Source organism: Agrobacterium sp. ES01 (genome assembly GCF_050320885.1).
Lineage (GTDB): Bacteria > Pseudomonadota > Alphaproteobacteria > Rhizobiales > Rhizobiaceae > Allorhizobium.
The window spans coordinates 1,120,377-1,178,047 of sequence record NZ_JBNQTH010000001.1 but is presented as its reverse complement, the minus strand read 5'-3'; the positions used below and the strand labels follow the sequence as shown (position 1 = coordinate 1,178,047).

Here is a 57,671-nt window from a genome sequence, read left to right as displayed (position 1 = left end):
TTGTGCATGTCGGTGCGCCGAAGGGGGCCTCGCGTCTGGCCCAGCGCATCGGTCGCGCCAATCACCGTATGGACGAACCCAGCCGCGCCATTCTCGTGCCGGCCAATCGTTTCGAAGTCATGGAATGTCAGGCAGCGCTCGATGCCAATTACCTCGGCGCTCAGGACACGCCGCCGGTGGGCGAGGGCGCGCTTGATGTTTTGGCCCAGCATGTGCTCGGCATGGCCTGCGCCGAACCTTTCGGTGCGGATGAACTCTTTGCCGAGGTCACCTCTGCGTCACCCTATTACGCGCTGCCGCGCATCACCTTTGACCGCATTGTCGATTTCGTCGCAACCGGCGGCTATGCGCTTAGAACCTATGAGCGATATGCGCGCATCCGCTTGAATAATGAGGGTCGCTGGCGCGTCTCCAATCCGCAGGTCGCACAACAATACCGGTTGAACCTTGGCACCATCGTCGAGATGCCGATGCTCAATGTCCGGCTGGTCAAGCGCAATCATCTGGGCTCGATCGGTCGCGGCGGCATGACGCTCGGAAAGGTGGAGGAGTATTTCCTCGAGCAGTTGTCGCAAGGCGACACCTTTCTGTTCTCCGGCAAGGTGTTGCGCTTTGAGGGCATCCGCGAAAACGAGTGCCTCGTCTCCAACGCCTTCTCGCAGGATCCGAAGATCCCGGCCTATGCCGGCGGCAAGTTCCCGCTTTCCACCTATCTCGCAGATCAAGTGCGCGCCATGCTGGATGATCCGACCCGCTGGCCGACATTACCCGAGCAGGTGCGCGACTGGCTGTCGATCCAGAAGGAAAAATCCGTTCTCCCCAAACGTGGGGAACTGTTGATCGAAACCTTCCCACGCTCCCAACGCTTCTATCTCGTCGCCTATCCCTTCGAGGGTCGCCTTGCGCACCAGACGCTCGGGATGCTGTTGACCCGTCGTCTCGAGCGCATGGGTGCAAAGCCAGCCGGTTTCGTGGCCACGGATTACTCACTCGCCATCTGGGGGCTGGAAGACATGGGTGCCATGATCGCATCCGGGCGCCTCGGTCTACCGGAACTCTTCGATGAAGACATGCTGGGAGACGATCTGGAGGCCTGGCTCAATGAAAGCTGGATGCTGAAACGCACCTTTCGCACCTGTGCCGTCATTGCCGGGCTGATTGAGAAGCGCCATCCGGGCAAGGAAAAGTCCGGTCGTCAGGTCACAGTCTCCGCCGATCTCATTTACGACGTATTGCGAAGCCATGAGCCCGACCACATCCTGTTGCAGGCGACGCGTGAGGATGCGGCAACGGGCCTGTTGGATATCGGCCGCCTCGGCGATATGCTGTCACGAATCAAGGGTCATATCACCCATAAGCGGCTGGATCACATTTCCCCGCTGGCTGTGCCCATCTTGCTGGAAATCGGCAAGGAGACTGTGATGGGCGAAGCACAGGATGCCGTGCTGGCCGAGGCTGCAGAAGATCTGATCGCCGAAGCCATGGCGTGATTGAGATTGCCGTATGAAGGACGACGCATGAACCGAATGGCGCTCGCGCAAAAGGAAATTCCCACATCCGGGACCGATAGCGTCGAGATTGTCTTCAACGGCGTGTCGGCGATCTGCGATCCTTTCGGCGCGCTGTTCTTTCCAGAGCAGAGCCTCCTTCTAGTCTCGGACCTGCATCTCGAAAAAGGTGCCGCCTTCGCCCGGAGGGGCCAGCTTTTGCCGCCCTACGACACGCTGGCGACATTGCGCCTTCTGGAGACAGTCATCGCGCGCCACGATCCGCAGATCGTCGTCAGCCTGGGCGACAATTTCCACGACCGCAAGGGCTCAGCGCTTTTACCCGATGTCTTTCGTACAATGATCCAGGCCATGGCCCGCGGACGCGAATGGGTCTGGATCGCTGGCAATCACGATCCCGATGGAACCGTCGATCTGCCGGGAGTCTCGGTTGAGGAACTTGCCCATGCCGGCCTCGTCTTCCGCCATGAGCCATCACGGACTGCGCTGCCCGGCGAGATCTCGGGGCATCTGCATCCGTCAGCCACCGTGCGCCGTAGCGGAAAATCCGTGCGGCGCCCCTGTTTCGCAACGGATGGCGCCCGCTTGATCATGCCATCTTTCGGCGTGTTGACCGGTGGCCTGGATTTGCGCCACAAGGCATTCACGGGACTGTTTAATCGCCATGGACTGATTGCCCATTTGCTGGGCAGAGACCGGATCTATTCGGTCCGCTTTGCCAACCTTCTGGGGTGAGCTTCAGTCCTTGCGAAACAACAGGCTGGCACCCCAGCCGGTGACAAGCGCTATCATCACGGCCATCAAGCCGTAAAGAAACGGACGCTCGTGGGCCGCTTCCGAGATCGCATCTTCCAACCCGGTCTTGACCACTCTGAGCGGCAGGTCCTTCTGGGTGACGAACTGGCCGCTCTTGAACAGATAAGCGCGCACCACATGGACGCCGTTGGGAATATTGGCGGGCAGCCGCAGTGTGGCCCGGAACAGGTTGGAGCTGACAAACCGCACGCCGTTGGACTGGTCCTGATAAAGACCATGCGCCTGCATCAGCCGCCGATAGGCATTGCGGAAGTTGCCGATATTCGCGCCGCCCGAGAAATATCCAGTCGGCGACAGCGCCAGATGATCGATGCCAAGCCCCAGCGAGTTGAGTGTGGAAGCAGGTGCGATATCGTCGACCAGACGCGTACTGGCCAGCGAATAGGATTCCGGAGTCCGCTCGAAGGTCATTGACTGACGGTTGACCCAAATGCCGAAGAACCGTTCCTTGCGTCGCACGGTCGCTTCCGTGCGGGGACCTTCCAGCGTCACGATGATATCGTATTGCCCGATCGCCAGAAGCAGGCTGTCGGTATTCGTCAGTGATCCAAAAACAGTGAGGTCTGCACCGCGAAAGTCGGAAGTGATGGCAATTTCGTTTGTCGACGTTCCTATGTCGAGCTGCTCTTCACCTGCCACCTGTGGTGTCAGTGCAAAAGGCACCTGCGCCATTGCTGGCAGGGAAAGCGGCAGGAGTACCAGCAGGGTGAGAACAGCCATCCGCATCAGTTTGCAAAGCCTCCCACCGCCACGGAGAAGAGGTCGTCCGGTGTCAGAACCAGCGCGATTGCCAGCCTTGTTCCGACAGCAAGCACCAGAAGTCCAAGAAGTGCGCGAAGTTGCTCGCCGCGCAGCTTCTGCCCCACACGCACGCCGTATTGCGCACCGACGACGCTTGCCACCATCAGCATCAGGGCCAGTACGATATCGACGGAATAATTGGTTGCTGCTTGAGCAACCGTCGTGAACGCACTCACGAAGATGATCTGGAACAGCGATGTGCCGACCACCACACCAGTCGGTATGCGCAGCAGATAGATCATGGCGGGCACGAGAATGAAGCCGCCGCCGATACCCATCGGGGTGAGTGCGCCGATGCAGAAACCCAGCGCTATGATCGGAAGCACGCTCAGATAGATCTTCGATTTTTTGAAGCGCATCTTGAAGGGCAGGCGGTGTACCCAGCTGTGCTGTCCGGGTCGCCGTGGCGCAGGCGCCTCATTACGGGCTGCACGGCGAAGCGCTCTTACACTTTCCACAAGCATCAAGGTACCGATCGAGCCAAGCAGCACGACATAGAGCAGCGAAATGAACAGATCGATCTGGCCCAGCCGACGAAGCAAAGAAAACAGCCAAACGCCTGCCGAAGCGCCGCATAAGCCGCCCGCCAATAGAACGCATCCGAGTTTGATATCGAGCGTCCCTCGCCGGAAATGCGTCATTGCACCGGACACAGAAGAAGCGACAACCTGATTGGCGCCAGTGGCGACCGCAACGATGGGTGGAATATTGTAGAAAATCAGCAGCGGGGTGATCAGAAATCCGCCGCCGACACCGAACATGCCCGATAGGAAACCGACAGCTGCGCCCATGCCGAGGATGATGAAAATATTCACCGACAATTCTGCAATCGGCAGGTAGATTGTCACTGTGGGACCTCAAGAATGCGACAGTCTCTGCATCAAGCGAGACTTGTCGCGGCATAAATGAACGCCGCCCGTCACGGGCTGGTGGCTGACGCATCCAAGCCATTGGCGATGTTCGGCTTGGAGCTTATTTTTCTTGCGCTCGCAGGTGCGGCAAGTCAATTCGCAACCGCGTAATAGCTGGGCTTTTTACCGCTTTTGTGACGGGCCGTGTTATTTGTTGCGCGCCAAAAGCTCTTTCACCAGGGCATCGTCGATTTCACCCGTTGGTTTCTGGCCAACCGAAGTCTGGAATGCCTTGATCGCGGATACCGTCTTTGCGCCAATAACGCCATCAGCCGTACCGGCGTTGAAGCCGTTCTTGTTGAGGATCGCCTGAACGTTCTGGATCGCTTTTTTCATGTCGATGGAGCCGGTCGATGTGCCTTTTCCAACCCATTCGTCAGGCACATTCACGGCATTGGCATCGACATCCAGCGGCTTGGGCTTCCAGGCTTCCACCGCCGCTTTGGCCTTGGAAAGCTGCTCAGGCGTCAGGGCTCTCGCCACTTCTTCCTGTTTTTGCGCCGCGTCCTTGTCGCCATCCTTGGCTGCAATCGCAAACCACTTGTAGGAGTCTTCAAAGCTCTGTGGCACGCCATTGCCGCGCGCATAGAGGATGGCCAGGTTGAACTGGCTGTCCGGTACCCCGTGTTCGGCGGCCTGGATAAACCATTCAGAAGCGCGACCGTAATCCTGAGTGCCTGCCGCGCCGGACGCAAACAGCACGGCAAGATTGTGCATGGCTGCGGCATTGCCCTGTGCTGCAGCCAGTTCGTAATATTCCATGGCCTTGTTGAGGTCCTGCTGGACGCCTGTGCCCTTTTCGTAAAGGTTCGCAACGCGGTACTGCGCCGGTGCAAAACCCTTGTCGGCTGACAATCCGTACCAGCGGGCTGCTTCCTTGAGATCGGCGTCAACGCCACGGCCTTCAGTGTAACGCGCGCCGATTTCAAAAAGCGCCAGCGGGTCGCCTTCAGCGGCTGCCTTGGAAAGGGAAGCAGGAGAAATGGCGGCCGGTACTTCATAAGCTGCAGCAGCTGGCGTGGCCTGAGCTGCGTTGGTGCCCTCGTCCGTTGCGGCCTCATCCGGCGTCACATTGCGGATTGGCGCGGCATCGGTCCCTGTCGCAGGCTCTGCAGGCGTTTCCAATGTATCCATCGGCGCACCGGGCGTTGAAGCCTCCTCTGTCGACAGTTCTTCATCCAGTGGGGTGAGTGGTGCAAGTGGCGCAACGTTCTCAATCGCAGGGTCGCTGGAAACCGGAGCGTCAGCGGTCACTTCAGGAGTGGCTGCAGCACCGACCGCGGACGCATCATCGGTGACGGGCGATGTGGTTTCGATGACAGGCGGGTTTTCATTGCCTTGTGTCAGTGTCCGGACCAGAGGCATGGACATGACAGCCAGCAGAACCGCGCCTGCTGCGAGTAGAATGGGCCGGCGATAGCGCGAAAACGCGGAGGCCCCGTCCTTGGCAGCCTTGGATCCAGTGCTTGTCGATTGTGTGTTGCCGGCATCCTGCGCTGCCGCCTGCGCCGCGCGGCGGGCCGCAGCAATATAGTCTGTGCGCTCGCCGTCAGCGGGCGCCGCGATGTCGGCGCCATTGCCCATTTTGCTGGCGCGCACACGCTCAAGGATCTTGCGAACGTCAGGTGCACCCGTACCGGGCTCTAGAAGTTCATTGGCGTCGTCGTCCGGAATAATGCCAACCGGATCGATCGTCGGCGTCGGATCAAGCACCTGACGCGCCGCAGGCTCAGAAGGCTGTTTTTTCTGACCCGGGATGAGCTTCTTGCCAAGGCCGGCCAGAAGGCTCGGCTTGGAGGCTTTGTGCTCGGTGGCATAAGCTGTCACGTCCAGTTCGGCCACGAGATCCGGCTCTGATCGGTCAGCATCATTGCCAAACAACGGCGGCAAGTCGGTCGGCGCGTCCAGAAGGTCATCTTCACCGGTATAGGCAAATTGCTGTGCTGGCTGCGCTTCGCGAACAATATTTGGGGCCGTCTCGACATAGCGTGCCGGCGGCTCGTCCGCATCATGATGCAGGCTGTCCAGCCGATCAGCGATCTGCAGCAAGGTATCTTGCAGCGAATCGAAGGTCTTTTGCGTGCGATGTTCGTTGTCGCGGCTCAGATCTTCCAGATGACGCAGATTGTCGGCGAGTGCGGTAATGGTTTCAAGCTGTGGTGCAGAGACACCGCCTTGCATGCCATTGCGGGAGAAATTCTCCATCACGGCTTCGGCGGCCTGCCGGGCGGCTTCAATGATGTATTCGTCGCTGGTCGCGACATAGTCTTCGAGCCTGGAAATGCGCTCGGTGACTTCGCCATCCACCGCAGGTGCCGACATCTGCGATACATTGCCGATCAAACCGGAAAGATGGGCGATCTGCTCTTCAAGTCCGCGCAGCGAGACGGTGTCGGCGGCGGGCGCACGTGACGTTTCATCCAGCCGCTCGGCAATCATCGCCAGCCGTTCATCAAGAGTGCGCAAGGCACGGTCATCGATGGCAGGTGCGGGCGCCGGCTGTTCAATTTCGCCGATCATGCGGGCAAGATGGTCCAGGCGGTCGGCAAGACTGTTGCTCACGGTTCCCTGGTCGAGCGCATCGATCTTGCGCGAGATATCCAGCAGATGATCAGTCAGGTCTGGCTGCGGAAACGGCTGTTGCTGTTGCTCGATCAGCTGGGAGAGTTGGTCCAGCCGCTCTTCCAGATTGCTAGCCGTGCGGGCGCTGGCCATCTCTTCGATACGGTTCGAAAGCGCTTCCAGCCGACCGACGATCTCGTCGGTGGGCTCACTCTGCAAAGCACTTGCCGCTGAGATATGGCCGATTTGAGCACCAATGCTGGCAATCCTGTCTTCCAGCCGTTCGATCATTCTGGGGTCGATGGAAGGTGTCGGTGCACGGTTATTGCTTGCCGCAATAGCGCGGGTAATTTCGTCCAGCCGCAGATCGAGCCCGGCGAACTGCTCCTGAAGCGCGCGCTCGTTCGGATCCATATGGCTGCCGATGTGCTCAAGCGCTGTGGCAACAGCAATCAACTTGTCTTCCAGCGCGCGGATGGCGCGGCTGTCGCCCATCGACGTCAACTGTCCCTTGATCTCTTCCAGCCGGTCGAAAAGCTGGACAATTTCCTGACGCAGCCAGCTCGCATCCTTCTGGCTTTGCCCGAGATCCTCCAGGCGATCCTCGACGCCTGTCCAGCGCTGCTCGATACCGCGCACGGAGTCTTCGCGTGCCAGACCGTCCATTAGCGAGCGCAACTCGTCGAATTCAGCCCGCAGATTGTCGCCCACCGGCGTCTTCTGTTGTCCAAGGTGATCGATGCTCTTTGCAAGCCGAGCAATGTCGGCCCGCATTTCCTCACCAAAATGGCGGTCACCGGCGATACTCTTCAGGCCCTGGATCTCAGCGCGCAGTGTATCGAGTTCGCGGGATACGCCTTGCGAGATGTCGTGTTTCAGATCCTGCCGCAAGCCAAGCAGCGCTTCTGTGATTTCGCTCACAAGCGCTTTTGACTCGACAGCCGCCCGCTCGATCGGGCGTGGTGCCGGCATCGGCGTGCGGTCCCGCAGGCGAACACGGTCGGCCGGCGCAGCAGGTTGCTGGCGGCTCGCCTCCAATGCGCGCTGACGCTCACGGATTTCGGCAAGCGGATCCGCGCGGCGGGAACGCTCCGGCGAAACCGGTCGGCTGCGCTCTGCAGGTGCCGAACTCTCCGACATACTCCAGTCACGACGTGTCTCAACCTGCTGGCGTGTGTCACGCGCTGTTGATGACATCAGCCCTTCGATCCTCGCCTCCAGCCCCTCGATGGTCCGGCTCAGCGCGTCCAGTGACGAAGCTTCTGCATGGCGGGGCGGTGTGGATCGAGATCCGTTCATATTCTTGCTCTTGCTCGCTGTGACATTGCCTGGCGCTGATCGGCACCAGGCTGGCGTGCTTTCAGACTTTGCGATGCAAGCTTCACGGGGTCTCAAGCGGTTGCGGTTCACCGGAATGGCAAGCACTGGCTGCCTGGGGCGGTCGCAAAGATCGACTCGTTTGAATGCATCACGTTTCGATCCCGAGAATTGTCGAAACGTGGTAAACAAGCCGTTAACTGGAATGAATTTTTTTTAACGATTTCTCATGTATCTGTATTTTGACAATGCGGATGAACCTTGGGCGAGGAGAACTGCGGGCCGTAAACAAAAATAGATGGGAGGAATTGTTTGACGTTTACGCGCACGTCAATATTTTATATAAGCATCGCAGGGAGCCGGTTCGGTCCGGCAAAAGTCTCGGAGGAAGATATTCATGCCTGTCTACAAGGCCCCGGTAAATGATACGCTCTTTGTTTTGAATGATGTGCTCGGTCTCGACCGCTATCACAACCTTCCTGGCTTCGAAGATGCCACCCCGGACATGATCGAAGCGATCATCGGGGAAGCGGCGAAGGTAGCAGAAGAACAACTGTTCCCGATCAACCTTTCCGGTGATCAGGAAGGCTGCAAGCGCAGCGACGATGGCACGGTCAGTGTGCCGTCTGGCTTCAAGGAAGCGTATGACGCCTATTGCCAGGGCGGCTGGATAGGCCTTGCAGTTCCGTCGGAATTCGGCGGCCAGGGCCTGCCCTACACGCTGCATGCCGCGGTTGGCGAATACATGTCGTCCTCCAATATGGCCTTGATGATGTATCCGGGTCTCACCCAGGGCGCTATCGCTGCCATTCTGGTCCACGGTTCTGACGAGCAAAAGGCAACCTATCTGCCGAAGATGGTCGAGGGCACATGGTCTGGCACCATGAACCTCACCGAACCCCATTGTGGCACCGATCTCGGCCTGCTTCGCACCAAGGCGGTCCCGCAGGCAGATGGTTCCTACAAGCTCTCCGGCCAGAAGATCTTTATCTCTGCCGGCGAACACTCCATGACCGACAACATCATTCATCTGGTCTTGGCTCGCATCGAGGGCGCTCCGGAGGGAACCAAGGGTATTTCGCTCTTCATCGTGCCTAAATTTATGGTCGGCGAAGATGGTTCGCTCGGCGAGCGCAATACCGTCACGTGCGGTGCGCTTGAGCACAAGATGGGCATCCACGGCAATGCCACCTGCGTGATGAATTATGACGATGCCACCGGCTACCTGATCGGTGCCGAGAACAAGGGTCTCTCGGCCATGTTCGTGATGATGAACGAGGCGCGTCTCGGCGTCGGCCTGCAAGGTCTTTCAATTTCCGAGGCCGCCTATCAGAGCGCTGTCGTCTATGCTCGCGAGCGTATCCAGGGTCGCTCGCTGTCTGGTGCCAAGGAGCCTGACAAGAAAGCCGATCCGATCATCGTGCATCCCGATATCCGCCGCACGTTGATGACCATCCGGGCGTTCAATGAGGCTGGTCGTGCCTTCCTGCTCTGGACGGCTCTGCAGTCCGACATTGCGCATCGCTCCACCGACGAGGCAGACCGCCAGACGGCCGACGATCTTCTCGGCCTCATGACACCGATCCTGAAAGGTGTGTTGACCGACAAGGGCTTCGACAATGCAGTGATGGCCCAGCAGGTCTTTGGCGGTCACGGCTACATCGAAGAACACGGGATGAGCCAGTATGTTCGCGATGCCCGCATCGCCATGATCTATGAGGGTGCAAACGGTATTCAGGCGCTTGATCTTGTCGGACGCAAACTTGGCATGCATGGCGGTCGCGCCGTCATGGCCCTGTTCAAGGAAATCGGAGATTTCTGCGAGGAAAACCGCGAAGATGAAGCCTTGGTGCTCTACACCAAGAGCTTGAAGAAGGGCCTGAACGACCTTCAGGCATCCACCATGTGGTTTATGCAGAACGCCATGGCCAAGCCCGACAATGCCGGTGCCGGTTCCACCGACTACATGCACCTCTTCGGTCTGGTCGTCCTCGGCTATATGTGGGCGAAGATGGCAAAATCCGCGAACGCTGCGCTGGCAAACGGTGCTGGCGATGCCGCTTACTACAACAACAAGCTTCTCACCGGAAAATTCTTCATGGAGCGTCTGCTGCCCGAAACGGCGCTACGCAAGACGCGCATCGAAGCCGGTGCCGACACCATGATGGACATGGCTGCGGAAGCGTTTTGATCCTCGTTGTCTCCCCGGCGGGGGAGAAGAGCAAGAAATGAAATTCCGGCGCCCCGAGCGCTGAAGGGAGAGAAACCAATGACAGACGTCTTCATTTACGATCACGTGCGCACGCCTCGCGGGCGCGGCAAGAAGGATGGCTCGTTGCACGAGGTGCCGTCCGTGCGTCTCGCCGCCAAGACCCTCGAGGCGCTTCGTGACCGCAACGGCCTCGACACCGCAAACGTCGACGACATCATCATGGGTTGCGTCGATCCGGTCATGGATGCCGGCGCTGTGATCCCCAAGGCTGCAGCTTTTGAGGCCGGTTATTCCAACAAGGCACCTGGCATGCAGATCTCGCGCTTCTGTGCGTCGGGCCTCGATGCCGTCAATTTCGCTGCCGGCAAGGTCATGGCCGGCTCCGACGAAATCGTTATCGCCGGTGGTGTCGAATCCATGTCGCGCGTTGGCATGGGCATGTCGGGCGGCTCCTGGTACATGGATCCATCGGTCAACTTCCCGGCCTATTTCATGCCGCAGGGCGTCTCTGCCGATTTGATTGCGACCAAATACGGTTTTTCCCGCGATGATGTCGATGCCTACGCTGTCGAAAGCCAGAAGCGCGCGGGACATGCCTGGGAAAAGGGCTATTTCGATAAATCGGTGATTCCGGTCAAGGATCAGAACGGCCTGACAATCCTTGCCAAAGACGAGCATATGCGCCCATCCACCGACATGCAGTCGCTGGCTGGCCTCAATCCGTCTTTTCAGATGCCGGGTGAAATGGGCGGCTTCGAAGCTGTCGGCATCATGGCCCATCCGGAAATCGAGAAGATCAACTATGTCCATCACGCCGGTAATTCTTCCGGCATCGTCGATGGCGCAGCTGCCGTCCTGGTCGGCTCCAAGGCCGGCGGCGAAACCATGGGGCTGAAGCCCCGAGCCCGCATTCGCGCGTTCACCAATATCGGCTCCGATCCGGCCCTCATGCTGACGGGGCCTGTCGACGTCACCGAAAAGCTGCTCGCCAAGACCGGCATGAAGATTTCCGACATCGATCTTTTCGAACTCAACGAGGCATTTGCCGCCGTCGTGCTTCGCTTCATGCAGGCCTTTGAAGTCGATCATTCGAAGATGAACGTCAACGGCGGCGCAATCGCCATGGGCCATCCGCTCGGTGCCACCGGCGCGATGATCCTCGGTACCGTGCTTGACGAGCTGGAACGCCGCGATCTGAACACCGCTCTGGTCACGCTCTGCATCGGTGCCGGCATGGGCACCGCGACTGTGATTGAGAGGGTTTGAAGATGAGTTTCAACACCGGCACGATCGAGGATGAGTACACTCATATCACCGAACATTGGTCGCCAAGGGTGATCGCCGATGTCAATGGCCAGAGCCTCAAGCTCGCCAAGGTCAAAGACCAGTTGATCTGGCATTCGCACAGTGAAGAGGACGAACTGTTCCTGATATGGAAGGGTGAACTGACCATCGAATATCGCGACCGCCCATCAGTTCATCTGAAGTCCGGCGATTTTCATGTTGTGCCGAAGGGAGTCGAACACAATCCGGTTGCGTTAGAGGAATGCTGGATCATGCTCTTTGAGCCGTCCGAAACGAAGCATACCGGCGATGTCGTGGTCGAGAAGACCAAGTCACTTGACGCACAGCGCAGCCACTTGTCGGCCTGATCGGAGAGGAAACACAATGACCTACACCAACTTCAAAGTCGAAACCGACGCCGACGGCATTGCACTCGTCACCTGGGACATGCCCGACAAGTCGATGAACGTCTTTACCGTCGATGTTATGGACGAGATCGAGGCGATCGTTGATGCCACAGTCGCTGACGAAGCCGTCAAGGGCGTCGTCTTCACCTCCGGCAAGAAAACCTTCTCCGGCGGTGCCGACCTCACCATGATCAAGGGAATGTTCTCCATGATCGGCGAGGAAAAGGCGAAGGATCCCGCAGGCGCGGTGCAGAAACTCTTCGATGCCGCCGGTCGCATGAACTGGCTGTGGCGCAAGATCGAGACGAATGGCAAGCCCTGGGTTTCCGCCATCAACGGCACCTGCATGGGCGGTGCATTTGAGTTGTCTCTCGCCTGCCACGGTCGTGTGGCCTCAAATCATAAATCGGTCAAGATGGCGCTGCCAGAGGTCAAGGTCGGCATTTTTCCAGGTGCTGGCGGTACCCAGCGCGTGCCGCGTCTGGCCGATGCCCAGTCTGCTCTCCAGATGATGACCACCGGCCAGTCGCTCACACCGGCGCGCGCCAAGGCCATGAACCTCGTTCATCAGGTTGTGGAACCCGACCAGCTTGTTCCGGCTGCAAAGCAGATGATCAAGGATGGCCTGAAGCCTGTTGCCCCATGGGACGAGAAGGGCTTCAAGGCACCCGGCGGCGGCATCTGGACGCCGCAGGCAGCGCAGCTTTGGCCGGCAGCACCGGCCATCCTGCGTCGCGAAAGTGCCGGCAATTATCCAGCAGCGCTTGCCATTTTGAAATGTGTCTATGAAGGTCTGCAGGTTCCATTCGATACGGGGCTCAGAATCGAACAGCGTTATTTCACCGAAATCCTTCAGACCACCGAAGCATTCTCGATGATACGTTCGCTGTTCGTGTCCATGCAGGAACTGGCAAAGGGTGCTCGCCGTCCGGCTGGCGTCGAAAAAACCGAATTCAAGCATATCGGCGTCGTCGGCGCGGGCTTCATGGGCGCCTCAATCGCCTATGTGACCGCCGCTGCCGGTATTCCCGTTACCCTGATCGATCGCGACATGGAAGCAGCCGGCAAGGGCAAGACCGTGTCCGAAGGCCTGGTGGCCGGTGCCATTGGTAAGGGGCGCTTAACCAAGGAGGATGGTGAGAAGCTGCTATCTCTCATCACGCCATCAGACGACTATGCCTCTCTCTCAAATGCCGATCTGGTCATTGAGGCCGTATTCGAAGACCGCAAGGTCAAGAAGGGCGTCATCGAAGCGGTTGAGGCCGTGTTGCCGGAGACGTCGATCTTTGCCTCCAACACCTCCACCCTGCCGATCACGGGCCTTGCCGAGAATTCCAAACGGCCTGAGCAGTTCATCGGTGTGCACTTCTTCTCACCGGTCGAAAAGATGATGCTGACGGAAGTGATCCTCGGGGAACAGACGGGCGACAAGGCTTTGGCGGTTGCGCTCGACTATGTCGCGGCGATCAAGAAGACACCGATCGTCGTCAACGATACCCGTGGCTTTTATGTCAATCGCTGCGTCTTCCGCTATATCAACGAAGCCTATGACATGCTGATCGAGGGAGTGCCCCCGGTCATGATTGAAAATGCCGCCAAGTTCGCCGGCATGCCTGTAGGTCCTCTCTCTCTAAACGACGAGGTGGCGATCGACCTGTCCTACAAGATCATGAAGGCATCCATTGCCGATCTCGGCCCCAAATCGGTCAAGCCTGAACACATGGCGCTGGTCGAAAAAATGGTCGATGTTCTGGGCCGCCTTGGCCGCAAAAACGCCAAGGGCTTCTATGACTACCCGCCCAAGCCGGCGAAAAAGTCGCTTTGGCCAGACCTGAAGGATTTGTATCCGCAGAAGGACCCGGATGAGGTCGATATGACCGTCATCAAGCAGCGTCTGCTTGCCACGATCGCGCTGGAGGCAGCCCGTACTGTCGAAGAAGGCATTGTAACTGACCCGCGAGAAGCCGATGTCGGTTCCATCCTGGGCTTCGGCTTTGCCCCTTACACCGGTGGTACGCTGTCTTATATCGACGGAATGGGCGTCAAAGCCTTCGTTGAGATGTGCGAAAAGCTGGCCGCCGCTTACGGAGACCACTTCAAGCCGACCCCGCTTCTCGTGGAAATGGCCGCCAATGGCGAAACCTTCTACGAGCGCTTCAACCCCTACGCCGAAGAACAAAAGGCCGCATAAAGCCGGCGCTTCATCCGTTGGGGGGAAACTATGAGATACAGCGCCTCGGCCAATGGTTGAGGCGCTGTTTTTCTATGCGCGTCATGCACGATCTGTCGAATGCGGTCTGCAGCACTGAAGAGGTATCTACGGCTGGCTCAGGAACATGTGAAAAAGCCCGCCTGGTAAGGGCGGGCTTTCCGATCAGTTGAGTTGTCTGTCAGCGGGATCAGAATTCTTCCCAGTCCTGCGCTGCTGCGGCCGCGGCCCCACCGCGTGCCGGTGCCGGGCGGGAGGCCATGGCGGGCCTGCCTGATGCGGCCGGATGGCTTGGCGTGGCCATGGTGCGTGCCACCTGGCTCAAGACCGCAGACTGAGCCGATGCCCTTCCGTCCAGTGTAAACTGAGAGACGAGATCGCGAAGTTTTGCAGCTTCGCTTGCAAGGGCAGCCGATGCGGCGTTGGATTCTTCCACCATTGCCGCATTCTGCTGCGTGGTCTGGTCCATCGCGTTGACGGCCTGGTTGACTTCCAGAAGGCCGGTCGACTGTTCGCGCGCCGATATGGCGATCGAGTCCATATGGGTGTTGATCTCGGAAATGAACGAACCGATGGTTGTCAGCGCCTCGCTGGCCTTGCGCACCAGATCCACACCGCTTGCCACTTCCTCGGATGAGTTATGGATAAGCTGCTTGATTTCCTTGGCTGCAGTCGCGGAGCGCTGGGCCAGTTCACGTACTTCCTGTGCCACAACCGCGAAGCCCTTGCCGGCATCGCCAGCACGCGCAGCTTCCACGCCCGCATTCAGCGCCAGAAGGTTGGTCTGGAAAGCAATCTCGTCGATCACACCGATGATGTTGGAAATCTGCTGCGAGCTGCCTTCGATCTTGCGCATGGCTTCTTCTGCCTGCGCAACCACTGCGGAAGACTCTGTTGCCGAACTGTTGGCGCGGGATGCAACACCGCGCGCTTCTTCTGTTCGCTTGGTCGAGTTGGACACATTCGCCGTGATTTCCTCAACTGCAGCAGCCGTCTCTTCCAGGGAAGCGGCCTGCTGCTCGGTCCTGCGCGACAGATCATCGGTGCTGGCGGCAATTTCGCGTGTTCCGGTTTCCATGGTCGAGATGCTGTCGCTGATCGAGGTCATGGTCGTGCCGAGCTGCTTGACCGACTGATTGAAGTCGTGGCGCAGCGCTTCGAATTCAGACGAGAATGCCTCGTTAAGCTGAATCGACAGATCGCCGGCTGCAAGACGCTTGAGGCCCTGTGCCAGACCTGACGTTGCCTGGCGCAGCCGTTCTGCGGCGTCAGCTTCTGCCTTTTCCTGGGTGGCGACGCGGTCGGCTTCCGCATGCTTGCGCGCTTCCTCCGCTTCAGCTTCCAGTCGCTTGTTGGCAACAGCAGCCTCGCGGAACACGCCCATCGATTCAGACATTCTGCCGATTTCGTCCTTGCCACCCTTGTCGATTTGAATGTCGAGGTCCCCATCGGCGAGGCGCGCGGTCGCATCGGCAAGCTTGGAAAGCGGTCGGGAAATCAGCTGGAAGTTCAAGAAGCCCATCAGGCCCGCAACAATCGCAACCACAATTGAGGCGAGTAGTGAGATCACTTCCACGCCATGGAGCGCAGCGCGTTGATCTGTGGCAGCCTGCGAAGCGAATTGTTGCACGTCGGATGTGACGTCACCAATCTTTGTCGCGAAATCGGAGAGCAGCTCATTGCCTTCTCCGGTCACTTCAAGCGTTCTGGCAAGCTCGACAGTTTCTGGGGCGCGCATCAATTCGATCTGTCGACCGGCCACTGAGGTACGCCATTCCTGCACCGGCACAATGGCTTCCTTCAATTTCTCCAGATCCTGAGGTGCCCCGGCTGCATAAAGTGCCTCCAGCTTGGTCATGTGCTCGTCCAGCTTAGCGCCGCTCGCGTCGAAAGCCTTTACGAAATCGCGGTCACCCGTCAGAAGAAAATTCTTCAAGGCCAGATTGCTGGCATTGACCGCATCCGTGAGGACGCCCGTCTCAGCCTGCAGCTCGACATAGGCGAGGTTTTTCTCGACGAATTGAGTGGCAGTGACCGCACGCGTGTAGATCAGGCCACAGGTTCCGATCGCGATTGTGGCGAGAATGCCGAATGCGGCGAAACCTTTCGTGCTCACGGAGACATTCTTAAGCATGTAGCTCCCTTTCGTATTGTGCTGCATGGCAGCCAAATTTCTATTCCGCGGGGACACCTATTCATGCAGATTGACCGTGCATCGTGAGGTGCGCTCGCTGATGGTCACATTCCCAATGAAGCCCGGCGCTGAAGTTCCGTGAGGTTCATTTCAACCGTGACCGCGCCAATCTTCTTTGCGCCAGTATCGTCGGTTAGAGTGAAGTTGGCCTGAGCACGCCAGATATTGGCCTCGTCGTCCCATTCCGGATCGTCGAGGAAGATGGCATCGTTTGAGACATCGAAAGTCTTCTGGAATTTTGCTTCGTCGCCCTGCCAGAAGTCGCTTGTGATCGAGCTTTGGCCGACATTGAGGCCATTTTGGTCCATCACGAAGATTTCGGCATAAAGTCCGAGCGAACGTCCCTGCATGCGGGCGAGATAGATGGAAAGTGGGTTGGAAAGTGTCGCTGCAATCAAGGGTTTGTCCGAGCTTTCGCGCTCCGTCTTCCATTGCGTGTCAAGCTGGTCAATTTGCGCCTGATCAAGCTTGGTCAGTCGCTTGTTCTGCGCTTCAATCGAAATGCGCACGATGTCGGTATCCACCCATTGGCGGATTTTCGAGATCACAGCCGGGGTCATCAAAGCCTTCATATCGGGAGCTGGCGTTTCCGCCGTCGCCACTCCGGCCTGCAACAACAGTGCAGCTGCCGAGAGCGAAATTGTGAATTTACCCATTTTCATCTCCTTGCCTCCCCTCTAAATTTAGAGGGTATTTTTTAAGATTGTATAAATGTAAATTTACGCTTCCATTAGCATCGAGTGACGCACAGTCTGCGCGTCTGCAGGCTTGTACCGTTTGGAGGAAGCGGCGCACCCAAATTGCCAGATCGCGGCACTAAACTACGGTGATGGTACTGGGCTCGCCCTGAGGCTCTCGATCCAGCAAACAACTGGCCGAAACGAAAACATTAGAATATTCTTTATGACGTAGATGATAATGAAATCTTAATTGGGCAGTCGAGACCGGTTCCCGTCTGGACGCTATCCCCTTATCTGTACCTGCGGAAATGACATTTGCCTCTCTGCAAGAGCTCTTCGCGCTGGAAAACTGCACGCGGGTATGTGGGCATGCATACATCTCTTCCTTGAAATTACGACTTTGGTGTATAGTGCCGCTGAAGGGTTCTGTTCGTGGCCTCTTTTGCGAACTTGGACCCCGGCTCTTGGGAGGGAGCTTTTTCATGACCACACTGACGATTATCATCGCCGATGACCATCCGCTGTTCCGCGGGGCACTTCGGCAAGCCGTGAGCGGAATGGAAGCTCCGCAAACCATTATCGAAGCGGGGGATTTTGAGGCGGCCCGCAAGGCAGCGACCGATCACCCTGACGCTGATGTCTTGCTTCTGGATCTGGCCATGCCCGGCGTGAGTGGCTTCTCGGGACTGATGTCCCTGCGCGCCGAGTTTAACAGTTTGCCCATCGTCATCGTGTCGGCCAGCGATGACCAGACCACCATACGCCGTGCTCTTGAATTGGGTGCTTCAGGCTTCATCTCCAAGTCGTCCGGCATTGACGACATCCGAGCCGCCATTCAGGTCGTGCTGCAAGGCGATATCTGGACACCGCAATTCTATCACGGCGGTCAGGAGCACGATCCGGATGTCGCAGATCTCATCAGTCGTTTGCGAACCCTCACCCCGCAGCAGGGCAGGGTTCTGTCCATGCTCGGTGAAGGCCTTCTCAACAAGCAGATCGCCTATGAACTTGGCGTTTCCGAAGCCACGATCAAGGCGCATGTGTCGGCCATTCTGCTCAAGTTGAAGGTTGATAGCCGGACCCAGGCGGTCATCCAGCTAGGCAAAATCAACATGGCGATGGTTGCTTAAGAGAAGATCGAGCCAAAAATTGACCTTATAGTGCGGCGTAGAGGATTTTATTCCTTTACTCGTCGGGAAGCCTTGGCTAATCTGCGCAAACCTTTTGGAATTGGACTTGATTAAGGTTGTTCGGGTTCTGGGATTTGCGCTGCCATGTTTTCGCACGATAAGATCTGGAATGCCATTGATAGGCTCGCCGAAAGCCGTCAGCTTTCGCCGTCCGGGCTTGCCCGTCGTGCAGGCCTCGATCCAACGGCTTTCAACAAGTCCAAACGGATCGCCTCTGACGGGCGCATGCGTTGGCCATCGACAGAATCGATAGCCAAGGTTCTGGAGGCAACGGGTGCCAGCATTGAACAGTTCATGCAGCTGATTCGGGATGGCGGCCCCGATCCGGTGCCCGGTGGAGCCTTTCCACCGCAACCGGGTTCCATTCCCTTGCTGGGATTTGCTCAGGCCGGCGCTGGAGGCTTTTTCGACGATGGTGGTTTCCCCGCCGGACAGGGCTGGGATCTGGTCGAATTCCCGGCCTCGCCGGAGCGCAAGGTCGGTGTTTATGCCCTGGAAGTCCAGGGCGACAGCATGCTTCCATTATATCGCGATGGTGATGTTTTGATCGTGGAGCCCGCCGCTCAGGTTCGGCGCGGCGACCGTGTGGTGGTCAAGACGACCGGCGGTGAGGTCATGGCAAAGATCCTGTCGCGACAGACCGCAAAGGCAATCGAACTCACCTCGCTCAACCCCGAACATCCACTGCGCCATTTCGAGTTGTCGGATGTCGAGTGGGTCGCCAGAATTATCTGGGCGAGCCAATAGGACTGTTTGCCTATGCACCCGGTCGTCACATTGCTGTGCGGAATGGCAGCCCTGTCGATCATCGCCTTGTTGATTGTCGCCGCGCCGGATTCGCAAACATCTGGTGTCTCGGTGGCAACTGATCGGGAATTGTCAGAAGCCGCGCAACCTGAACCGTTTGTCATCGAAAACCGCGCAGTCCGTCTGGTCAGCCCCAAACGCTTTGCGTCTCCACTGGCGACAGATCTTGAAAATCTGGAGCGCGTTGCCCCGAGAGAACCCTTCACGCGACCGCATGAGCGCAAGGAACGGGTCAAGGTCGTCCTGTTGTCGCGGCCGCGCAGTCTGGCAGCCGGCCTGATTTCGGTGAAGGGTCGCAAGGTGCGGTTCCGTGATGTCGAGCCAACGGATGTCGAGCGGCAATGTGCAGCTGAGGGCGGTGACGTCTGGCCTTGTGGCATGGTGGCGCTGACCCATCAGCGTATGCTGTTGCGCAGCCGCTCCGTCTCCTGTGAGCACGACGGTGCCGACTGGCAAGGCGTGCTCGTCACGACGTGCAACATTGGCGATATCGATATTGGCGCTTGGCTGGCCAAACACGGTTGGGCCGAGGTTACCCCTGGAACGGCGCTGGAGGAATTGGCAGACGAGGCCAGAACAGCGCGACGCGGGCTCTACGGTGGCGATCCCCGATAGACATGCGCCATCGGGCCACCTTGAACGGGTGAAATTGAGTGCCTACTCTATTTCCACTGCCTGATGCATGACGAGGATATTGCGAAATGAAAGAACAGATCACCCATCACGATGCGCTGATCTTTGTTATGGTAATGGCGTCTGCTGTCGATAATGCCATGGCCGAGCGTGAGCTTGAGCGCATTGGTCAACTGGTCGATTCGCTGCCGGTCTTTGCCAGTTTCGACAAGCAGGACCTGATTTCGGCCTCCAGGCGTTGCGCGGAAATTCTGTCCGGGACCGAAGGTCTTGAGATCGCGCTTGAGACCATTCGCGACGCCCTGCCCAAGCGCCTGCGGGACACGGCCTATGCGCTTGCCGTGGACGTCATGGCCATCGATGCAGCGATCTTGCCTGAAGAAATCCGCCTGTTGCAGATGCTGCGCGACCGTCTGGAACTCGACAAACTGACCTGTGCAGCCATCGAACGCAGCGCGATTGCCCGCTACCGCAGATCCTGACCTGCTGTCGCGTCGGCGCGCTCTCCATACAGCCCATAAGGGAAGTAGCGCAGATAGATGTCCTGCAGGCGTCCCTTGCGCGATAGCGTCGAAAGAGCGCTGTCGATTGCCTGCCGCAAGGTAGCGTCGTCATCGCGGACCATAACGGTCAGTCCTTCGCCCAGAAACCGCTCGGAGAAATAGGGGGCGCCAAACAGTTCGCAGCAGGATTCTGAGGACTTGCTGTTGACCCAGAACGACAATTGCTGAGCATCGGCAAATGCCGCGCCAATCTCGCCTTTGCGCAGGCCATCGAGAAGACTGCCCCGGTTCTCGTACAAGCTGGCTTTCATGCGTGGGAAAAAGGAAGACAGCATTGCCTGATGCGCTGTACCGTCCACCACGCCGACCGTCTGGCCGTTTAACGCCCTGATATCTTCGCCTTTCCCCGCGGTCGACTTGTTGCGCACAAACCGCGCCGGCAGCATCATATACGGGCGCGAAAAATCGAACTTGCGTCTGAGTGCCTCGGTGACGGAGATGCCGGCGATCACGGCTTCTCCCTGACCGGATTCCAGCGCCTCTTCCAGGTCCGAAAAGGCAAGTGCCTGGATCTGGCACTTGGCCTCAATGTTCAGTTCAGCGCAGATTTCCCGAATAAGATCGACGTGAAATCCAGACAATCGCCCGGTCTGGTCCGCAAAGTTGAAGGGTGGAAAGTCCGTTGAAGTCAGGACCCGAAATCGCACCAGATTAGACAGATCCGGCCTCGGTAGCCGTTCACGGCTATCGAAAAGCATGGGCATCGGCGCTGTGTCGATCTGGGCTGCCATCGCGGCATGTGTAGCCGCACCGGGCGTCAGAAGCGTAGCTATTTGAAACAGCCCCCCTGAAACTAGGGATGTATATTTCAACCGCATCACTATCATCCGTTGTGGGGAAATCGGGGACGTCATCTGCCTGGATGACGGTTATCAGAATAGTGCGTTCAGGGGAATATGCTGATCATACGGCAGGTCCTGGAAAGACGCGGCACGGCAGCGATGTCCGTGGTCACGATGCGCTGGGGGATTCCCTTGAGCCTGTCTACGATCCGTTTGGCGAACAGCATGTATTCAGACGCATCGGCATAGGCAAGCCGACGATTGCCAAGGCGGCCGAACTCGCACGGCGTCGCGGCACGACGATCGAGCAGGAATTGCTATGTGAATTAGGCATTCAGGAAGCGGCCTATTACGAGGCCTTGGCGCGCGATGCCGGCCTTGCCTATGTCGATGCCGTTTCGCCTTCCAACGTCTCCGACATCCGTGGTCTCGATACCCAGTTGATCACGCCGCAATATCTGCGCGTCTTTCATCCCCAGGCTTCGACTGTGACGGCGATTGTGCCGGAAGCACGGAAGATGGACCATCTGATCGGTCGCTTGAGAGAATTGCCCCAACTCGCCGATCTGCTCGTTGTCACCCGTCCCTCCAGCTTGCGCCGTGCGGTCTGGCAGGCAGGTGAGAAGAGAAGAGTGACCGCTGCCGTCTCACACCTGTTCGAGGAGCGTCCCAAATTCTCGGCGCGGATTGTCATGAGCGGGGGGCAGGGTTTCTGGCTAGGGTTGTGCTTGAGCGCTATTGTCACCGCCTCCATGCTGGCAAGCAGCATCGTTTTAAATGTGCTGCATTCCACCTTCTCGCTGCTCTACTTCTCGGCCCTTTGTCTGCGTATTGCGTCGCTTGGCCACGCCATGCGCCAGGTCGGCGCGGCACCGACAAGCGCTGAAGAAGTGTTGCCGACCTATACCGTGATGGTTGCCCTTTACCGCGAAGCGGCCGTTGCCCCGCAGCTGCTGAGGGCACTGGACCGGCTCGACTGGCCGAAGTCGCGTCTGGATATAAAACTGCTTTGCGAGGCGGATGACCTAGAAACCATTGAGGCCCTGAAGGCCCTCAAACCTGGCCGGCAGTATGAGATCGTCGAGGTGCCCGATTTCGGACCGCGCACAAAGCCGAAGGCCTTGAGCTACGCACTGTGCGCCGCGCGCGGTCGCTATATTGTTGTCTATGATGCCGAGGATAGGCCGCATCGCGGCCAATTGAAGGAAGCCCATGCGCGCTTTACCGCGCTGCCTGAGGATCTGGCATGTCTGCAAGCGCCATTGATCATCACAAATGGCAATCGCTGCTTCTTAAGCGCGCTGTTTGCCTTGGAATATGCAGCGCAGTTTCGTGGTCTTCTCCCCTTTCTAGCGCGTCTCCGCATGCCCATCCCCCTGGGCGGGACGTCGAATCATTTCCGCACGGATATTCTGCGCCGCATCGGCGGCTGGGATCCCTTCAATGTGACCGAGGATGCGGACCTCGGCATGCGCCTGCACCGCCTTGGCTACCGTACCGGTGTGCTCAGACATCACACGCTTGAGGATGCGCCGGTAGACCTGTCGGTGTGGATGCGCCAACGTACCCGTTGGTTCAAGGGATGGCTGCAGACATGGCTGGTTGTCACGCGGGACAATCGGGAAGCAAGGGCGGAGATGGGCTGGAAGGGCTTTGTCGTATTTCAGTTGCTGTTCGGTGGTGTGATCGTATCCGCATTGCTCCATCCGGCTCTCGTCGTCGCACTCATCCAATCTTGCATGTTCATGCTTGAAACGCCGAAGCCGCCGATCAGCGCGCTTCAGATTATTCTGATCGTTGTCGATCTTCTCAACGTCATGGGATCTTATGCGGTGTTCATCGCACTCGGTGTCTCACCCATGATGCCGCAGGAAAAACAACGAATCGGCATGCGATGGATTGGTGTCCCGGTCTACTGGATGATGATCACCATCGCTGCCTGGCGCGCCGTGTTTGAACTCAGGCGCAATCCGTTCTTCTGGCACAAGACACCCCATTCGCCGGCAGCACAGGAACAAGTGCGTCGCCAGAGATGGTGGAGCCGGAGATGGAAGCCAAGTCTTTGGAGCGGGTGAAGGGAATCGAACCCTCGTATTCAGCTTGGGAAGCTGCTGCTCTACCATTGAGCTACACCCGCGATGAGACTTCATTACCAGCAAGCAACGGCAGCCAGCAAGCGCAAAAACGAAGGCTCAGCCTGCGCGGAAATGCTTGGAGAGCTTCAGGCCCTGCGCCTGATAGTTCGACCCGAGCCCGGTGCCATAAAGCCCTTCCGGCTTTTCCTGCATGTCCTCATAAACCAGCCGGCCGATAATCTGGCCATGCTCGAGAATGAAGGGGACTTCGTGGCTGCGCACTTCCAGTACAGCACGGCTTCCGGCACCGCCGGCGCCCGCATGTCCAAAGCCCGGGTCGAAGAAGCCGGCATAGTGCACGCGGAACTCACCCACCAGCGGGTCGTATGGCGTCATTTCAGCAGCATAAAGGGGAGGCACATGCACAGCCTCGTTGGAAACGAGAATATAGAACTCGTCCGGATCGAGGATCAGTTCGCGGCTGCCGCGGTTATAGATCGGTTCCCAGAAGTCGAGAATGTCGTGGGCGGCTTTCCGGTCAACATCTATCACCGAAGTGTGGTGCTTGCCGCGATAGCCGATCAGACCGTCAGGGCTGGAGCCGGTCAGGTCGATCGAAAGCGCAATGCCACCGCCGGAGACATTGGGCACATCACTGGCAACAAGCGTTTCAGCGGAATGCAGGTCCAGCAATTGCGCTTCTGACAGCAATGCGTGCCCGACACGAAAGCGGATCTGCGACAGGCGTGAGCCGCGTCGAACGATGATCGGGAATGTCCGCGGCGAAATCTCCAGATAGAGCGGCCCTTTATAGCCGGCCGGCACCTTGTCGAACTCCTGGGCCCGGTCGACCATGACGCGGGTAAAGATGTCCAGGCGGCCAGTGGAACTCTTGGGGTTCGCCGACGCCGAAATATCCTCTGGAAGCTCAAGGCTTTCCATCAGCGGAACGATGTAGACGCAGCCGGTTTCCAGCACCGCTCCGTTCTCTAGGTCGATCTCGTGAAGGGTCAGCCGCTCAAGCTTCTCGGCAACGGTGCAGCCGGGGCCCGGCATGAAGCTGGCGCGCACGCGGATAGCTTTCGAGCCAAGGCGCAGGTCGAGGCTGGCCGGCTGTATCTGGTCGCTGTCGAGTATGTCCTGGCTTTTCAGCTGACCTTCAGCGAAGAGCGCCTTGATGGCGCGGTCGGCCAGAATGCCTGATTTCCTAGTCATGTCGTCGTTCCTGTTTGGCGAGACAAAATCAAAAGCGGAGAATTGACGCAAGTCACCAACCGGCGTATTAGGCCCTTATCCCGTGGTGATTTGGCCGGTCGGCTTGCAGCCACGTTAAACAAATGGCTAAAAAGACCGGGTATGAAACCGGTCTGCTTTTGCGACCGGTTTTTTTTGTTTGAAAGGCACGTGGCATGAGCAAGAAATGGCGCCCGGCAACGCAACTTGTCCATGGAGGAACACTCCGCTCGCAATACGGTGAGGTATCGGAAGCAATCTTCCTGACCCAGGGCTTCGTCTACGACAATTCCGCCGCCGCAGAGGCGCGCTTCAAGGGCGAGGACGACGGTTTTATCTATGCCCGTTACGGCAGCCCGACCAATGATATGTTTGAAAAGCGCATGTGCATGCTGGAAGGTGCCGAAGATGCGCGCGCCACGGCATCGGGCATGGCCGCAATCACGGCTGCGATCATGTGTCAGCTGAAAACGGGCGACCACATCGTTGCCGCTCGCGCCCTGTTCGGTTCGTGCCGCTGGGTGGTCGAGACGCTCGCCCCTCGCTATGGCATCGACTGCACACTGGTCGATGGTCGCGATCTCGCAAATTGGGAAGAGGCGATCCGCCCCAATACAAAGGTCTTCTTCCTCGAAAGCCCGACCAATCCGACACTGGAAGTGGTTGATATTGCAGCCGTGGCAAGACTGGCCGATCAGGCAGGCGCGACACTGGTTGTCGACAATGTCTTTGCCACTCCGCTGTTCCAGAAGCCTTTGGAACTGGGTGCGCATGTCGTCGTCTACTCCGCAACCAAGCATATCGATGGTCAGGGTCGTTGTCTGGGAGGCGTCGTTCTGTCCAACAAGGAATGGATCGACGAAAACCTGCATGACTATTTCCGTCATAGCGGTCCCGCCATGTCTCCATTCAATGCATGGACATTGCTGAAGGGCATTGAGACGCTGCCTCTGCGGGTAAAGCAGCAGACGGAGAATGCGGCAAGGATCGCCGACCTGCTCGCCGACAGCGGCAAGGTGGCCCGTGTCATTTATCCGGGACGCGCCGATCATCCTCAGGCCAGCATCATTGCAAAGCAGATGACGGGCGGATCGACGCTCGTTGCCTTCGAAATGAAGGGCGGCAAGGACGCGGCCTTCGCCTTGCAGGACGCATTGGACGTGGTGACCATCTCCAACAATCTTGGCGATGCCAAGAGCCTGATCACCCATCCGGCAACCACCACGCACAAGAACCTCAGTGACGAAGCGCGTGCGGAGCTGGGCATAACCGATGGCACCGTCCGGTTGTCCTGCGGTATCGAGGATGGCGACGATCTGCTTGAGGACTTCGCCCGGGCATTGGATGTCTTGAAGGCCTGACCTCTGTCACGCAGCCGATAATTGTCACGTGGATGCCCAGAAATAATCTGTAACAAAGGCTGTGGAGCGTGCATGCGCCACAGCCTTTTATTGACGTTAACGTCAGGCTGTAGAATATGGTTAACGAACTGATTGGAGGTTTGGCGAATGTATCGAGCCCTGACGAGGGACATAGAGGTGAGTGTCGAGCCGTATTATCTGGAGGAGCAATCCGATCCGGGTGACGACCGCTATGTCTGGGGCTATCGTGTCGTCATATCAAACCATTCCGACAAGCCGGTGAGACTGATCAACCGTTACTGGAACATCACCGATCAAAACGGGCAGGTGGACGAGGTTCGCGGCCCGGGGGTCGTCGGTGAGCAGCCCCAGCTCGATCCTGGAGCATCCTACGAATACCAGTCGGGATGCCCGCTGGATACGCCATCAGGCATGATGTTCGGTCATTATCAGATGCAGACAGAGGACGGCGAACGTTTCAATGTCGCCATCCCCGCATTTTCGCTCGATAGCCCGGGTCTGGCCCGCGTCCTGAACTAACCGACGCGGCTGTCGAAGCAAGCTCAGGCGTTTTCCAGCTCATCGGGTTCGTAGCGATAGGTGGTCGAGCAGAATTCGCAGGTCACCGCAATCCTGCCCTCTTCCTGGCTTGCCTCGATATCTTCGGGTGTAAAGCCCTGGAGTACGCCCTTGATTTTCTCGCGTGAACAGCTGCAACGGTCGTGAACTTCCTGCGGCGGGAAAACCCTCACGCCACGCTCGTGGAACAGACGGAATAGCAGTCTCTCGACGCCGATCAGCGGATCGGTCAACTCGTCGGCATCGACGGTCTCGACCAGCATGCGTGTTTCCGACCATGCATCATCATCAGCAAGATCCAGATCGCGGTCATCGCCGTCTCCACCGTGAAGGTCGGGCTGGCGCATCCGCTCCGGTGCATCGGGTAAAAATTGCACGATGACGCCTCCCGCACGCCAGGCATGGCGAGGGTTTCCGTCCTCGTCCCGGTCGTAGAGCTCAGCGGCGCCCAGTCGCACACGCGTCGGGATCTGTTCCGACTGGCGGAAATAGACGCCGGCAATGTCTTCCAGCGTTGATCCGTCGAGCGGGACGATGCCCTGGTAAGGGGTCATGTAGTTGCCCTGGTCGATGGTAAAGGCAAGAACGCCGGCCCCGAGCAGCTGTTCAGGTGAGCCTTCGCCTTTGGCAACAGCCGCTGCCACGGCCTCGGCATCGAAGCGCGCATAGGCACGAACATTTTCGGGCGTGGAGAAATCCGCAACCAGAAGATCGACTGGACCGTCGCTCTTGGTCTGCACCGTAAACTTGCCCTGAAATTTGAGCGACGTGCCGATGAGAACGGTCAGAACCATCATTTCCGCGAGCAGCCGTGCGACTGCCGGCGGATAATCATGCCGGTCGAGAATGGTGTTTAACAGTGGGCCGAGTTGAACCGCGCGCCCGCGCACGTCGAGCCCTTCGATTTGAAACGGAACAACCCGGTCATCGCCGGCGAAACCGAATTCGCCGAGCTCTGTGGATGTGTCAGACATTGTGGCAGCTCCTTCGCGCAAGCGCGCTTGAGATGGCGGGGCCTTCGCCCCCAGTTACCGCACAAATGGTCAGAATACTGCAAAAGGTCAAGTATCGAGGGGAGGCGGGGCCTCCCCTTTTTCAGGATATCAGAATGCGCCGAGGCACCAGGCAAGGATGGACTTCTGTGCATGCAGGCGATTTTCCGCCTCGTCAAAGACGACCGACTGCGGTCCGTCAATCACGTCGTCTGTCACCTCTTCGCCGCGGTGGGCGGGCAGGCAATGCATGAACAGCGCATCCTTTTGCGCACGCGCCATCAAGGCCTTGTTGACCTGATACGGCTGGAACACGTTATGGCCACGCGCCTTGTGTTCCAGGTTCATCGAAACCCAGGTATCGGTGATCACGGCATCAACATCCGCAACAGCCCTCTCTGCATCATGGGTCAGCATGATCTCGCCACCATTGTCGCGCGCCCAGTTGAGGATCTTGTCATCGGGTTCTGAGCCCATCGGCACGGCCATGTTCATGCGGTAGCCAAATCGGGCAGAGCCTTCCACGAGCGAATGCAGCACATTATTGCCGTCACCGGTCCATGCGAGTGTTTTGCCAGAGATTGGCCCGCGATGCTCCTCGAAGGTCATGATGTCGGCCATGATCTGGCAAGGATGGGTCATATCCGTCAGGGCGTTGATCACCGGCACTGTGGCATGCTCGGCCATTTCCAGCAGGCGCGAATGGTCGGTGGTGCGGATCATGATGGCATCGACATAGCGCGACAGCACCTTGGCTGTATCGCCAATCGTTTCGGCGCGACCGAGCTGCATTTCGGTGCCGGACAGGAACAGTGTCTCCCCACCGAGTTGGCGCATGCCCACATCGAAGGACACGCGGGTGCGGGTGGACGGTTTCTCGAAAATCATCGCCAGCATCTTGCCGGCTAGAGGCTTGTCGTCCGTACCGGCCTTGGTCGCGCTTTTGCGCGCCATGGCGTCGTCAAGGATGGAGCGCAGTTCGCTGGCCGAAACGGCCGAGAGATCGAGAAAATGCTTTGGAGATGCCATTCTATCTTACCTGTCAGCCGTGAAGGCTTGTCTTGTGATCCTGTGTGTGGAGTGTTTCGGCAGCCTGTTCCAGGCGAGCCAATCCTTCGCGTGCTTCTTCTGCTGTCGTCGTCAGCGGTGGCAGCAGCCGGATGACGTTTTCGCCGGCTGGAACGCCGAGCAGATGCGCCGAGCGCATCGCATGCAAAAGATCAGCTGAAGGCACGCGTGCCTTGACGCCCAGCATCAAGCCTTCGCCGCGCACTTCCTCGATCACATCGGGGAAGCGATCCTTCAGCGCGGCAAGTCCCTGGCGGAACACGAGGGCAACGTCCCGGACATGCTGAAGAAAATCGTCTTCCAGAATAACGTCCAGGACAGCGTTGCCGACCGCCATGCCCATTGGATTGCCGCCATAAGTGGATCCGTGTGTGCCGGCCGTCATTCCGGAAGCGGCCTCTTCGGTTGCAAGGCACGCGCCGAGCGGGAACCCGCCGCCAATACCCTTGGCAACCGCCATGATGTCTGGCGTGATGCCTGCCCATTCATGGGCAAACAGCTTGCCGGTACGGCCAACACCGCACTGCACTTCATCAAGCATCAGCAAAAGGCCGTGCTCATCGCAAAGTGCCCGCAATTCCCGCAGGAACGCGTTGGACGCGAGGCGAATACCGCCTTCGCCCTGCAACGGTTCAAGCAGGATGCCAGCCGTCTCCTCGGTGATCGCAGCCTTCACAGCTTCGATATCGCCGAACGCAACCTGATCGAAGCCGGGAGCCTTGGGGCCGAAGCCTTCCAGATACTTTTCCTGACCACCCGCCGCGATCGTCGCAATCGTCCGGCCGTGAAACGCGCCCTCAAAGGTAATGATGTGGAAGCGCTCTGGGTTGCCCTTGGCAAAATGGTAACGACGCGCGGTCTTGATCGCGCATTCCAGAGCTTCTGCGCCGGAATTGGTAAAGAACACGCGGTCGGCAAATGTTGCAGCCGTCAGACGCTCGGCAAGCTTTTCCTGGCCCGGAATGTCGTAGAGATTGGAAAGGTGCCAAACCTTGTCCGCCTGCTCTTTCAAGGCGCTCACCAGATGAGGATGCGCATGGCCGAGTGAGTTCACCGCGACGCCGGCGGCAAAGTCGAGATAGCGCTCGCCGTCTTCGGTGATCAGCCAGACACCCTCGCCGCGTTCGAAGCGCAACGGAGCGCGATTATAGGTCTGATAGAGCGGGGAGGCCTCGGCCATTGCGCTTGACTCCTTCGACAGGCACGGAAGATATGGGTTTCGCTGATTGGCGGGTGTTACGAAGTCTAAAAATCAAAAATGCCGCCTTGCGGCGGCTCGCGCACTATCTTCATTTCGGACCCCCATGTCAATAAATCACCGCAATTGCGGGACTTTTTAGCACGGTGCCGTCGCAGCCACGCTTTAGTAGGCGATAGTGGTATTTTAGCCTGTGGACAGCAAGTTGGGGAAAACTATGAAATCGATTCGCGATGATTCCGGCGACTCTTGTCACGGAGTCAGGCTCACACTAGGTTAATGATCAATTACTAGACTGCATGCGGCGGAACTAGTCACCGACAATATCGAGGCATATTTTTTGTTTCGGAGTCTTCCGAGGCAGCGGTGAAGGATTCGGCCTCGGAATGCGCTACAGGCGGAGATATTTGGCATGAATTGGACTGATGAGCGCGTTGAAAGGCTGACGAAGTTGTGGGCCGAAGGTCTCAGCGCAAGCCAGATCGCGGCACAACTAGGCGGCGTCAGTCGAAACGCTGTCATTGGCAAGGTACACCGACTTTGTTTGCCCGGTCGCGCCAAGGCTGGCGGCTCCTCGTCTGCCTCTCGCGCGCCAAAGCGTCCGGCGCCAACGACAGCGCGGCCGCAAAGCTTTCAGCCACGTGTAGCCACGCGCTCGGCCGCCCGTCCTGCCGGCACAACCGTGTCACACGATGAAATCGAAGCTGGTGGCGAAGAGGAGCGTGCAGTCGTTCCGGTGCCATCCAATGTCGTGGTGCCGATTTCGCGTCGTCTTGCCCTCACGGAACTCACCGATCGCACCTGCAAATGGCCGATTGGCGATCCGATGACTGATGAGTTTCATTTCTGCGGTTGCGAGGCATCGGATAACGCACCTTACTGCACCTACCACTCGAAACTGGCTTATCAGCCAGTCAATGACCGCAGGCGCTCATCCGCGCAAAAGCAATCGCTTCCCAGCCGATAAAGATCATGAGATGAGGCCCCGCAAGGGGCCTTTTTTATGCAGCAAGTAAAAAGCCCACCGCCTGGCTGGGCGATGGGTTGAAACAGCGGTAGCAACCGCCAGCATGGGTGACCTGTCAGGCCTCCATGGAATATCCGGCGCCGCGCACGGTGCGGATCACGTCCTGCATGTTGGAAAAATTAAGCGCCTTGCGCAGCCGGCCGACATGCACGTCCACGGTACGCTCGTCCACATAGATGTCATGCCCCCACACACCGTCGAGAAGCTGTGAACGCGAATAGACGCGCCCGGGCGATGCCATCAGGAATTCCAGCAGACGAAATTCGGTCGGTCCAAGTCGAACTTCACGGCTCTTGCGGTGAACACGATGCGTTTCGCGGTCGAGTTCGATGTCGCCGCAACGCAGAACGCTGGACAGCACTTCTGGCCGCGCCCTACGCAACATGGCTTTTACCCGTGCCATCAGTTCCGGTGTGGAGAAGGGCTTGACCACGTAGTCGTCTGCACCTGTCGCCAATCCGCGTATGCGTTCGCTTTCCTCGCCGCGTGCCGTCAACATGATGATCGGCAGCCGTTCTGTTTCCGGGCGAACCCGAAGGCGGCGGCAAAGTTCGATCCCCGACACGCCGGGCAACATCCAGTCAAGGATCAGGAGATCAGGAACCCGTTCCTGCATGCGTATTTCGGCCTCGTCGCCCCGAAGGATCGTCTCGACTTCATAGCCCTCAGATTCCAGATTGTAACGCAGGAGGACGCTCAGCGCCTCCTCGTCTTCAACCACAGCTATTTTCGGCGCCATCTAGTGTCTCACTTCAAGTGCTTATTCCGCGACCGCACTGACATCGGTCGTCGTATCGTCCTTGGGACGGTCACCTTCCGGCTGCATACCGGTGGTCATGTAATAGATGGTCTCTGCGATATTGGTCGCGTGGTCACCCACTCGCTCGATATTCTTGGCGCAGAACAGCAGATGCGTGCAGGTCGTGATATTGCGCGGATCTTCCATCATGTAGGTCAAAAGCTCGCGAAACAGCGAGGTGTAGATGGCGTCGATCTCTTCGTCGCGGTCACGGATGATCTTGGCCTTTTCCGCAGAACGGGTGGTGTAGACATCCAGAACATCGGTCAGCTGTTCGAGTGCGAGTTCGGAGAGATGTTCCAGTCCGCGCGCCAGCTTGCGAGGGACGCCGGTGCCCTGAACGGCCATCACGCGCTTTGCATTGTTCTTGCCCATGTCACCAACGCGTTCCAGATCGCTGGCAATTCTCAGCGCACCGATGATTTCGCGCAGGTCGGCTGCGACCGGCTGGCGACGAGCTATGGTGATGATGGCCTTGTCACCGATTTCCCGCTCGGCATTGTCCATCACCACGTCGTCAGAAATCACCTTCTGGGCAAGGGCGGCGTCGGAATTGACCAATGCGCGGACCGAGTCACCGACCATCTGTTCGGCAAGGCCCCCCATCTCGGAGATGCGCCGGATCAGATATTTAAGGTCTTCATCGAAAGCGGATAGAATATGGGTCGATGGCATTTGAGGTATCCTCGAAATTGGCTTCAGCGCGGATGAAAACGGGATATCAGCCGAAGCGGCCCATGATGTAATCCTGCGTGCGCTGATCATCCGGATTGGTGAACATCTTGTCTGTGTCGTTTTCCTCAACGAGTACGCCAAGATGGAACATGGCGGTGCGCTGCGAGACACGCGCGGCCTGCTGCATCGAGTGCGTCACGATCACGATCGTGTAATTGGCGCGCAGCTCATGGATGAGTTCTTCAACCTTGGCCGTCGCAATCGGATCGAGCGCCGAACAGGGTTCATCCATCAAAATGACTTCCGGGCTGACCGCTACTGCGCGCGCGATGCACAGGCGCTGTTGCTGACCACCGGAAAGGCCGGTGCCTGGCTCCTGAAGGCGATCCTTCACTTCGTTCCAGAGGCCGGCCTTCTGCAGGCTTGTCTCGACGATCTGGTCCAGGTCGGCCTTGCCCTTGGCGAGCCCGTGGATGCGCGGACCATAAGAGATGTTTTCATAGATCGACTTCGGAAAGGGGTTCGGCTTCTGGAACACCATGCCCACACGGGCGCGCAACTCCACCACGTCGATCGAAGGATCGTAGATATCCAGCTCGTCGAGTGTGATCTTGCCGGCCACGCGGCAATTTTCGATCGTGTCATTCATGCGGTTCAAGCAGCGCAGAAAGGTCGACTTTCCGCAGCCGGATGGGCCGATCAGGGCAGTCACCGTATTTTCGCGAACATTGAGGTTCACGTCGAAAAGCGCACGTTTCTCGCCGTAGTAAACCGACACATCCTTGCCGATCATCTTGTAGGTTTTATCGTTCATTTTCTGATCGACCGCCTTTTCCAAAGCTGTTTCCGACATCATGTTCATTGTTCTATTCCTTCTACCAGCGACGTTCAAAGCGCCGCCGTAGCAGAATGGCACCGACATTCATGACAAGCAGGAACAGGAGCAGAATGATGATAGCTCCGGACGTCCGCTCGACAAAGGCGCGTTCAGCTTCGTTGGCCCACATGTAGATCTGTACGGGGAGCGCTGTTGCAGGCTCCATGGGAGAGGTTGGATAATCTGCCACGAACGCCACCATGCCGATCAGCAAAAGCGGAGCGGTTTCACCGAGTGCCTGGGCAAGGCCGATGATCGTGCCGGTCAAGATGCCGGGCGCGGCAAGCGGCAGCACATGGTGGAAAACCATCTGCATTTTCGAGGCCCCAAGCCCCAGTGCTGCGGCACGGATCGATGGTGGGACAGCCTTCAGCGCGGCGCGTGTCGCGATGATGATGGTCGGCAGTGTCATCAGGGTCAGCACCAGACCGCCGACCAGCGAGGCCGAGCGTGGCAGGCCCATGAAATTGATGAAGACCGCAAGACCCAGCAGGCCGAAGACGATGGAGGGCACAGCCGCCAGATTGTTGATATTGACTTCAATCAGGTCGGTGAACTTGTTCTTCGGTGCGAATTCTTCAAGGTAGATCGAAGCCGCCACGCCGATTGGCAGGGCCAGAACCAGCACGATCACCATCATGTAGAATGATCCGATCAGGGCCACACCCATGCCGGCAGCCTCGGGGCGGCTCGATGCGCCGTTGACGAAAATGCCGGTGTTGAATTTCGACGTCAGCGCGCCGGAACTCTTGAGCTGATCCATCCAGCCAAGCTGCTGGTCGGAGACCTTGCGGCTGCTCTCATCGACACTGAGATCGATCTGGCCCTTATAGGCGGAGTCGATATCTGCAGCGGCGAGGAAAGTCACATCGACTGTTTTCCCGATTAACGACGGATCGGCCATCACCATGTCGCGCAATTGTACGCGGGAGCTGTCGGAGATCATCTGGCCGGCAGCGCGCACCGCACTCTTGTCGTCGGGATTGATCCCCACTGCCTTGACCAGTGCATCGCGGGCAAGAGCTGGATAATTGGCCATCAACAGCACGCGTGGATTGCTTGCGGCCTGGTTGCGTGGGTCCAGGACCTTCTGGCTGAACTCGACCGGAAGCGTGATCGAGGTTTGCGCAAAGGCAGTATATCCGTTCGATATGACTGTGTAGAGCAGGGCAAACAGGCACAGCACACCAATGGCAATCGCCAGCACACCGTAGAGACGGAACCGACGTTCGGCAGCATAGCGGCGCTTCAAGCCGATATCGCGGCCCCCGGCACGCGCAACCGCATTGGGAAGGGCCGTTGCGGAAGAGGTGATATCGGTCATTCGTACTGCTCCCGGTATTTGCGCACGATATAAAGCGCATAGATGTTCAGGCAGAGTGTCATCACAAACAGGGTGATGCCGAGTGCGAAGGCCACCAGCGTCTGTGGCGAATTGAACTCGAGGTCGCCGGTCAACTGGTTGACGATCTTGACGGTCACCGTCGTCATCGGTTCGAACGGATCGAACTGCATGCGGGCGGCAACACCGGCGGCCAGAACAACGATCATGGTTTCGCCAATGGCACGCGATGCGGTCAAGAGCAGAGCGCCGACCACGCCGGGAAGAGCTGCCGGCATGATCACCTTGCGCATGGTCTCAGACCGCGTGGCACCTAGGCCAAGCGAACCGTCCCGCAGAGAACGCGGAACCGCGGTGATAATGTCATCCGACAGCGACGAGACGAAGGGAATGAGCATGATGCCCATGACCAGGCCTGCGGTCAGAACGCTCTGGCTTTCGATGAAGTTGGAATAATTGCCTGTTACAAGCCCGTTCAGTTCGGTCGAAAGATCGCGCAGAAACGGGCCAACGGTCGCAAGGGCAAAGAAACCGTAGACGATGGTCGGAATGCCGGCCAGAAGCTCGAGGAGCGGCTTGGCAATCGAGCGCACATGGCGACTGGCATATTCAGCCATATAGATCGCAGCGAAGAGGCCGACGGGAACCGCAAACAGCATGGCCACAAGTGCAATATAGAGCGTACCAGCCAGAAGCGGGATCAGGCCAAACTGGCCCTCGGCTCCACCGGAGCCGGCAGCAGCGAAGCGCGGGTCCCATACGGTGCCGAAAAAGAAGTTGAGAGGCGACACATCGCGGAAGAAGTGAAGGGCCTCGGTCAGCATCGACATCACGATCCCGACAGTGGTCAAAATGGCAATGGAGGACGCAATGACCAGAGCCGCCAGCATGGCGCTCTCGACCCTGTTGCGGGCGCGGAAGCGCGGCTTGATCATCCGCAATGCGCCAAGTGCCCCGGCAATCGAGACCAGCAATACCACGACGGTCATGGCCAGTCGCGAGGTTGCCGAATAGCTGTTCAATTCCTGGGCGGCCGTGATCATGTAAGGTTCGGGCGCGCCTGCAAGCGGAACACCCTTGGAAGCGAGCAGATCGCGGGCCTGATCGGGGGATTGCTGGAGCTGGGCAGATTCATCCGAATTGAGAAGCTGCATACCCTCGGCAATCGAGCGGATCATGCCATAGCTCAAGCCACGATTGGCTTCGGGTTGTGCCTTTACCTCTGCGGGAAAGGAGCCGCGCACCGCATTTTCAATGATCACAGGGCTTGCGGTCAACCAGATGGCAAGGACCAGCAATGCCGGGATCATCGCAGCGATAGCAGCAAAAGAGCCGTAATATCCGTAGCGGGAGTGAAGTTTCGAAGGCGTACCGCCGGCGAGAGCTGTCGCTCTCGAACGCCCCACGACATAAGAAACGATCCCTATAACAATAAGGACTAGAAGTATCAGCGAGGTGCTCATCGAACTCTCCGGCAAAATTACAGTCTGCGCCTGCCCTTGAGGGCCGGATGGCTTACCCCATCCTGGAGACGGTCATGTCGGCGCACCATGATGGCGCGCCGACACTCAATTGGCTGAATTACATACCAGCAACAGTGTCCTGAAGCGCAGCGCGCTCAGCATCGGGAGCAGGAACCAGACCGTAGGCAGCCAGCGGGCCGTCTGGGCCGATCATCTGCTCGGAGGTGAAGAACTCAACATATTCCTTCAGGCCCGGAATTACGCCGAGGTGAGCCTTCTTGACGTAGAACTGCAGCGGACGCGAAACCGGATATTCGCCGGTAGAGATGGTCTCAACCGAAGGGACAACGCCGCTCATGGTGGCGACCTTCAGCTTGTCAGCATTGTTTTCGTAGAAGGACAGGCCGAACACGCCGAGACCGGTCTTGTTGGCGTCGATGCGAGCGAGTGTCTCGGTGTAGTCGCCGTCGATGTCGACAGCCTTGCCGTCCTTGCGAACTGCAATGCAGGCCTTGCCGGCAGCCTTGTCGTCGCCCAGAGCAGCCTTGATCACGTCAAGAGCGCCTGTTTCTTCGCAGCCCTTTGCCAGAACCTTTTCTTCGAACACTTCGCGGGTACCATGCTTTTCGCCAGGGATATAGGCAGCGATTTCAGCGTCTGGCAGGGAAGAGTTTACTTCCGACCACTTTGTGTAAGGGTTGTCGACCAGCTTGCCGTCAACGACAACCTGAGCAGCGAGAGCCTTGTAAAGGTCAGAAGGCTCGAGAGCGAGGTCGGGCATGGACTTGTCGGCAGCAAAGACGATGCCGTCATAGCCGAACTGGACTTCCTGGATTTCGGTTACGCCAGCCGCCTTACAGGCTTCGACTTCCGAATCCTTGATCTTGCGCGAAGCATTGGCGATATCGATTGTGTCTTCACCAACGCCCTTGCAGAATTCTTTCAGGCCGGCAGAAGAGCCGCCCGATTCAACAACAGGTGTCTTGAAGTCAGGGAAGGTTTCGCCGAAGTTTTCAGCGACGATTTTTGCATACGGCAGAACCGTGGAGGAACCAGCAACCTGGACCTGATCACGTGCAGCAGCGGCGCCAGCAAAGGCGACGGAGGCTACCAGCGCTGCGACGGAAAGTTTCAGAACGTTCATAATATTCTCCCGTGAATGGGCTTGTGTGTGGATGCGACCTAGCACGGCGCTCACTAACACCGCGGTTCGACAGGGACTTAGTACCCCTCGTTCCGCCACCCTTTTATGTCACTTTCGTGAAACATTTGTGACATGTTAAGTAACTGAAAAATATGAACATAATATCTGTTTTAGTGCCAAGTATTGCAGTTGTATGTCAAAATCGCACGGTAAACTCGGCACCCTTGCCCTCTTCGGATTTCACAACAAGCCTTGCGCGATGGCGGGTGAGGATATGTTTGACGATGGCAAGGCCAAGACCTGTCCCTTTTTTAGAGCGGCTGTCGGTCACGCTGACCCTGTAGAAACGCTCTGTCAGACGCGGCAAATGCTCTGCTGGAATACCCGGACCGTGGTCGACAATGCTCACCTCGACAGGCTGGCCGTCCTCGTTGCGGACATAGACATCGACCGTTTCGCCATCCTGGCCGTATTTGCAGGCATTCTCGATCAGGTTCTCGAACACCTGCACCAACTCGTCGCGGTCGCCCGTTACCTCCACTTTGCTCTGCAGCATGTAAAGGCGGATCTCGACGCCCAGATCGGAGGCAAGCGGGGCAAGCGAATCGCGCACATGACCAAGCATGGGGACGAGATCGACGGTCTCATCCGGGGCGATATGTGCCTTGAGCTCAAGACGCGACAGCGACAGGAGGTCGTCGACAAGCCGGCTCATCCGGTTGGCCTGTTCCAGCATGATGCCAAAGAACCGCTCATGCGCCTTGGCGTCGTTCTTGGCAGGCCCCATCAGTGTTTCCAGGAAGCCTCGAAGCGATGCCAGAGGCGTGCGCAGCTCATGGCTGGCATTGGCAACGAAATCGCTGCGCATACGCTCCAGGCGGCGCAGTTCGGAAATGTCGCGGAAAGACAGAAGATAGAGAGGCGGCTGTGGTGCCTCATCGGCCGGCAGTTCGGCCTGGGCAACCCGCACCACATAAACCCGCTCGGACGGCAAGCGCTCGGAATGCTCGATCTGGTTCGGCTCTCCCGTGGCGATCGTTTCGCGGACCATGTCTAGAATGCCGGGTGATCTGAAACGCGTCGAGATGTGAAGATTGGCGGCAATCATGCCGAATGCCTTTTCGGCGGCCGGGTTCTGGGCTGCAATATTGCCGTCTGCGCGCAGGATGAGGATCGGCTGGTCCAGCGCTGCGATAAGACTGCGTGCCAATGGTGTGGCGTCGCGTGCCGGCTGTTCCGCCGTGCGTTCAAGCCTTTCGGGCACCGTCTCGTTGTGAGATCGCCCGCCCGCCCTGACAAGGGCGACGATTAGGGTCAATGCCCATAGAACCGAGGCAACGAGAGGATCGATTTCGCTGAGCACCGCCGCCACCAGCGCGGCACAGGCCATCAGCAGGAAGGCCCAGGGACTGCGCAGCCTGTCTGCCAGAATGCGCCAGATGGAGGAATGATCGTTCAAGTCTACCTCGCGGAACAATTCGAGCCATGATGTCTTAGACAATGGCTGATAATCCACTTTCATGACAGATGTGCAGGCCCGCTATCCCCGTAAACTAGGCAGGGCGGCACAGCACTGGATATCATCAAATGCTTGAATGGAAACCGGGAATCGTGTGCTCTTCGCTAATATGGTGATATGCCGCCGCCGGATGCGCCACCGACAACAAAAAAGGAAACATCATGGGTGAAGAAAAGAAGGATCGCTCGGTCGAGCTCGTACTCGATGGAGAACATCGGGTCTTCGATATCGATGATCCGAAACTGCCCAAATGGATTGACGATGTCGCTCTCGCCTCGGATGACTATCCCTACGACAAGAAGATGAAGAAGGACGATTACGAGAAGGAGCTGGAAGCCTTGCAGTGTGAACTGGTCAAGGTGCAGATGTGGCAGCAGGCGACCGGTGCGCGCGTCATGGCGATATTCGAGGGCCGCGACGCAGCCGGCAAGGGCGGCACCATCAATGCCACGCGGTCCTATATGAACCCGCGCTATGCCCGCATTGTAGCACTACCCAAGCCGACCGAGACCGAGAGCACCCAATGGTATTTCCAGCGTTATATCGCGCATTTCCCAAGTGCCGGTGAATTCGTGATGTTCGACCGGTCCTGGTATAATCGCGCTGGCGTCGAACCGGTCATGGGCTTTTGCACCGACGAGCAATATGAGCGCTTTTTGCAGGAGGCGCCGGCCTTCGAAAAGATGATCGTCCACGAAGGCATTCACCTGTTCAAGTTCTGGCTCAATATCGGTCGCGAAATGCAGATCGAGCGTTTTCACGACCGACGGCACGATCCGTTGAGGGTGTGGAAACTGTCGCCGATGGATATCGCCTCACTCACCAAGTGGGATGATTACACGGAAAAACGCGACCGCATGTTCAAGGAGACTCATACCGACCACGCACCTTGGACGGTGGTAAAGTCGAACGACAAACGCCGCGCACGCCTCAATGTCATTCGCCATATCCTGAAGAACCTGGATTATGACGGCAAGGACAACAAGGTCATCGGCGACTACGACGACAAGGTGATCAGTCGCGGTCCCCGGCAGTAGTCGAGTGCCGGTCGGGCGCGGTGGAGTTCATCTCGCCCGACAGTGCGCGTATCTTCAATTGCCTGGCAAAATGCGGATCGAATAGAGATCGACCCCTTTGCCCCCTCCGATGAGATCTGAATTGATCAGGAGCTGGCCGGGACTTGCGGGCGCGATGGCTCGGTCGAAGGATACTTTCAAAAGGATATCCATCTGATCCGGATTGACGGTGAAACGGTGGCGCGCGCAACGGCCCATCCGCCCGAAGTCGCATTCCACCGCAATCGTTTCCGGCTTTTCTCCGGCAGCGCGCATGGTGAGTGCGATTGTCGATGTCTTGCCCGCCATTTCCCTGAGGATATTCACCGGTACGGGAATGGAGACATTGCCAGCGGTGCCAGGATCGCTGGACACCAGATGAACGGCATTGCCGTCGCCTGTTTCCACCAGATCGATCTTGGCGCGTGCATCCGCCGTCGCCGCCGACATCTGGCCCGCATTGAAAATCTCGATCCAGTCATCTGAAAAGCCCTGTTGTGGGCCCGGTGCGCCCGGATTGCTTTCTCCAGAGTAATCCTCTTCCTGGACGGTGGGCGGCGGATTTGGCACGCTGGTATCGCGCTCCGCAGCGCTCTTGAACACGTCAGCGCTATAGAGCCACCATGCTCCGATACCGACTGCAGCAAACAGCGTGGCGAAGACGAACATGCGGGAGAATATTCTTGACCGCCCTTTTGGCTGGCGAACGGCACGCTCGGGCGGCACATCTAGGCGCGCTGCCTTCGGGCGACGGGCATGGCTTGCCTCGTTGAGCGGCGGCGGTGCCTCGCCAAGACGCGTGTCTCGTTCGGCGCGCAGGTCGGAGAAGTCGCCATCGGCGGCATTTTGGGCAGGCTGGTGGCGGATCGGCTCTATTGTGGGGTCCTGGCGCGGCGGGGCGGGGGTGCGGGGCGCTTCCGGCTGGGTCGCAGCAAAGGCAGGCTCTTGTCGCGCAGCCGTCGACGACGCGGCTGGAGCCGATGGTGCTTTCGCAGGAGCCACCGGTGTTTGAACAGCGGGTGCTGCAACGGTGGAGGCCTCGAGGTCGAGCCGCACTCGCTCTTCCTGCTCCACCGTATGGATCACGGCCTCAAGCTTGTGTCGCTGTTCATCGATGACCTGCTCGTCGGTGATGTTTTGCTTGCGCAAACCGGCTTCCAGAGCTTGCCGCGCTGACTGGTAGATGCGCGCACGCATTTCCGCGCTTGCGCGATCGGAGCGCTCCAATGCGGTTCTGATGGCCGTTTCCAATCCGCTCACGTTCGTCAAACTCCTGCTGGGCGCATCCGCACAGGCGGCCACGCGACACTTCGAATTCGGTAGCCTCTGGATAGCTGATCCGCAAGCCTTGCGCCGTTTCTGCAGCAATAAACCCGGCAATTTTGCGATGCATGGTCCATCACCCCTCGTATTTTTCGTAAATGCGCCACTGTTTCCGGGGGGGGAGGGGCGAAATTGAAAGGCATGGCTTCGCGTCAAAACATCTTTCACCGAGGCTGATGATCTGTTAGCAATTGACGTTATCGTAAACGTAAGAATTTCGGGAGGAGACCCATGTCGCTGCCATCCGTGCTGAAGGACAAGTTAAGGCTGCCCGTGGTGGCATCGCCCCTGTTCATCATTTCCCATCCAGAACTGACACTTGCCCAATGCAAGGCCGGTGTGGTCGGCGCCTTTCCGGCACTCAATGCCCGTCCAGAAAGCCAGCTTGATGAATGGCTCGCCATGATCACCGAGGATCTGGCCGCCCATGATGCAGCCAACCCCGACAGGCCTGCAGCGCCCTTTGCCGTGAACCAGATCGTCCACACCTCTAACAAGCGTCTCGAACACGACTTGATGATGTGTGTGAAATACAAGGTCCCGATTGTCATATCCTCGCTCGGTGCCGTGCCGGAGGTGAATGCCGCCGTCCACTCCTATGGCGGCATCGTGCTCCACGACGTGATCAATAACCGCCATGCCAATTCGGCCATCCGCAAGGGCGCCGATGGCCTCATTGCCGTGGCAACCGGGGCAGGCGGCCATGCTGGAACGCTCTCACCCTTTGCGCTGGTTCAGGAAATCCGTGAGTGGTTCGATGGCCCGCTGCTCTTGGCCGGCGCCATTGCCACCGGCGATGCAGTTCTCGCGGCGCAGGCCATGGGTGCCGACATGGCCTATATCGGGACGCCCTTTATAGCGACCGATGAAGCCCGCGCAGCCCAAGCCTACAAGCAGGCTATCGTCGATGCCCATGCCACAGATATCGTCTACTCAAACTATTTCACCGGCATTCATGGCAATTATCTGAAGGGTTCGATTGCCGCTTCCGGCATGGATCCCGACAATCTGCCGGTGGCCGATCCCTCCAAGATGGATTTCGACAAGGCGACAACGGGTGCCAAGGCCTGGAAGGACATCTGGGGTGCAGGTCAGGGCGTCGGTGCGGTCAACGCAGTGGAGCCGGTCTCTGCCCTGGTCGACCGGCTGGAGGCCCAATACAACGCGGCCAGGTTCAGGCTCTCTCTGTAAGCCGCAATGGGGGGCGGCCGCACGGTCTGTCGAAAAACCAAAGCCACCCCGAATTCCCGGCTTGAATTTCCGGCGCGATCCCTGTATCAGCGCCTCACCAACGCGAACCGGTCACCGGTTTGCCGATGCCGCTTTAGCTCAGGTGGTAGAGCACATCATTCGTAATGATGGGGTCGCAGGTTCGAGTCCTGCAAGCGGCACCACTATTTTCCTTGTGTCCATACCGAAGACATAGGTAACATCGCGTAGCTAAGACATGGGTGACAACCGCGTGCCGAACGCGCGCCGAGATAAATCCATGCAGATGCAGTCAAGCATTCCGCCGGTGTTTCGCCTCACCCCACCTTGACGAAATGTCCTTCATCCACCTCCCGATACCTGGCTCTCGGCGGCACATATCCGATCGGGCGAATGGGGCTCTTCAGGTCGTCGATCGCGGCATTGCGCTTCAGGTTGCGTCGGGCGGGATCGGGGATCGGGACTGCAGCGATGAGTTTGCGCGTGTAGTCGTGCTGCGGATTGCCGAAGATGGCGGCGCGCGGGCCGATCTCCACGATTTCGCCGAGATACATGACGGCCACCCGGTGGCTGACCCGTTCCACCACCGCCATGTCATGACTGATAAACAGGAACGCAATCTTGAATTCTTCCTGCAGGTCCATCAGCAGATTGCAAACCTGGGCCTTGATGGAAACATCAAGTGCAGACACGCTTTCATCGGCAATGATCACCTTCGGATCGAGTGACAGGGTGCGGGCAATGGCGATGCGCTGACGCTGACCACCGGAAAACTCATGCGGATAGCGGTTCATCATCGAGGCAGACAGGCCCACGCGGTTCAACAGGTCGGCGGTCTTCTCCCGCGCGTCTGCCTGCGATCCAAGCTTGTGCTTGAGAAAGGGTTCGGCGATCGCCTGCCCCACTGTCATGCGCGGGTTGAGACTGGAATAGGGGTCCTGAAACACCATCTGCACGCTTTTGCGCATGGCGCGGATATCAGGCCCAGAAAGAGCGCGCACATCATAGCCGTTGAGCTGGATCTCGCCGCCGACCGGCTCCACCAGCCGGGCGATGGAGCGGCCGGTCGTCGATTTTCCGCAGCCGGATTCACCCACGAGCGATAGTGTCTCCCCCTGGAACACGTCGAAGGACACATCTTCCACCGCGTGCACGGCGCCGGTCTTGCGGTTGAACAGACCGCCACGGATGTCGAAGCGGGTCACAAGGTTCTTCACCGACAGGATCGGCGTCTTGCCGCGCCCCACGGTATTTTCCATCGGTTGCGGCGGCGTGGTCACACCGCTTTGCATGTCGATCACGGGAAAGCGCAGCGGCAGAGCTTGTCCATCCATTGAGCCAAGTTTCGGCACCGAGGCGAGCAGCGCCCTCGTATAGACATGGTGTCCGTTGGCGAAGATCTCCGATGTCGGACCTTCTTCCACCAGATCTCCGCGCAGCATTACCACGGTGCGGTCGGCGATCTCGGCCACCACACCCATGTCGTGGGTAATGAAGAGCACTGCCATGCCTTCTTCCTGCTGCAACTCCTTGATCAGATCGAGGATCTGTCCCTGAATGGTGACGTCCAGAGCGGTGGTCGGTTCGTCGGCGATCAAAAGCTTTGGTCTGGAGGCAAGCGCCATGGCAATCATCACGCGCTGACGCATGCCGCCGGAAAACTGGTGCGGATATTCGTCAAAGCGTGTACCGGCGTTTGGAATGCGAACCTTTTCCAGAAGGCGCACCGTCTCGGCGCGGGCCTCGGTGCGCGACAGCCCCTTGTGCCGCGTCAGCACCTCCGAGATTTGCCGACCAATGGTGAAGATCGGATTGAGGCTCGTCATCGGCTCTTGAAAGATCATGGCGATCTCGTTGCCGCGCACCGCCTGCATGTCTTTTTCCGAAAGCGCTGTCAGGTCGCGCCCGTTCAATATCACGCGACCGTCTATGCGGCTCGACTCCGCGGCCAGCAATCGCAGGATCGACAGCGAGGTCACGCTTTTGCCCGACCCGCTCTCTCCCACAATAGCCACGGTTTCTCCCGGCATCACCCTGAAGGAGATGTCGCGAACGACCGTGCGCCATTCGCCGTCGACTTTGAAGGACGTGGTCAATCCCTCAACGGAGAGAACGGGTTCGGCTGAAGGTGTATCCTGCATGGCGGTCACTTTGCTTGTCGCGGGCATCTCCGGGGAGCGGCCAGCCTGTCGTCAGGTTGTTTAAGGGGGGTGGCGAAGGATGCCGATGCGATGCCCTCGGCAATCCGCTTCGCTTCGAGTTCGGAAATTTTCGTGTCGATTTCCCGACGGTCGATCATGCCATGCGGGTTGAGCCGCGTCGGCATGGTGTCGGCGATATAGACGAAGCGCTCCTGCGCGACCGCATGGAGCCTGCGCAGTTCGACGAGCGGTTCGGCATGGTCGTCGACCCTGAGATCGAGCCAGGGATAGTCCTGGTCACGGTGGATCTTGAGCGCGGCCGACTGGCGTCCGCGTTTGTCGCCACCCTCCGCCTCGCCGGCGTCCATAGCCATCAGCAGACGCTCGGCGAAAGGAAGCTCGGCATTCGCCTGGTATGCATCAAGCGTTGCCTCAATCACCTGCGGTCCCACCAGCATATTGCCCGCGACGGAGACGTCCTGAGACACAATATGTCCTGCCCAGTCCATGCAGAGTTCACCCGTAAAGGCATGATTATGGCCCTGTGCATCGATCAGGTGCAGTTGTCTTTGTGCGGAGCCATCGTCACGAGAGGTCAAACGACAGAGGATTTCGGTGAGTTGGTAGCCGCGGTCGAGCAATTCCAACCCGTCAATGCCGTAGGTCGGATTGATGAATGCCTGAGTGGCGATTGCGCCAATCCCGCCGCGAATATGGGACACGACAGCGCCGGCCGCAAAGAAACGGCTGGCGACAGCGATACCCAGATAACCGCTTGCAGGATCTCGTGCGACAATCGACCAGGTCATGACCTATCTCCCGATGGCATAGGCCTGCATCAGGCGCGGCGTTGCCGCCGCCCGCATCAGGCCGTTCTCGTCCCGACGTGCTGCCGTCAGTCGTCCCACTGTCCACGGCTCCGCAGGCGCCAGTTTGTGGCCCCGGGCCGCAAGTTCGGCCAGCACTGCCTCTCCAATATTCTTCTCGATCATAACATTGCCCGGCTCGCGTGTGCGCGGATAAAAGGAGCCCGGAAAGTGCATGGTGTGGAACAACGGCATGTCGATGGCCGCCTGCAGGTTCTGACGATGATGCACATAGCGCAGGAAGAATGACAGCTGCCATTGATCCTGCTGGTCGCCGCCCGGTGTACCGAAGGAGAGCGTCGGGCGACCCTCGAACAATGCCAGTGACGGTGTGAGAGTTGTCCGGGGCCGCATGCCGGGCTTCAAGGATGTCGGAAGACCTTCCTTCAGCCAGAACATCTGGGCGCGGGAATTGAGACAGAAACCAAGGCCCGGAACGATGGGTGACGATTGCAACCAGCCGCCGGACGGCGTCACCGACACCATATTGCCTTCCTTGTCGATCACATCGATATGCACGGTATCGCCGCGCTTTTCGGTGAGATGCGACATGGTGGGCTCGTAGACGGCCCCTTGCTCCATGCCGTTGAGCATATCCATTGTCGTATCGTACTGGGCTTCAAAGCCGGGCAGTTTGCCGGGCAGCAGATCCATCGATGCCGTCTTGCCGATCAGCTTGCGCCGTTCGTCATTATAGGCGTCCGACAGCAGCGTATCGAGCGGAACTGTGGAGAAATTCGGATCGCCGTAATAGACTTCGCGGTCGGCATAGGCGAGCTTCATGGCTTCCACCACGGTATGCACGAAATCCGCGCCGCACGGGTCCATCGCCGCGATATCGAAACCCTTCAAGAGAGCGAGTGACTGGAGGAGAACCGGGCCTTGCCCCCAGGGCTGTTGCTTGGCAACGGTCCAGCCGTGATAGTCATATGTGGCCGGCTCCTCGATGGTTGCCTGCCAGCCAGCCATGTCGTCAGCCGTCAGCACGCCCTTGTGCTTGGTTCCGCTGGCGTCCATCACTTCGGCGGTCCGCAGGTAGTCGTCGATCGCCTCGGCCACAAAGCCTCGATAAAAAGCGTCGCGTGCCTTTTCGATCTGCGCTTCACGACCGGACACACTTTCAGCCTCGGCAATCACCCGCTTCCAGGTGTCCGCGAGCACGGGGTTGCAAAACAGGCTTTCGGCCTCCGGTGCCTTGCCGCCCGGCAGCCAGGTGGCATGCGATGTTGGCCATTCCTTTTCGAAGAAGTCTGCCAGTCCCTTGATGGTCGCAGAGACGCGCGGTAGCGTCGGGTGACCGTGTTCGAGATAATGGATCGCAGGCTCCAGCACGTCGCGCACGCTCATGCGGCCATAGTCGCGCAGCATCAGCATCCAGCCGTCAAAGGCGCCCGGGATCACCGTTGCAAGCAGGCCGTCGCCCGGAATGATCTTGATGCCTTCACGCGTATAATGCTCGATGGTGGCACCGGCCGGTGCCGGACCCTGAGCGCAGATCACCTCGACCTTCTTGGTCTTGGCCGAATAGATGATCGCCGGCATGTCGCCGCCGGGCCCGTTCAGATGTGGTTCGAGAACCTGCAGCACGAAACCCGTGGCAACGGCTGCATCAAACGCATTGCCGCCTTTTTCTAGCAGGCTCATGCCGACAGCTGATGCAATCCAGTGGGTCGATGTGACGACGCCGACAGTGCCGAGAATTTCCGGACGGGTAGTGAATTCAGACATGCAAATTATACCTTTCAGGCGGGAATGTCAGGTTTCGCGCGGATCGAGCGCATCGCGCAGACCGTCACCAAGAAGATTGAAGCCGATCACGACGAGAAAGATCGCGATGCCGGGGAACATGGCCATCCAGGGCGCCTGGGTCAGGAAGTTCTTGGCGACGTTCAGCATCGAGCCCCAGGAGGGGGCCGGCGGCTGCTGCCCGAGACCGAGAAAGGAAAGACTGGCTTCGGCAATGATTGCGGTCGCCACCGTGAGCGTGGCCTGCACGATGATCGGCGCCACGATATTGGGCAGCACATAGCGTGTCATGATCTCGAAATGGTTGAGCCCGATGGCGCGTGCACCTTCGATATAGTCTTCCGTTTTAACCGTAATCACCTGGCCACGGGTGAGCCGAATGAAGACCGGCATGGCCGAAAGGCCGATGGCGATCATCGCGTTCATCAGGCTTGGCCCGAGAAAGGCTGCAAGCGCGATGGCCATGACGAGGAAGGGCAGCGCCAGAAATGCTTCGGTGATGCGCGAGATCACGACATCCACCCACCCGCCGAAATAACCGGCCAGCAGACCGAAAGGCACGCCAGTGATGATCGCGATGGCGACCGAAATCGTGCCTGCCATCAGCGAAGCCTGCGCCCCCCAGATCATACGTGAGAGGATGTCACGGCCAAGTTCATCGGTCCCCATCAGATATTGGGTATTCGGTGCCTTGCGAATGGCGCCCCAGCTTGCGGCCAGCGGATCGTCCACAGGGAGCAGCGGAGCGAGAACGGCGATCGCCGTGAAGAAAAGGATGATGGCAAAGCCGAGGATCGCGCTTGGATTGCGCTTCAGCTTTTTCCACACACGGCTTTCGCGGCGATCTTCGGCCTCCACGGCAACGGATGTATCGGCGGCACTCATAGCGAAGCCCTCAGACGTGGGTTGAGAAGGACATAGAGAATGTCGGCAACGAGGTTCATCAGGATGAATCCGATGGCGGTGCAAAGCACGATGCCCTGGACCACCGCATAATCGCGGTTGAAAACGGCGTCGACGATCAGCTTGCCAAATCCTGGAATGGTAAAGATCTGCTCGGTCAGCACCGCCCCGGCCAGCAATTCTCCAAACAGCAGAGCGCTGAGTGTCACGATCGGCAGCAGGGCATTGCGGAATGCGTGGGAGAGCACGACCTCGCGCCAGGAAAGCCCCTTGGCACGCGCTGTTCGAATGTAATCGGAGCGCAGAACCGTCAGCATGGCGGAGCGTGTGTGCCTCATCAAAGTGGCAGCCAGGGCCGAGCCCAGCACGAAGGACGGCATCAACATGGTTTCGATCGAGCGAATTGGGTCGACGAATGGCGATTCATAACCTGAAGCCGGCAGCCAGCCGAGGTTCACCGACACCAGCAGGATCAGCATGATGCCAAGCCAGAAATTCGGAATGGAGAGCCCCGACAAAGCCACGAAATTGGCGATGTAGTCGATGACCGAGCCCTTTTTGACTGCCGCCAGAATGCCGGTCGGAACACCGATCACGAAGGCAAAGACCATCGACATGAAAGCCAGCTGGATCGTCACCGGCAGCTTTTGCCCGATCAATTCCAGCACTGGCTGGTTGGTGCGCAGCGATATGCCGAGGTCGCCACGCAGGGCGTCCAGCAACCAGTTCCAATATTGCAGCAGGATCGGGTCATTGAGATGATACTTCGCTCTCAATGCTTCCAGCAATTCGGGCGAGCGATCCTCGCCCGCGAGCGCCAGAACAGGATCTCCCGGCAGCAGCTTTTGCAGCGAAAACACGAAGATCGATATGATCAGCAGCGTCGGTATCGCAACCAGCAGGCGCTTTCCGATGTAGACGGGCATTTCGGCGCTCTTTCTTTGGGAATTGGAGTGCCGCGCGGGTTGTCCCGCGCGGCAGGGTAAGCAAGATCAGTCTTCTTTCTTCATTCCGACCACGCGGATCATACCGTCGGGCGACGGAACGAAGCCGGTGATCTTCTTGTTGAGTGCCCAGATCCAGGACTGGTGGCCCATATAGATGATCGGCAGGTCGTCATCGAGGATCACCTGAGCTGCGTCGTATTTCTCCTTGCGCACCGCCTCATCATTTGTAGAGCGCGCGGCATTCAGCAACTCATCGACCTTCGGGTTGCAGTAATGCGTGTCGTTGATGCCGCCATTGCAGGTGACGAACTGATGGATGTTGCCGTCAGGATCGACACGGCCGGACCAATCCGAGCGGCTCAGTTCATAATTACCAGCCGTCTGTTCAGACAGAAGTGTCGCAAACTCGGTCGACTTCAGGCTCACATTGAAGCCAGCTTCCGCCACCATGGACTGGACGATCTGCATCATCTGCTGCGCGACCGGATTGTTCGGTATCTGCATCTCGACATCGACTGTCTCGACGCCAGCTTCCTTCATCAGCTCTTTCGCCTTGGCAATGTCGCGGGCTGGAACCGGAAGATCCTTGTCATACCAGGGGCTCGATGGCGGGAAGGGTTGGTTGCCGGCAACGGCGGTTCCCTCATAGACGATATTCATCAACGCATCGCGGTCGATGGCCAGCGAAAAGGCCTGACGCAGACGCTTGTCCTTACCCATCGGGCTGTCGGCCTTTGCTCCGTTGCCCACATTGACGTAAATGCCCATATTGCCGATGTTGACCACCGCTTCATAGGCAAGGTTCGGATCGTCCTTGACGGACTGGGCGTCGCTCGCTGCCAGACGCTCGATCATGTCGAGGTCGCCGGAACGCAGGTTAGCCAGACGAACGGTCGTGTCCGGGATCGGCAAATATGTAACCTTGTCGATGAAGACATTGTCGGCGTCCCAGTAGTCGGCAAATTTCTCCAGGACGATACGGTCCTGTTGAACCCGTTCCGCGAACTTGAACGGGCCTGCGCAGACCGGATGCTCGCCGAAATTGGCGCCAAGTTCTTCTGCGGCCTTGGGCGAAACCATCATTCCCGCACGGTCGGAAAGCTGGGCAAGCAGAGTTGCGTCCGGCTGTTTCAGGGTAAAGGTGACTTCCAGCGGGCCGGTCGCTTCGACCTTGTCGATGGAGGAAAGCTCGCTCTTGCGACGGGATACATCGAGCGTCATGTTGCGGTTGATCGTGTAGACCACGGCATCGGCATTGAATTCGGTTTCGTCCTGAAACTTGACGCCGTCGCGCAGTTCCATTGTCAGCACCTTGCCATCGTCAGACCACGTCCACGAGGTCGCGAGCTGCGGAACGATCTTCAATTCTGGTGTCACGTCCACGAGCTTGTCGCACATGGCGGTGTAGACGATGCGACCGACAAAGGTGCGCGATTGTGCGGGGTCCAGCACGTCGGCATCGCTCTGAAGGCCGATCTTGAGTTCGGCGGCGGAGAGAGGCATGGCAAACAGCGTTGTTGCCAGCAGCGCGGTCGTAAGTCGGGTCAATGTTTTCATAGTATTGATCTTCCTCTGATGGTTTCGGGTTTCGTCGCTTAACCGGTTATGAGTCCGGCTTTTCGGGAGCCGCCCCGCAGGGGCGGGAGACGTGGTCGGCAAACTCAGGAGGCCTCGGCAACTGTCTCCGGGCCTAAATGGTCCATGGATGTTTGACGGATAAGTCGTTCTTGCAGCATCAACAGGTGCATGCGCATGCATTCGCCGGCCCGTGCCGGATCGCGCGCGGCAATGGCTTCAATGAGGGCGGCATGCTGCGCGTTGGAATGGGCCATGGTGCCGCTGATCGAGCGGGCGCGCTCACGGATGGTCTGCCATGCATCGTCCTGGCGCACACGGTTCACAACATCGAAGATTGAGAGAAACAGCTGGTTTCCTGCGGCCAGGGCGATCTGGCGGTGCAGCGCCCCGTCCCACAACTCCTTGGCGTCGGCGTCGTCGCTCTCGGTAATCTTGCGCGCAAGCTCACGCATCCGCTCGATATCCGAGGCCTTGGCCCGCATCGCGGCCAGTTGGGCGATCTGGGGTTCGATCCGCAATCGAACTTCCATGATTTCCATGAAGTCGGTGCCGGCCACGATATTGTCGACATGATTGCCCCAATCGCTGGGCTTCTGCCCGAGATAGGTGCCCGAGCCCTGCTTGCGCCAGATCAGACCTTCGGCCTCCAGCACTTCCAGAGCGCGTCGCACGGCACGTCGGCTGATGCCGAGCTTGTCTGAAAGGGTTCGTTCGGTCGGAAGCTTTCCATCGTTTCCGAATTCGCCCTGGTGCAACACGTCGCGAAGCTTTTCCAGCGCGTAATTGGAGTTCTCGGTTTGTGGCATGAAGCTCCCCAAAGGTTCGCACCAATTTCTAATTGGTTCAAAGAAGACAAAATGAGCGGGCACGTCAAGCTGGTTTTTTGAGCAATCATTCTTTTGCTGATAATTTATGCAGCGGTTGTGGTCGGAATTTTCAACTCGCGCCGTTTGGCAGTCCTCGATGAACGGAACAATCCGCCCCTGTTGAGACTTAGCTCTTTGACACTCAAGCAACCGCGAAACCGGCTGCTGATGCCCCATCGGCCGGCGTTATGCTGGCCAAGTGCCACACGGGCCTTCGCGCCGTAAGGCACGCAGCAAATGACGACCATTTGCTTGCCGTGCTTTTGTTCTTTAGGTTTTGCACTGCACGCAAATCACGATCAAATCAGGAAAAGGAAAGTCGATGACGGAACGGGACGCGCCTCGCGCGGACAGCCTCAGAAGCCTTCACGCCGACATGCCGGTCAATGCAACGCTGCACATATGGCTGAAAGCCGTGGCACCGGAAGCTCCTGGATCAATCTCCCTGATCAGCCAGAACGGCAAGTTCGGCGATGTGATGGCGACCAATCACGAGGAATATGAATTCCGCATCTATCACGTCTTCGGTGGCGGCCATATCGAGCTGCAATATGACCAGGATACCACATCCATCTCTGTGGCATACTGGTTTACACCGACGGATGTTCTGGAAACGGGCATCACCGTGTTGCACACCAATACGGGCAATGCGCCGCCGGAGCTGGTCGACGGGTACCATTTTCGCCCACCTTTCGGCTGGATGAACGATCCCAATGGTTTCGGCCGCTTCGGCGGTCGCCCCCATCTCTTCTACCAGCATTATTCCCACGGTCTGCAATGGAACAACATGCATTGGGGCCATGCAGTGTCGTCGGATTATCTGCGCTGGCGTCACCTGCCGATCTTCCTGTTTCCGTCGGAAGCCCTGCGCGCCCGTCCGGACAAGCGCGGTGGTGCATTTTCCGGATCGGCCATTCCCTTGGCCAATGGTCCCGGCATTCGCGTCTTCTTCACGGAGCAGGAAAAAGGCCGCGAGCCCGAGCCGGAAATCCAGATGACGGCGGTTTCGCCGGATCTCTTCAGCGCCGGTCATGCGGAAATGCTGCTGGGAGAACGTCCGAAGAACGAGGGTCTCACCAGCGATTTTCGCGATCCTTATGTGTTCAAGGGGCCGGATGGCCTGTGGAAGATGCTGCTTGGCAGCCAGAGCGATCAGGGGGGTGTCATCCTCCTCTACGATACCGAGGATATGACGGCTGCAAGCGGCTGGACCTATCGTGGCAAGCTGCTGGTGGAAAAGCGCTATGAGACAACGGCGATCGAGTGCCCGTGTCTCTTGCCGCTGGATGGTCCTGCCACCGATCCCAGCACGCGCTGGGTTTTGATCTATGGATTGATGACCAGCGAAGACAAGGTGACGGGGCGCAAGAACCTGACAATGGCAGATGTCGGCTGGTTCGACGGACAGACCTTCACGATGGAAAGCGAGAAAGAGCTCGATTTCGGCACGGATAATTATGCCTTCCAGGCCTTTCGTGATGGCGATTCCGCCGTGGGTATCGGCTGGCTCGCGAACTGGGCCGATACAGGACCGGCTGTCGATTTCCCAACCGCTATGACGCTGCCAAGGCTGCTGCAATTCTCTGATGGCGTGTTACGCACACCGCCCATCGGCGCTGCTGAAAGTCTTCGCAGTCACATCCTCGACCGCACGCGTCTCGCGGCCGGCGACTTTGTCACTTTCGTCAATGGCGGGATTGAACTGCTGTTCGAACTCAATGAACCGGGCGCGCACTTCACGCTTGAGTTCGACCATCCAACAGTCGATCTCTCCGTCGTGTTGAACGATGAAGGCCTGTCCATTGTCCACAAGCAGGGCGACAAGCCTTCGCCGTCCTATATTGCAGCGCGCGCCAAACCCAAGCGCATCCGGATTTTCCTGGATTATGGATCCATCGAGGTCTTTGCCGATCACGGACGCTGGACAGGGACCAAGCGCATCGACGGTTTCGAGCCCGTACGATCGGCGCGCCTGAAATCCGACCCCGGCGTTGTCTCTCACGCCACCATCTGGGCGCTGAGGCTTTAGAGGTCGAAACGAGCCGCTATGTGACAAGCCGACCGCATTGCGGTCGGCTTTCGGTTCCCGGGCTTGACTTTGCGTGTTCGCGCCAGCGCAATCAGGTCTCCAGCGAGGGGCTTGGCTTGCGAAGGCTTTCTTCCGAAAGTTCAATAATCGGGCGAGGTGCTTCTGCCGTATTGGGCACCCATTCCTCATAGCTCGCTTTGGGCATCGTCGCTGGCTGGCCGCTGCGCCCGGTCCGGGCCACATTGAGCTGGCCTGAAAGAATGGCGACTTCTGCCTTGAGCTGATTGATTTCCGCCCGAAGTCCTTCATTGGTCGTGCGAAGCTGGCGTATCTCTTCCTTGTCGCCGAAGGCACGGTGGTCGAGGTCGCGCTTTGCAGCTTCGTATTCCCGCTCCCGTTTGATGCGCAGATTTTCAGCATCCCGCATACGGGTATTGAATTCGCTCGCCTGCAACTGCAATTCCCGCCTCGCACCCTCGTCTTCGGCCGTTTCACTGCGCAAGCTTGCCAGTTCGTTGGCAAGACGCTCGGCGCGGAGCGTCGCGGTCGCAAGCTCTGACTTGCTTTCCTTCAACTCGTTGCGCAGGCCCTGCAATTCGTCTTCGGCCGACTTTGACCGGGCACGTGCGGTCACCAGTAGTTTTTCCACCAGCTCGGCTTTCGACGCCGTCGCTTCCTGACGTGTCGTCAACTGCGCGATTTCAACGGATGACGCACTACGGAGATTTTCCAGTTCGGACTGGGCACGCTTGAGCTTGTCGACGGTAAACGAGATCTCCTGGCGAAGGCCCATCGCCTCGGTCGAAATCGACCGCGTCTGATTTTCTTGATCGGCCAGCCGCTTTTTAAGCTCTGTGCGCTCTTCTGTGAGGCGCGCAAGGTCGCGCGTTTGCGTTTCCGACTCCCGACGCGATGTCTCCGACAGCACCTGATGCGCGGTGCGCTCGTTCTCGTATTTTTCACGCAGGTTCAGGATTTCGCGATTGCGTTGATCCAGATCCTGATGCGCCCGCTTCATCAAGGCCGCAGCATTGTCGTATTGCGAAACACGCTCATCAAGTTCGCGACTGACATCACTCAGTCGTTTCTGTGTCAATTCGAGGTCGCGGGCATTGGCGTCGTAAAGCGTCTGAAGCTGAACGCTCCTTTCCCGCAATTCGTCAAGCTCGAGCTTGATCTGGCTGTTGTCGTATTTGAGCTCTTTGTTTTCCGAAGAAAGCTGGTTGTTTTCCGTTTCGAGCCGGCTGCGGGTCGTCGTCTCGTATTCGAGTAGTGACGTTATGCGCGCGCGCTCGCTCTTCAGTCCTGAGAGTTCATCTATGGCAAGGCCATGTTCGCGAAGAAGTGTCGCAATGCGCTCCTGCAAGCCGCCAAGACCTGAAAGCAGATCCTGCGAAGACATCTCGCTTTCAGCAATCACTGCACCAAACGAATGAAATGTCTCTAGATCTGATCTTGCGGAATAGGCGCCGCCTGTCGTGTCAGCATTCGGTTTGCCGGAATCGTCCGTACGGCGGAAAAACCCCATGACCATTCGCCCCTCGCTCCTGTGTCAATGTTTAGGTAATATTACGAATATTGAATATTTCTTCTAATATTATCTGGGTCGTCAAAATGAAGACGTCTCATCATCATGATGATGTACGCGCCCAGGTTTTGCGTCAAAGAAACTTTTTCCTATGGATGTATTTTGCACAGGAATGTACGCATCTGGATGCTTTTGAAATATGTGAAATGCGCATATTTCTTCTTGCGTAGTAGAATATCCGATCAGGTTCCAGCTCGCCGTGGATACAAATATTATAAATTGATATCTAATTTAGTTAGGCTGATATGGCGCCTCAAATAGATTGCGAGAGGTGTAGAACAGGCAGCGGCCACACGCAAAACAGTGCAGCCGCTGGTGTTGGATATTAGGCCGCTTTGACGATCTCGACGAGTTCGACCTCGAACACGAGATCCTGACCCGCAAGCGGATGATTGGCATCGACGGTCACCGTTTCGTCGGCAACTTCCGTTACCACAACGGTGACAGGCGTACCGGCTGCACTCTGGGCCTGAAGCTGAAGGCCGGGCTCGAGCGATACTTCGGGCGCAATGGCCGCACGCGGAACAGTCTGAACGCGGTTGGGATCTCGCTGACCATAGGCATCGTCAGCGGGTACTGTGACAGTCTGCTTGGCACCGAGTTCCATGCCATCGATTTCGCGATCAAGGCCGGAAATGATCTGGCCGGAACCGACTTGGAACTGCAACGGGTCACGCCCGCGTGAACTGTCGAACGTCGTGCCGTCCGTCAGGCTACCGATATAGTGAATGCGGACGGTGTCACCGGATTTGGCTTGTGTCATCGTCTTTTCCTTGTGGCTGGAATGGAGAGTTGTGGTCGCCACGACATGCCTGACGTGGCGTCGGATGAATTTGCACCTCTCGAGGCACAAGCACTGTCAATTTAGGCAGTCGTGTCCGTGATTGCAAATTACGGGTCCTTTTTGCCGCTTGTTTCACTCGGCGGCAGTGCGCTTAAGTCCGGATAATTGGGTGAGATAGGCCCTCAGTGCTGCTGGCCGCACCGGCTTGTGTTGGATGGCGATATTGTGCTTTTCCGCCTCGCTGCGCACATCCTGCGTGCGGTCCGCCGTAATCAGAAGCGCCGGTATGTCCTGTTTGTAATGGGCTCGCAAACGCAAGATCGCACCGATTCCGCTGCCGTCCCCCAGATGGTAATCGGCAATGACCACATCGGGCGGTGACGAGCGCCCCTCGAAATATTGATCCAGCGCTTCCACAGATGCCGCGCAATCCACGCTGCATCCCCACCCCGAAATCAAAAGCTTCATGCCCTCCAGGATCTTTTCCTCGTTGTCGATGCAAACAACGCGAAAGCCCTTGAGCGATTGCGGCAGGCGGTCCGTCACGGGCTTGTCTGCGCCGCCGGCTTGCATGGGCATGCTCTGATCGAGTGGCATGTGAATGCGGAACGTCGTGCCCTTTCCCGGCGTGGAGGATAGCTTCACCGGGTGGTTGAGCACACGCGAAATGCGATCCACGATGGATAGACCGAGACCAAGGCCCGAGGCAGTCTTTACCCCCTCATCCAGACGCGCGAATTCTTTGAACACAGTCCGGAACTTCGACGAGGGAATGCCAATGCCGGAATCCATCACCTGAATGATAACGCTTTTTCCATCCCGACGCGCGCCAACCAGCACGCGGCCCTCAGGCGTGTATTTGATGGCATTGGAAACCAGGTTCTGGATCAGTCGACGCAAAAGATTGGGGTCGGATCGCACGCTGAGGGAGGTCGGCATGACCACGAGTTTGAGGTTCTTCTCTCGCGCAATGGGCTGGAAATCGGTTTCGATCCGTTCCAGCAATTGCTGCAGCGGCACTGTCGCCAATCGCGGCTTCATGGCGCCGGTATCGAGCCGCGAAATATCGAGAACAGCACCCAGGATGGTTTCTACCGACTCCAGCGCTGAATCGATATTGCGCACCAGCGCGCTGTCGTCCGATACGCCCAGCCGCTCGACCAGAGATGAGGAATAGAGACGCGCCGCGTTGAGTGGCTGGAGAATATCGTGGCCGGCAGCCGCAAAGAAACGTGTCTTGCCAATATTGGCTTCATCGGCAGACGCCCTTGCCTCGGCCAGGGCATGGTTGACCAATGTCAGTTCGGCTGTACGCTCGCTCACACGCTGTTCCAGTGTCTCATTCGCCTGCTTCAGCGCCTGGTCCGCCGCAACCTGCGAGGAAATGTCGGTGAAGGTGGCAACGATGCCCCTGTCCGGCATGGCGTTGGAGCGTACCTCGACAATCCGCGCGCCGTTACCAAGCGACAGCCGGAAAGGCTTGTCGAACGTCTGGAACGTCTGCAGGATCTGCGCTTCCTCCTTGCTGTCAAGGTCGCCACGGGCAGACAGGATTGCCAGAATATCCGTGAGTGGAAAACCGACTTGCCCAACATGCTCGGGCAGATCCAGCAGACTGCGGAACCGGCGGTTCCAGATCGTCATGCAGTGGTTGGCATCGAACACGGCAATGCCTTGATCCATCTGCGACAACGCGGTGTGCATCATATCCTGGTTGTACTGCAGCGCTTCGCTGGCCTGATCGAGCAACCAGGCGGTATCGGCGGAGGTGTCTTCCGCCTTTTGCAAGATGAGTGACAGCACGAGACGCGCCGATGACGATCCGATGGCGCTGCCGAGTAATTGCTCGGAGAAATGGATCAGCGCCATATCGGCGGCCATGTCATCGTCCAGCCGCCGTCCGCTGGCCTGCTCATAGCTGCGCATCGAACGTTGCATGCGTTCATCGCCGAGATAACGCGCGATGGCTGCCTTCAGATCGCCGACACTCACCCGCGTTTTCCACCCGCGTGCGGCAAGTTGCGAGCGCGGGTGTCGTTTCACGAAGATACCCGCCTGTATCCGCTCCACCGGGCGCGGATTGCGGCTGAGCGACCCGAGCACAAAGGCAGCTGTGTTGATGATCAGGCTCAAAAGCGTGGCGTTGACGAAAGGATCGGATCCCTCAGCATCAAAAAGGCCGGTTCCCGGAAAGAGGAAAGACAGGACAGCCGAAGCCACATGGGTGTTGTTGTCCGTTCCGAAACTGGGAAGAAACAGCAGGTAGCACCACACGAAGAAGCCAGTGGAAAGCCCGGCGATCGCACCCCTGGCATTGGCCCGACGCCAGATCAGACCGCCGATCAGCGAAGGCGCGATCTGGGCAATGGCCGCGAAGGACAACAGACCGATGGACGCAAGGCCCGACG

The 57,671-nt window shown here is 58.3% G+C and carries 45 protein-coding genes, 2 tRNA genes and 1 riboswitch (2 of these 48 cut by a window edge); of the genes, 18 read left to right on the top strand and 29 right to left on the bottom strand.

What is annotated here, in order from left to right; genetic code table 11:
* Positions 1–1,490, top strand: partial view of a ligase-associated DNA damage response DEXH box helicase gene (locus tag ACQQ2Q_RS05765; protein WP_428186059.1) — the 3' portion only. It extends 1,018 nt beyond the left edge of the window; the window shows 1,490 of its 2,508 coding nt (coding positions 1,019–2,508); its start codon lies off the left edge, out of view; its stop codon occupies positions 1,488–1,490.
* A gap of 36 nt (positions 1,491–1,526) precedes the next feature.
* On the top strand, positions 1,527–2,243 hold the full coding sequence (gene pdeM / locus ACQQ2Q_RS05760) for a ligase-associated DNA damage response endonuclease PdeM (protein WP_428186491.1): 717 nt from the start codon (positions 1,527–1,529) through the stop codon (positions 2,241–2,243).
* A gap of 3 nt (positions 2,244–2,246) precedes the next feature.
* On the opposite strand, the gene ACQQ2Q_RS05755 is transcribed toward pdeM, so the two are convergent.
* The 3 genes from ACQQ2Q_RS05755 to ACQQ2Q_RS05745 form a co-directional block, all read right to left on the bottom strand.
* Complete coding sequence (locus tag ACQQ2Q_RS05755; RefSeq protein ID WP_428186058.1) at positions 2,247–3,050, bottom strand: TIGR02186 family protein; 804 nt, start codon at positions 3,048–3,050, stop codon at positions 2,247–2,249.
* A complete protein-coding gene (locus tag ACQQ2Q_RS05750) occupies positions 3,050–3,973 on the bottom strand; it encodes a sulfite exporter TauE/SafE family protein (protein ID WP_428186057.1) in 924 nt (307 codons plus the stop codon). Before ACQQ2Q_RS05750 ends, ACQQ2Q_RS05755 begins: the two co-directional genes overlap by 1 nt.
* 210 nt (positions 3,974–4,183) lie before the next feature.
* Positions 4,184–7,897 (bottom strand): peptidoglycan-binding protein, encoded by a 3,714-nt coding sequence (locus ACQQ2Q_RS05745; RefSeq protein WP_428186056.1) that lies wholly within the window; start codon positions 7,895–7,897, stop codon positions 4,184–4,186.
* 415 nt (positions 7,898–8,312) lie between these two features.
* On the opposite strand from ACQQ2Q_RS05745, the gene ACQQ2Q_RS05740 reads away from it, so the two are divergent.
* The 4 genes from ACQQ2Q_RS05740 to ACQQ2Q_RS05725 all read left to right on the top strand — a co-directional run bounded on the left by ACQQ2Q_RS05740 (position 8,313) and on the right by ACQQ2Q_RS05725 (position 14,009).
* The gene (locus ACQQ2Q_RS05740; protein WP_428186055.1) at positions 8,313–10,106 is read left to right on the top strand and encodes an acyl-CoA dehydrogenase C-terminal domain-containing protein; all 1,794 of its coding nucleotides are present in this window, start codon (positions 8,313–8,315) and stop codon (positions 10,104–10,106) included.
* Positions 10,107–10,184: 78 nt separating this feature from the next.
* The gene (locus tag ACQQ2Q_RS05735) at positions 10,185–11,393 is read left to right on the top strand and encodes an acetyl-CoA C-acetyltransferase (protein ID WP_428186054.1); all 1,209 of its coding nucleotides are present in this window, start codon (positions 10,185–10,187) and stop codon (positions 11,391–11,393) included.
* A gap of 2 nt (positions 11,394–11,395) precedes the next feature.
* Positions 11,396–11,779, top strand: coding sequence for a cupin domain-containing protein (locus ACQQ2Q_RS05730; RefSeq protein ID WP_428186053.1), 384 nt, complete (start codon positions 11,396–11,398; stop codon positions 11,777–11,779).
* Between the two features lie 16 nt (positions 11,780–11,795).
* Positions 11,796–14,009, top strand: coding sequence for an FAD-dependent oxidoreductase (locus ACQQ2Q_RS05725; RefSeq protein WP_428186052.1), 2,214 nt, complete (start codon positions 11,796–11,798; stop codon positions 14,007–14,009).
* Between the two features lie 208 nt (positions 14,010–14,217).
* On the opposite strand, the gene ACQQ2Q_RS05720 is transcribed toward ACQQ2Q_RS05725, so the two are convergent.
* Together ACQQ2Q_RS05720 and ACQQ2Q_RS05715 are read right to left on the bottom strand one after the other, a co-directional pair.
* Positions 14,218–16,161 (bottom strand): methyl-accepting chemotaxis protein, encoded by a 1,944-nt coding sequence (locus tag ACQQ2Q_RS05720; RefSeq protein ID WP_428186051.1) that lies wholly within the window; start codon positions 16,159–16,161, stop codon positions 14,218–14,220.
* A 104-nt stretch (positions 16,162–16,265) separates the two neighbouring features.
* Positions 16,266–16,877: a hypothetical protein gene (locus ACQQ2Q_RS05715; RefSeq protein WP_428186050.1), complete on the bottom strand. Its 612-nt coding sequence runs from the start codon at positions 16,875–16,877 to the stop codon at positions 16,266–16,268.
* A 506-nt stretch (positions 16,878–17,383) separates the two neighbouring features.
* Here ACQQ2Q_RS05715 and ACQQ2Q_RS05710 point away from each other — a divergent pair.
* From ACQQ2Q_RS05710 to ACQQ2Q_RS05695, 4 genes are all read left to right on the top strand, one after another.
* A complete protein-coding gene (locus tag ACQQ2Q_RS05710) occupies positions 17,384–18,031 on the top strand; it encodes a response regulator (protein ID WP_428186049.1) in 648 nt (215 codons plus the stop codon).
* A 144-nt stretch (positions 18,032–18,175) separates the two neighbouring features.
* Positions 18,176–18,838, top strand: coding sequence for a S24 family peptidase (locus ACQQ2Q_RS05705; protein ID WP_428186048.1), 663 nt, complete (start codon positions 18,176–18,178; stop codon positions 18,836–18,838).
* A gap of 12 nt (positions 18,839–18,850) precedes the next feature.
* Positions 18,851–19,513: a thermonuclease family protein gene (locus ACQQ2Q_RS05700; RefSeq protein ID WP_428186047.1), complete on the top strand. Its 663-nt coding sequence runs from the start codon at positions 18,851–18,853 to the stop codon at positions 19,511–19,513.
* Between the two features lie 86 nt (positions 19,514–19,599).
* Positions 19,600–20,013 (top strand): tellurite resistance TerB family protein, encoded by a 414-nt coding sequence (locus ACQQ2Q_RS05695; RefSeq protein WP_428186046.1) that lies wholly within the window; start codon positions 19,600–19,602, stop codon positions 20,011–20,013.
* On the opposite strand, the gene ACQQ2Q_RS05690 is transcribed toward ACQQ2Q_RS05695, so the two are convergent.
* The gene (locus tag ACQQ2Q_RS05690; RefSeq protein ID WP_428186045.1) at positions 19,998–20,915 is read right to left on the bottom strand and encodes a transporter substrate-binding domain-containing protein; all 918 of its coding nucleotides are present in this window, start codon (positions 20,913–20,915) and stop codon (positions 19,998–20,000) included. The genes ACQQ2Q_RS05695 and ACQQ2Q_RS05690 overlap by 16 nt on opposite strands.
* Positions 20,916–20,956: 41 nt before the next feature.
* On the opposite strand from ACQQ2Q_RS05690, the gene ACQQ2Q_RS05685 reads away from it, so the two are divergent.
* A complete protein-coding gene (locus tag ACQQ2Q_RS05685) occupies positions 20,957–22,951 on the top strand; it encodes a glycosyltransferase family 2 protein (protein WP_428186044.1) in 1,995 nt (664 codons plus the stop codon).
* Here ACQQ2Q_RS05685 and ACQQ2Q_RS05680 read toward each other — a convergent pair.
* Positions 22,940–23,013, bottom strand: a tRNA-Gly gene (locus ACQQ2Q_RS05680). The two genes, ACQQ2Q_RS05685 and ACQQ2Q_RS05680, sit on opposite strands and share 12 nt — an antisense overlap.
* Before the next feature lie 55 nt (positions 23,014–23,068).
* Entirely contained in the window at positions 23,069–24,166 is a 1,098-nt protein-coding gene (locus ACQQ2Q_RS05675; protein WP_428186043.1) for a 2'-deoxycytidine 5'-triphosphate deaminase, read from the bottom strand.
* Positions 24,167–24,238: 72 nt separating this feature from the next.
* Positions 24,239–24,317: riboswitch (SAM riboswitch) on the top strand.
* Positions 24,318–24,360: 43 nt separating this feature from the next.
* Here ACQQ2Q_RS05675 and ACQQ2Q_RS05670 point away from each other — a divergent pair.
* Both ACQQ2Q_RS05670 and apaG read left to right on the top strand, forming a co-directional pair.
* On the top strand, positions 24,361–25,545 hold the full coding sequence (locus ACQQ2Q_RS05670; protein WP_428186042.1) for an O-succinylhomoserine sulfhydrylase: 1,185 nt from the start codon (positions 24,361–24,363) through the stop codon (positions 25,543–25,545).
* Positions 25,546–25,692: 147 nt separating this feature from the next.
* Complete coding sequence (gene apaG, locus ACQQ2Q_RS05665) at positions 25,693–26,085, top strand: Co2+/Mg2+ efflux protein ApaG (RefSeq protein ID WP_428186041.1); 393 nt, start codon at positions 25,693–25,695, stop codon at positions 26,083–26,085.
* A gap of 23 nt (positions 26,086–26,108) precedes the next feature.
* On the opposite strand, the gene ACQQ2Q_RS05660 is transcribed toward apaG, so the two are convergent.
* The 3 genes from ACQQ2Q_RS05660 to ACQQ2Q_RS05650 all read right to left on the bottom strand — a co-directional run bounded on the left by ACQQ2Q_RS05660 (position 26,109) and on the right by ACQQ2Q_RS05650 (position 29,364).
* Positions 26,109–27,098: an Hsp33 family molecular chaperone gene (locus tag ACQQ2Q_RS05660; protein WP_428186040.1), complete on the bottom strand. Its 990-nt coding sequence runs from the start codon at positions 27,096–27,098 to the stop codon at positions 26,109–26,111.
* 129 nt (positions 27,099–27,227) lie between these two features.
* Entirely contained in the window at positions 27,228–28,145 is a 918-nt protein-coding gene (argF, locus tag ACQQ2Q_RS05655; RefSeq protein ID WP_428186039.1) for an ornithine carbamoyltransferase, read from the bottom strand.
* 13 nt (positions 28,146–28,158) lie between these two features.
* On the bottom strand, positions 28,159–29,364 hold the full coding sequence (locus ACQQ2Q_RS05650) for an aspartate aminotransferase family protein (protein WP_428186038.1): 1,206 nt from the start codon (positions 29,362–29,364) through the stop codon (positions 28,159–28,161).
* Positions 29,365–29,794: 430 nt separating this feature from the next.
* Between ACQQ2Q_RS05650 and ACQQ2Q_RS05645 the strand changes: the two genes are divergently transcribed.
* Complete coding sequence (locus tag ACQQ2Q_RS05645; protein ID WP_428186037.1) at positions 29,795–30,349, top strand: GcrA family cell cycle regulator; 555 nt, start codon at positions 29,795–29,797, stop codon at positions 30,347–30,349.
* A 115-nt stretch (positions 30,350–30,464) separates the two neighbouring features.
* Here ACQQ2Q_RS05645 and phoB read toward each other — a convergent pair whose 3' ends face one another.
* The 7 genes from phoB to phoR form a co-directional block, all read right to left on the bottom strand.
* Positions 30,465–31,148, bottom strand: a complete 684-nt coding sequence (gene phoB, locus ACQQ2Q_RS05640; protein ID WP_428186036.1) for a phosphate regulon transcriptional regulator PhoB — start codon at positions 31,146–31,148, stop codon at positions 30,465–30,467.
* 21 nt (positions 31,149–31,169) lie between these two features.
* Positions 31,170–31,883, bottom strand: a complete 714-nt coding sequence (gene phoU, locus ACQQ2Q_RS05635; RefSeq protein ID WP_428186035.1) for a phosphate signaling complex protein PhoU — start codon at positions 31,881–31,883, stop codon at positions 31,170–31,172.
* A 46-nt stretch (positions 31,884–31,929) separates the two neighbouring features.
* Entirely contained in the window at positions 31,930–32,745 is an 816-nt protein-coding gene (gene pstB, locus ACQQ2Q_RS05630) for a phosphate ABC transporter ATP-binding protein PstB (protein WP_428186034.1), read from the bottom strand.
* A 13-nt stretch (positions 32,746–32,758) separates the two neighbouring features.
* Entirely contained in the window at positions 32,759–34,084 is a 1,326-nt protein-coding gene (gene pstA, locus ACQQ2Q_RS05625; protein ID WP_428186033.1) for a phosphate ABC transporter permease PstA, read from the bottom strand.
* Complete coding sequence (pstC, locus tag ACQQ2Q_RS05620; RefSeq protein ID WP_428186032.1) at positions 34,081–35,565, bottom strand: phosphate ABC transporter permease subunit PstC; 1,485 nt, start codon at positions 35,563–35,565, stop codon at positions 34,081–34,083. Before pstC ends, pstA begins: the two co-directional genes overlap by 4 nt.
* Before the next feature lie 118 nt (positions 35,566–35,683).
* Positions 35,684–36,709 (bottom strand): substrate-binding domain-containing protein, encoded by a 1,026-nt coding sequence (locus ACQQ2Q_RS05615; protein ID WP_428186031.1) that lies wholly within the window; start codon positions 36,707–36,709, stop codon positions 35,684–35,686.
* A gap of 196 nt (positions 36,710–36,905) precedes the next feature.
* Entirely contained in the window at positions 36,906–38,168 is a 1,263-nt protein-coding gene (gene phoR / locus ACQQ2Q_RS05610) for a phosphate regulon sensor histidine kinase PhoR (protein ID WP_428186030.1), read from the bottom strand.
* A 221-nt stretch (positions 38,169–38,389) separates the two neighbouring features.
* On the opposite strand from phoR, the gene ppk2 reads away from it, so the two are divergent.
* Complete coding sequence (ppk2, locus tag ACQQ2Q_RS05605) at positions 38,390–39,265, top strand: polyphosphate kinase 2 (RefSeq protein WP_428186029.1); 876 nt, start codon at positions 38,390–38,392, stop codon at positions 39,263–39,265.
* Positions 39,266–39,319: 54 nt separating this feature from the next.
* On the opposite strand, the gene ACQQ2Q_RS05600 is transcribed toward ppk2, so the two are convergent.
* Complete coding sequence (locus tag ACQQ2Q_RS05600; RefSeq protein WP_428186028.1) at positions 39,320–40,543, bottom strand: hypothetical protein; 1,224 nt, start codon at positions 40,541–40,543, stop codon at positions 39,320–39,322.
* 294 nt (positions 40,544–40,837) lie between these two features.
* Here ACQQ2Q_RS05600 and ACQQ2Q_RS05595 point away from each other — a divergent pair, with 294 nt between their 5' ends.
* Positions 40,838–41,797 (top strand): NAD(P)H-dependent flavin oxidoreductase, encoded by a 960-nt coding sequence (locus ACQQ2Q_RS05595; protein ID WP_428186027.1) that lies wholly within the window; start codon positions 40,838–40,840, stop codon positions 41,795–41,797.
* Between the two features lie 127 nt (positions 41,798–41,924).
* Positions 41,925–42,000 (top strand) — tRNA-Thr (locus ACQQ2Q_RS05590).
* 132 nt (positions 42,001–42,132) lie between these two features.
* On the opposite strand, the gene ACQQ2Q_RS05585 is transcribed toward ACQQ2Q_RS05590, so the two are convergent.
* The 7 genes from ACQQ2Q_RS05585 to ACQQ2Q_RS05555 form a co-directional block, all read right to left on the bottom strand.
* On the bottom strand, positions 42,133–43,956 hold the full coding sequence (locus ACQQ2Q_RS05585) for a dipeptide ABC transporter ATP-binding protein (protein WP_428186026.1): 1,824 nt from the start codon (positions 43,954–43,956) through the stop codon (positions 42,133–42,135).
* A 5-nt stretch (positions 43,957–43,961) separates the two neighbouring features.
* A complete protein-coding gene (locus tag ACQQ2Q_RS05580; RefSeq protein WP_428186025.1) occupies positions 43,962–44,765 on the bottom strand; it encodes a DUF1028 domain-containing protein in 804 nt (267 codons plus the stop codon).
* A 3-nt stretch (positions 44,766–44,768) separates the two neighbouring features.
* Positions 44,769–46,550, bottom strand: a complete 1,782-nt coding sequence (locus tag ACQQ2Q_RS05575) for a gamma-glutamyltransferase family protein (protein ID WP_428186024.1) — start codon at positions 46,548–46,550, stop codon at positions 44,769–44,771.
* Positions 46,551–46,577: 27 nt separating this feature from the next.
* A complete protein-coding gene (locus ACQQ2Q_RS05570) occupies positions 46,578–47,453 on the bottom strand; it encodes an ABC transporter permease (RefSeq protein ID WP_428186023.1) in 876 nt (291 codons plus the stop codon).
* Positions 47,450–48,397, bottom strand: coding sequence for an ABC transporter permease (locus tag ACQQ2Q_RS05565; RefSeq protein WP_428186022.1), 948 nt, complete (start codon positions 48,395–48,397; stop codon positions 47,450–47,452). The genes ACQQ2Q_RS05570 and ACQQ2Q_RS05565 overlap by 4 nt, the downstream gene beginning before the upstream one ends.
* Before the next feature lie 66 nt (positions 48,398–48,463).
* On the bottom strand, positions 48,464–49,975 hold the full coding sequence (locus tag ACQQ2Q_RS05560; RefSeq protein WP_428186021.1) for an ABC transporter substrate-binding protein: 1,512 nt from the start codon (positions 49,973–49,975) through the stop codon (positions 48,464–48,466).
* A 104-nt stretch (positions 49,976–50,079) separates the two neighbouring features.
* Positions 50,080–50,802 (bottom strand): FadR/GntR family transcriptional regulator, encoded by a 723-nt coding sequence (locus ACQQ2Q_RS05555; RefSeq protein WP_428186020.1) that lies wholly within the window; start codon positions 50,800–50,802, stop codon positions 50,080–50,082.
* A gap of 382 nt (positions 50,803–51,184) precedes the next feature.
* Between ACQQ2Q_RS05555 and ACQQ2Q_RS05550 the strand changes: the two genes are divergently transcribed.
* Positions 51,185–52,891, top strand: a complete 1,707-nt coding sequence (locus ACQQ2Q_RS05550; RefSeq protein WP_428186019.1) for a GH32 C-terminal domain-containing protein — start codon at positions 51,185–51,187, stop codon at positions 52,889–52,891.
* Between the two features lie 91 nt (positions 52,892–52,982).
* On the opposite strand, the gene ACQQ2Q_RS05545 is transcribed toward ACQQ2Q_RS05550, so the two are convergent.
* The 3 genes from ACQQ2Q_RS05545 to ACQQ2Q_RS05535 all read right to left on the bottom strand — a co-directional run.
* Positions 52,983–54,425, bottom strand: a complete 1,443-nt coding sequence (locus ACQQ2Q_RS05545; RefSeq protein ID WP_428186018.1) for a hypothetical protein — start codon at positions 54,423–54,425, stop codon at positions 52,983–52,985.
* A gap of 379 nt (positions 54,426–54,804) precedes the next feature.
* Positions 54,805–55,242, bottom strand: coding sequence for an FKBP-type peptidyl-prolyl cis-trans isomerase (locus ACQQ2Q_RS05540; RefSeq protein WP_428186017.1), 438 nt, complete (start codon positions 55,240–55,242; stop codon positions 54,805–54,807).
* Positions 55,243–55,395: 153 nt separating this feature from the next.
* On the bottom strand, positions 55,396–57,671 hold the 3' portion of the coding sequence (locus tag ACQQ2Q_RS05535; protein WP_428186016.1) for a hybrid sensor histidine kinase/response regulator. It continues 1,234 nt past the right edge of the window; the window shows 2,276 of its 3,510 coding nt (coding positions 1,235–3,510); the start codon falls outside the window, past its right edge — the gene reads right to left on this strand; it ends in the stop codon at positions 55,396–55,398.

Bases quoted from the DNA above. Each gene is read 5' to 3' on its own strand.
- ACQQ2Q_RS05540 (WP_428186017.1), bottom strand. From the start codon at position 55,242: ATGACACAAGCCAAATCCGGTGACACCGTCCGCATTCACTATATCGGT.
- ACQQ2Q_RS05740 (WP_428186055.1), top strand. From the start codon at position 8,313: ATGCCTGTCTACAAGGCCCCGGTAAATGATACGCTCTTTGTTTTGAAT.
- ACQQ2Q_RS05685 (WP_428186044.1), top strand. From the start codon at position 20,957: ATGACGGTTATCAGAATAGTGCGTTCAGGGGAATATGCTGATCATACG.
- pstC (WP_428186032.1), bottom strand. From the start codon at position 35,565: ATGAGCACCTCGCTGATACTTCTAGTCCTTATTGTTATAGGGATCGTT.
- ACQQ2Q_RS05675 (WP_428186043.1), bottom strand. From the start codon at position 24,166: ATGACTAGGAAATCAGGCATTCTGGCCGACCGCGCCATCAAGGCGCTC.
- pstB (WP_428186034.1), bottom strand. From the start codon at position 32,745: ATGAACATGATGTCGGAAACAGCTTTGGAAAAGGCGGTCGATCAGAAA.
- ACQQ2Q_RS05700 (WP_428186047.1), top strand. From the start codon at position 18,851: ATGCACCCGGTCGTCACATTGCTGTGCGGAATGGCAGCCCTGTCGATC.
- ACQQ2Q_RS05570 (WP_428186023.1), bottom strand. From the start codon at position 47,453: ATGAGTGCCGCCGATACATCCGTTGCCGTGGAGGCCGAAGATCGCCGC.
- ACQQ2Q_RS05650 (WP_428186038.1), bottom strand. From the start codon at position 29,364: ATGGCCGAGGCCTCCCCGCTCTATCAGACCTATAATCGCGCTCCGTTG.
- ppk2 (WP_428186029.1), top strand. From the start codon at position 38,390: ATGGGTGAAGAAAAGAAGGATCGCTCGGTCGAGCTCGTACTCGATGGA.
- ACQQ2Q_RS05735 (WP_428186054.1), top strand. From the start codon at position 10,185: ATGACAGACGTCTTCATTTACGATCACGTGCGCACGCCTCGCGGGCGC.
- ACQQ2Q_RS05580 (WP_428186025.1), bottom strand. From the start codon at position 44,765: ATGACCTGGTCGATTGTCGCACGAGATCCTGCAAGCGGTTATCTGGGT.
- ACQQ2Q_RS05555 (WP_428186020.1), bottom strand. From the start codon at position 50,802: ATGCCACAAACCGAGAACTCCAATTACGCGCTGGAAAAGCTTCGCGAC.
- ACQQ2Q_RS05645 (WP_428186037.1), top strand. From the start codon at position 29,795: ATGAATTGGACTGATGAGCGCGTTGAAAGGCTGACGAAGTTGTGGGCC.
- phoB (WP_428186036.1), bottom strand. From the start codon at position 31,148: ATGGCGCCGAAAATAGCTGTGGTTGAAGACGAGGAGGCGCTGAGCGTC.
- ACQQ2Q_RS05550 (WP_428186019.1), top strand. From the start codon at position 51,185: ATGACGGAACGGGACGCGCCTCGCGCGGACAGCCTCAGAAGCCTTCAC.
- argF (WP_428186039.1), bottom strand. From the start codon at position 28,145: ATGGCATCTCCAAAGCATTTTCTCGATCTCTCGGCCGTTTCGGCCAGC.
- ACQQ2Q_RS05575 (WP_428186024.1), bottom strand. From the start codon at position 46,550: ATGTCTGAATTCACTACCCGTCCGGAAATTCTCGGCACTGTCGGCGTC.
- ACQQ2Q_RS05560 (WP_428186021.1), bottom strand. From the start codon at position 49,975: ATGAAAACATTGACCCGACTTACGACCGCGCTGCTGGCAACAACGCTG.
- ACQQ2Q_RS05615 (WP_428186031.1), bottom strand. From the start codon at position 36,709: ATGAACGTTCTGAAACTTTCCGTCGCAGCGCTGGTAGCCTCCGTCGCC.
- apaG (WP_428186041.1), top strand. From the start codon at position 25,693: ATGTATCGAGCCCTGACGAGGGACATAGAGGTGAGTGTCGAGCCGTAT.
- pdeM (WP_428186491.1), top strand. From the start codon at position 1,527: ATGGCGCTCGCGCAAAAGGAAATTCCCACATCCGGGACCGATAGCGTC.
- ACQQ2Q_RS05670 (WP_428186042.1), top strand. From the start codon at position 24,361: ATGAGCAAGAAATGGCGCCCGGCAACGCAACTTGTCCATGGAGGAACA.
- ACQQ2Q_RS05595 (WP_428186027.1), top strand. From the start codon at position 40,838: ATGTCGCTGCCATCCGTGCTGAAGGACAAGTTAAGGCTGCCCGTGGTG.
- ACQQ2Q_RS05715 (WP_428186050.1), bottom strand. From the start codon at position 16,877: ATGGGTAAATTCACAATTTCGCTCTCGGCAGCTGCACTGTTGTTGCAG.
- pstA (WP_428186033.1), bottom strand. From the start codon at position 34,084: ATGACCGATATCACCTCTTCCGCAACGGCCCTTCCCAATGCGGTTGCG.
- ACQQ2Q_RS05755 (WP_428186058.1), bottom strand. From the start codon at position 3,050: ATGCGGATGGCTGTTCTCACCCTGCTGGTACTCCTGCCGCTTTCCCTG.
- ACQQ2Q_RS05585 (WP_428186026.1), bottom strand. From the start codon at position 43,956: ATGCAGGATACACCTTCAGCCGAACCCGTTCTCTCCGTTGAGGGATTG.
- ACQQ2Q_RS05705 (WP_428186048.1), top strand. From the start codon at position 18,176: ATGTTTTCGCACGATAAGATCTGGAATGCCATTGATAGGCTCGCCGAA.
- ACQQ2Q_RS05720 (WP_428186051.1), bottom strand. From the start codon at position 16,161: ATGCTTAAGAATGTCTCCGTGAGCACGAAAGGTTTCGCCGCATTCGGC.
- ACQQ2Q_RS05545 (WP_428186018.1), bottom strand. From the start codon at position 54,425: ATGGTCATGGGGTTTTTCCGCCGTACGGACGATTCCGGCAAACCGAAT.
- ACQQ2Q_RS05725 (WP_428186052.1), top strand. From the start codon at position 11,796: ATGACCTACACCAACTTCAAAGTCGAAACCGACGCCGACGGCATTGCA.
- ACQQ2Q_RS05730 (WP_428186053.1), top strand. From the start codon at position 11,396: ATGAGTTTCAACACCGGCACGATCGAGGATGAGTACACTCATATCACC.
- ACQQ2Q_RS05745 (WP_428186056.1), bottom strand. From the start codon at position 7,897: ATGAACGGATCTCGATCCACACCGCCCCGCCATGCAGAAGCTTCGTCA.
- ACQQ2Q_RS05695 (WP_428186046.1), top strand. From the start codon at position 19,600: ATGAAAGAACAGATCACCCATCACGATGCGCTGATCTTTGTTATGGTA.
- ACQQ2Q_RS05660 (WP_428186040.1), bottom strand. From the start codon at position 27,098: ATGTCTGACACATCCACAGAGCTCGGCGAATTCGGTTTCGCCGGCGAT.
- phoU (WP_428186035.1), bottom strand. From the start codon at position 31,883: ATGCCATCGACCCATATTCTATCCGCTTTCGATGAAGACCTTAAATAT.
- ACQQ2Q_RS05710 (WP_428186049.1), top strand. From the start codon at position 17,384: ATGACCACACTGACGATTATCATCGCCGATGACCATCCGCTGTTCCGC.
- ACQQ2Q_RS05565 (WP_428186022.1), bottom strand. From the start codon at position 48,397: ATGCCCGTCTACATCGGAAAGCGCCTGCTGGTTGCGATACCGACGCTG.